At 45.5% G+C, this 57,671-nt stretch carries 59 protein-coding genes (1 of these 59 running past the window's edge); 43 read left to right on the forward strand and 16 right to left on the reverse strand.

Features of this window, described 5'->3' with window-relative positions:
• Positions 1–268: 268 nt before the first annotated feature.
• The 7 genes from KNO86_RS11905 to dnaA all read right to left on the reverse strand — a co-directional run bounded on the left by KNO86_RS11905 (position 269) and on the right by dnaA (position 10,061).
• A complete protein-coding gene (locus KNO86_RS11905) occupies positions 269–1,258 on the reverse strand; it encodes an HD-GYP domain-containing protein (RefSeq protein ID WP_214696481.1) in 990 nt (329 codons plus the stop codon).
• Positions 1,259–1,315: 57 nt separating this feature from the next.
• Positions 1,316–3,886, reverse strand: coding sequence for a DNA gyrase subunit A (gyrA, locus tag KNO86_RS11910; RefSeq protein ID WP_214696483.1), 2,571 nt, complete (start codon positions 3,884–3,886; stop codon positions 1,316–1,318).
• Between the two features lie 22 nt (positions 3,887–3,908).
• Positions 3,909–5,837 (reverse strand): DNA topoisomerase (ATP-hydrolyzing) subunit B, encoded by a 1,929-nt coding sequence (gene gyrB, locus KNO86_RS11915; RefSeq protein ID WP_214696486.1) that lies wholly within the window; start codon positions 5,835–5,837, stop codon positions 3,909–3,911.
• 49 nt (positions 5,838–5,886) lie between these two features.
• On the reverse strand, positions 5,887–7,005 hold the full coding sequence (recF, locus tag KNO86_RS11920) for a DNA replication/repair protein RecF (RefSeq protein WP_074034078.1): 1,119 nt from the start codon (positions 7,003–7,005) through the stop codon (positions 5,887–5,889).
• Position 7,006: 1 nt separating this feature from the next.
• Positions 7,007–7,222, reverse strand: a complete 216-nt coding sequence (gene yaaA, locus KNO86_RS11925; protein WP_015880213.1) for a S4 domain-containing protein YaaA — start codon at positions 7,220–7,222, stop codon at positions 7,007–7,009.
• 126 nt (positions 7,223–7,348) lie between these two features.
• Positions 7,349–8,488, reverse strand: coding sequence for a DNA polymerase III subunit beta (dnaN, locus tag KNO86_RS11930; RefSeq protein WP_026824743.1), 1,140 nt, complete (start codon positions 8,486–8,488; stop codon positions 7,349–7,351).
• A gap of 193 nt (positions 8,489–8,681) precedes the next feature.
• Complete coding sequence (dnaA, locus tag KNO86_RS11935) at positions 8,682–10,061, reverse strand: chromosomal replication initiator protein DnaA (RefSeq protein WP_214696488.1); 1,380 nt, start codon at positions 10,059–10,061, stop codon at positions 8,682–8,684.
• 764 nt (positions 10,062–10,825) lie between these two features.
• Here dnaA and rpmH point away from each other — a divergent pair.
• The 4 genes from rpmH (at position 10,826) to KNO86_RS11955 (ending at position 13,072) form a co-directional block, all read left to right on the forward strand.
• Positions 10,826–10,960 (forward strand): 50S ribosomal protein L34, encoded by a 135-nt coding sequence (rpmH, locus tag KNO86_RS11940; RefSeq protein ID WP_015880216.1) that lies wholly within the window; start codon positions 10,826–10,828, stop codon positions 10,958–10,960.
• A 154-nt stretch (positions 10,961–11,114) separates the two neighbouring features.
• Positions 11,115–11,459 carry a ribonuclease P protein component gene (rnpA, locus tag KNO86_RS11945; protein WP_147537828.1) on the forward strand — a complete coding sequence of 115 codons (345 nt, stop codon included), beginning with the start codon at positions 11,115–11,117 and terminating at the stop codon, positions 11,457–11,459.
• Positions 11,460–11,564: 105 nt separating this feature from the next.
• A complete protein-coding gene (gene yidC / locus KNO86_RS11950; RefSeq protein WP_214696490.1) occupies positions 11,565–12,425 on the forward strand; it encodes a membrane protein insertase YidC in 861 nt (286 codons plus the stop codon).
• A 101-nt stretch (positions 12,426–12,526) separates the two neighbouring features.
• Positions 12,527–13,072 (forward strand): HdeD family acid-resistance protein, encoded by a 546-nt coding sequence (locus KNO86_RS11955; RefSeq protein ID WP_214696492.1) that lies wholly within the window; start codon positions 12,527–12,529, stop codon positions 13,070–13,072.
• An 18-nt stretch (positions 13,073–13,090) separates the two neighbouring features.
• On the opposite strand, the gene KNO86_RS11960 is transcribed toward KNO86_RS11955, so the two are convergent.
• A complete protein-coding gene (locus KNO86_RS11960; protein ID WP_214696494.1) occupies positions 13,091–13,843 on the reverse strand; it encodes a nucleotidyltransferase domain-containing protein in 753 nt (250 codons plus the stop codon).
• A 170-nt stretch (positions 13,844–14,013) separates the two neighbouring features.
• Here KNO86_RS11960 and mnmE point away from each other — a divergent pair, with 170 nt between their 5' ends.
• The 5 genes from mnmE (at position 14,014) to KNO86_RS11985 (ending at position 19,800) form a co-directional block, all read left to right on the forward strand.
• Positions 14,014–15,393 (forward strand): tRNA uridine-5-carboxymethylaminomethyl(34) synthesis GTPase MnmE, encoded by a 1,380-nt coding sequence (gene mnmE, locus KNO86_RS11965; protein WP_214696496.1) that lies wholly within the window; start codon positions 14,014–14,016, stop codon positions 15,391–15,393.
• Positions 15,394–15,408: 15 nt separating this feature from the next.
• Complete coding sequence (gene mnmG, locus KNO86_RS11970) at positions 15,409–17,295, forward strand: tRNA uridine-5-carboxymethylaminomethyl(34) synthesis enzyme MnmG (RefSeq protein ID WP_214696498.1); 1,887 nt, start codon at positions 15,409–15,411, stop codon at positions 17,293–17,295.
• A gap of 4 nt (positions 17,296–17,299) precedes the next feature.
• Positions 17,300–18,016 (forward strand): 16S rRNA (guanine(527)-N(7))-methyltransferase RsmG, encoded by a 717-nt coding sequence (gene rsmG / locus KNO86_RS11975; RefSeq protein WP_214696505.1) that lies wholly within the window; start codon positions 17,300–17,302, stop codon positions 18,014–18,016.
• Positions 18,017–18,096: 80 nt separating this feature from the next.
• Positions 18,097–18,981 (forward strand): nucleoid occlusion protein, encoded by an 885-nt coding sequence (noc, locus tag KNO86_RS11980; RefSeq protein WP_214696515.1) that lies wholly within the window; start codon positions 18,097–18,099, stop codon positions 18,979–18,981.
• Between the two features lie 36 nt (positions 18,982–19,017).
• On the forward strand, positions 19,018–19,800 hold the full coding sequence (locus KNO86_RS11985) for a ParB/RepB/Spo0J family partition protein (RefSeq protein WP_214696517.1): 783 nt from the start codon (positions 19,018–19,020) through the stop codon (positions 19,798–19,800).
• Here KNO86_RS11985 and yyaC read toward each other — a convergent pair.
• On the reverse strand, positions 19,773–20,399 hold the full coding sequence (gene yyaC, locus KNO86_RS11990) for a spore protease YyaC (RefSeq protein WP_214696519.1): 627 nt from the start codon (positions 20,397–20,399) through the stop codon (positions 19,773–19,775). The genes KNO86_RS11985 and yyaC overlap by 28 nt on opposite strands.
• A 171-nt stretch (positions 20,400–20,570) precedes the next feature.
• On the opposite strand from yyaC, the gene KNO86_RS11995 reads away from it, so the two are divergent.
• The 21 genes from KNO86_RS11995 (at position 20,571) to KNO86_RS12095 (ending at position 40,759) form a co-directional block, all read left to right on the forward strand.
• Positions 20,571–21,512 carry a mechanosensitive ion channel family protein gene (locus tag KNO86_RS11995; RefSeq protein ID WP_214696521.1) on the forward strand — a complete coding sequence of 314 codons (942 nt, stop codon included), beginning with the start codon at positions 20,571–20,573 and terminating at the stop codon, positions 21,510–21,512.
• Complete coding sequence (locus KNO86_RS12000) at positions 21,502–21,705, forward strand: DUF951 domain-containing protein (protein WP_214696523.1); 204 nt, start codon at positions 21,502–21,504, stop codon at positions 21,703–21,705. The genes KNO86_RS11995 and KNO86_RS12000 overlap by 11 nt, the downstream gene beginning before the upstream one ends.
• A 153-nt stretch (positions 21,706–21,858) precedes the next feature.
• Positions 21,859–22,959 (forward strand): redox-regulated ATPase YchF, encoded by a 1,101-nt coding sequence (gene ychF, locus KNO86_RS12005; protein ID WP_214696529.1) that lies wholly within the window; start codon positions 21,859–21,861, stop codon positions 22,957–22,959.
• Between the two features lie 131 nt (positions 22,960–23,090).
• Positions 23,091–23,378 (forward strand): 30S ribosomal protein S6, encoded by a 288-nt coding sequence (gene rpsF / locus KNO86_RS12010; protein ID WP_074034039.1) that lies wholly within the window; start codon positions 23,091–23,093, stop codon positions 23,376–23,378.
• Positions 23,379–23,415: 37 nt separating this feature from the next.
• Entirely contained in the window at positions 23,416–23,925 is a 510-nt protein-coding gene (ssb, locus tag KNO86_RS12015; RefSeq protein WP_074034037.1) for a single-stranded DNA-binding protein, read from the forward strand.
• Between the two features lie 43 nt (positions 23,926–23,968).
• Positions 23,969–24,199, forward strand: coding sequence for a 30S ribosomal protein S18 (rpsR, locus tag KNO86_RS12020; RefSeq protein WP_015880232.1), 231 nt, complete (start codon positions 23,969–23,971; stop codon positions 24,197–24,199).
• Positions 24,200–24,350: 151 nt separating this feature from the next.
• Positions 24,351–26,342 (forward strand): DHH family phosphoesterase, encoded by a 1,992-nt coding sequence (locus KNO86_RS12025; protein WP_214696531.1) that lies wholly within the window; start codon positions 24,351–24,353, stop codon positions 26,340–26,342.
• Positions 26,339–26,782: a 50S ribosomal protein L9 gene (rplI, locus tag KNO86_RS12030; RefSeq protein ID WP_214696532.1), complete on the forward strand. Its 444-nt coding sequence runs from the start codon at positions 26,339–26,341 to the stop codon at positions 26,780–26,782. The genes KNO86_RS12025 and rplI overlap by 4 nt, the downstream gene beginning before the upstream one ends.
• Positions 26,783–26,799: 17 nt before the next feature.
• Complete coding sequence (dnaB, locus tag KNO86_RS12035) at positions 26,800–28,152, forward strand: replicative DNA helicase (protein ID WP_015880235.1); 1,353 nt, start codon at positions 26,800–26,802, stop codon at positions 28,150–28,152.
• Between the two features lie 158 nt (positions 28,153–28,310).
• Positions 28,311–29,600, forward strand: coding sequence for an adenylosuccinate synthase (locus tag KNO86_RS12040; RefSeq protein WP_074034026.1), 1,290 nt, complete (start codon positions 28,311–28,313; stop codon positions 29,598–29,600).
• A gap of 121 nt (positions 29,601–29,721) precedes the next feature.
• The gene (yycF, locus tag KNO86_RS12045; protein WP_214696534.1) at positions 29,722–30,432 is read left to right on the forward strand and encodes a response regulator YycF; all 711 of its coding nucleotides are present in this window, start codon (positions 29,722–29,724) and stop codon (positions 30,430–30,432) included.
• A 3-nt stretch (positions 30,433–30,435) separates the two neighbouring features.
• Positions 30,436–32,277, forward strand: coding sequence for a cell wall metabolism sensor histidine kinase WalK (walK, locus tag KNO86_RS12050; RefSeq protein WP_074034022.1), 1,842 nt, complete (start codon positions 30,436–30,438; stop codon positions 32,275–32,277).
• Entirely contained in the window at positions 32,277–33,659 is a 1,383-nt protein-coding gene (gene yycH / locus KNO86_RS12055; RefSeq protein ID WP_214696535.1) for a two-component system activity regulator YycH, read from the forward strand. Before walK ends, yycH begins: the two co-directional genes overlap by 1 nt.
• Entirely contained in the window at positions 33,646–34,470 is an 825-nt protein-coding gene (locus KNO86_RS12060) for a two-component system regulatory protein YycI (RefSeq protein WP_214696544.1), read from the forward strand. Before yycH ends, KNO86_RS12060 begins: the two co-directional genes overlap by 14 nt.
• Before the next feature lie 13 nt (positions 34,471–34,483).
• On the forward strand, positions 34,484–35,275 hold the full coding sequence (locus KNO86_RS12065; protein WP_074034013.1) for an MBL fold metallo-hydrolase: 792 nt from the start codon (positions 34,484–34,486) through the stop codon (positions 35,273–35,275).
• A gap of 51 nt (positions 35,276–35,326) precedes the next feature.
• A complete protein-coding gene (locus KNO86_RS12070; protein WP_214696546.1) occupies positions 35,327–36,586 on the forward strand; it encodes a S1C family serine protease in 1,260 nt (419 codons plus the stop codon).
• A 37-nt stretch (positions 36,587–36,623) separates the two neighbouring features.
• Entirely contained in the window at positions 36,624–36,785 is a 162-nt protein-coding gene (locus KNO86_RS12075; protein WP_214696548.1) for a CxxH/CxxC protein, read from the forward strand.
• Between the two features lie 83 nt (positions 36,786–36,868).
• Positions 36,869–37,348, forward strand: a complete 480-nt coding sequence (gene rlmH / locus KNO86_RS12080; RefSeq protein WP_214696550.1) for a 23S rRNA (pseudouridine(1915)-N(3))-methyltransferase RlmH — start codon at positions 36,869–36,871, stop codon at positions 37,346–37,348.
• 734 nt (positions 37,349–38,082) lie between these two features.
• Positions 38,083–38,856, forward strand: a complete 774-nt coding sequence (locus KNO86_RS12085) for a helix-turn-helix domain-containing protein (RefSeq protein ID WP_214696552.1) — start codon at positions 38,083–38,085, stop codon at positions 38,854–38,856.
• An 11-nt stretch (positions 38,857–38,867) separates the two neighbouring features.
• Positions 38,868–39,806, forward strand: coding sequence for a DUF3307 domain-containing protein (locus KNO86_RS12090; RefSeq protein WP_214696554.1), 939 nt, complete (start codon positions 38,868–38,870; stop codon positions 39,804–39,806).
• 185 nt (positions 39,807–39,991) lie between these two features.
• Positions 39,992–40,759, forward strand: coding sequence for a hypothetical protein (locus KNO86_RS12095; protein ID WP_214696556.1), 768 nt, complete (start codon positions 39,992–39,994; stop codon positions 40,757–40,759).
• A gap of 317 nt (positions 40,760–41,076) precedes the next feature.
• Here KNO86_RS12095 and KNO86_RS12100 read toward each other — a convergent pair whose 3' ends face one another.
• Complete coding sequence (locus KNO86_RS12100) at positions 41,077–41,655, reverse strand: NAD(P)H-dependent oxidoreductase (protein WP_214696558.1); 579 nt, start codon at positions 41,653–41,655, stop codon at positions 41,077–41,079.
• 174 nt (positions 41,656–41,829) lie between these two features.
• Here KNO86_RS12100 and KNO86_RS12105 point away from each other — a divergent pair, with 174 nt between their 5' ends.
• From KNO86_RS12105 to KNO86_RS12135, 7 genes are all read left to right on the forward strand, one after another.
• Positions 41,830–42,372, forward strand: a complete 543-nt coding sequence (locus KNO86_RS12105) for a TetR/AcrR family transcriptional regulator (protein WP_214696560.1) — start codon at positions 41,830–41,832, stop codon at positions 42,370–42,372.
• A 90-nt stretch (positions 42,373–42,462) separates the two neighbouring features.
• Positions 42,463–43,017 carry a GNAT family N-acetyltransferase gene (locus KNO86_RS12110; RefSeq protein WP_214696562.1) on the forward strand — a complete coding sequence of 185 codons (555 nt, stop codon included), beginning with the start codon at positions 42,463–42,465 and terminating at the stop codon, positions 43,015–43,017.
• Positions 43,018–43,189: 172 nt separating this feature from the next.
• Positions 43,190–43,435 (forward strand): acyl carrier protein, encoded by a 246-nt coding sequence (locus KNO86_RS12115; protein WP_214696564.1) that lies wholly within the window; start codon positions 43,190–43,192, stop codon positions 43,433–43,435.
• Positions 43,432–44,838, forward strand: a complete 1,407-nt coding sequence (locus tag KNO86_RS12120; protein WP_214696566.1) for an AMP-binding protein — start codon at positions 43,432–43,434, stop codon at positions 44,836–44,838. The genes KNO86_RS12115 and KNO86_RS12120 overlap by 4 nt, the downstream gene beginning before the upstream one ends.
• A 49-nt stretch (positions 44,839–44,887) precedes the next feature.
• On the forward strand, positions 44,888–46,339 hold the full coding sequence (locus KNO86_RS12125; RefSeq protein ID WP_214696568.1) for an MBOAT family O-acyltransferase: 1,452 nt from the start codon (positions 44,888–44,890) through the stop codon (positions 46,337–46,339).
• Positions 46,340–46,360: 21 nt separating this feature from the next.
• Positions 46,361–47,266, forward strand: coding sequence for a hypothetical protein (locus KNO86_RS12130; RefSeq protein WP_214696569.1), 906 nt, complete (start codon positions 46,361–46,363; stop codon positions 47,264–47,266).
• Between the two features lie 72 nt (positions 47,267–47,338).
• Positions 47,339–48,055, forward strand: a complete 717-nt coding sequence (locus KNO86_RS12135) for an alpha/beta fold hydrolase (protein ID WP_214696578.1) — start codon at positions 47,339–47,341, stop codon at positions 48,053–48,055.
• Between the two features lie 56 nt (positions 48,056–48,111).
• On the opposite strand, the gene KNO86_RS12140 is transcribed toward KNO86_RS12135, so the two are convergent.
• Entirely contained in the window at positions 48,112–48,369 is a 258-nt protein-coding gene (locus tag KNO86_RS12140) for a hypothetical protein (RefSeq protein ID WP_074036895.1), read from the reverse strand.
• Positions 48,370–48,441: 72 nt separating this feature from the next.
• On the opposite strand from KNO86_RS12140, the gene KNO86_RS12145 reads away from it, so the two are divergent.
• Positions 48,442–48,924 (forward strand): peptide-methionine (S)-S-oxide reductase, encoded by a 483-nt coding sequence (locus KNO86_RS12145; protein WP_214696691.1) that lies wholly within the window; start codon positions 48,442–48,444, stop codon positions 48,922–48,924.
• A 21-nt stretch (positions 48,925–48,945) separates the two neighbouring features.
• On the opposite strand, the gene KNO86_RS12150 is transcribed toward KNO86_RS12145, so the two are convergent.
• On the reverse strand, positions 48,946–49,518 hold the full coding sequence (locus KNO86_RS12150) for a TetR/AcrR family transcriptional regulator (protein ID WP_214696579.1): 573 nt from the start codon (positions 49,516–49,518) through the stop codon (positions 48,946–48,948).
• Between the two features lie 310 nt (positions 49,519–49,828).
• On the opposite strand from KNO86_RS12150, the gene KNO86_RS12155 reads away from it, so the two are divergent.
• Positions 49,829–50,878, forward strand: a complete 1,050-nt coding sequence (locus KNO86_RS12155) for a 2,3-butanediol dehydrogenase (RefSeq protein ID WP_214696581.1) — start codon at positions 49,829–49,831, stop codon at positions 50,876–50,878.
• A 217-nt stretch (positions 50,879–51,095) separates the two neighbouring features.
• Here the strand turns inward: KNO86_RS12155 and KNO86_RS12160 are convergent, their stop codons facing one another.
• Positions 51,096–51,338 carry a hypothetical protein gene (locus KNO86_RS12160; protein ID WP_214696583.1) on the reverse strand — a complete coding sequence of 81 codons (243 nt, stop codon included), beginning with the start codon at positions 51,336–51,338 and terminating at the stop codon, positions 51,096–51,098.
• A gap of 19 nt (positions 51,339–51,357) precedes the next feature.
• Positions 51,358–51,990, reverse strand: coding sequence for an HNH endonuclease family protein (locus KNO86_RS12165; protein ID WP_214696585.1), 633 nt, complete (start codon positions 51,988–51,990; stop codon positions 51,358–51,360).
• A 280-nt stretch (positions 51,991–52,270) separates the two neighbouring features.
• Here KNO86_RS12165 and KNO86_RS12170 point away from each other — a divergent pair, with 280 nt between their 5' ends.
• Positions 52,271–53,464 (forward strand): DUF4317 domain-containing protein, encoded by a 1,194-nt coding sequence (locus KNO86_RS12170; RefSeq protein ID WP_214696587.1) that lies wholly within the window; start codon positions 52,271–52,273, stop codon positions 53,462–53,464.
• A 14-nt stretch (positions 53,465–53,478) separates the two neighbouring features.
• Positions 53,479–53,907, forward strand: coding sequence for a hypothetical protein (locus KNO86_RS12175; protein WP_214696589.1), 429 nt, complete (start codon positions 53,479–53,481; stop codon positions 53,905–53,907).
• Between the two features lie 195 nt (positions 53,908–54,102).
• Here KNO86_RS12175 and KNO86_RS12180 read toward each other — a convergent pair whose 3' ends face one another.
• On the reverse strand, positions 54,103–55,548 hold the full coding sequence (locus tag KNO86_RS12180; RefSeq protein WP_214696591.1) for a DEAD/DEAH box helicase: 1,446 nt from the start codon (positions 55,546–55,548) through the stop codon (positions 54,103–54,105).
• Between the two features lie 109 nt (positions 55,549–55,657).
• Positions 55,658–56,029, reverse strand: coding sequence for a hypothetical protein (locus KNO86_RS12185; RefSeq protein WP_214696593.1), 372 nt, complete (start codon positions 56,027–56,029; stop codon positions 55,658–55,660).
• Between the two features lie 120 nt (positions 56,030–56,149).
• Between KNO86_RS12185 and KNO86_RS12190 the strand changes: the two genes are divergently transcribed.
• Positions 56,150–57,223, forward strand: coding sequence for an alpha/beta hydrolase (locus tag KNO86_RS12190; RefSeq protein WP_214696595.1), 1,074 nt, complete (start codon positions 56,150–56,152; stop codon positions 57,221–57,223).
• Positions 57,220–57,671, forward strand: partial view of a glycoside hydrolase family 3 protein gene (locus KNO86_RS12195; protein ID WP_214696596.1) — the start only. 2,323 nt of this gene lie beyond the right edge of the window; only the first 452 of its 2,775 coding nucleotides appear in the window; its start codon is at positions 57,220–57,222; its stop codon lies off the right edge, out of view. The genes KNO86_RS12190 and KNO86_RS12195 overlap by 4 nt, the downstream gene beginning before the upstream one ends.

The raw sequence follows: 57,671 nt of genomic DNA on the forward strand, positions 1-57,671 counted from the left end.
CCGCCAGCGTTCGTCCTGAGCCAGGATCAAACTCTCCAAAGAATTTGATATAGCTCTTAAATTGACGAAGCTTGCGCTTCATTCAAAAAATTGTAAAACTTATTTTTGCCTCATCGTTCAGTTTTCAAAGTTCGTCTGCCGCTCTTAGCGACTCATTTATAATAGCATCTGACTTTATATTCGTCAACTATAAAAATAAAGTTTTTTAAAAAAGAATAAATAAAGACGATTCCTCTCATTTTTGATGAGAGGAATCGCCAGTCTCTTCTTATTGAAACGATACAATTTTCACTTCAGCCAAACGCGATAAATCATATTCAGTCTCATCCGTATCTTCTATAACAATAGGTCGCTCAATATGATTCGTATAGGCGTGAATCTTTCCCCGCACTCCGCTACTCAATAAAACGGTTCGACCGATTTCATAAAATCCGAGCAACGTAGCGAGAAGCGACAAGGCCTCCTCGTCATAGGCTTTATTCTGCCACATATAGAAGTATGCTTCTTCTGGCGAAAGTGGTTTTCGAAACGTTCGAGGTGCGGTTAACTGACAGAATCGATCAGCGACAATAAATAGAGGAGATGCGGGATTCAGCTCCCGCTCGGTTAGACGTTTTGGAAAACCGGATCCATCTAGACGTTCGTGATGCTCTGTGATCAATTGATAGACACGCCCTCGTAGCGTTTGGTTACTTGGAAGCATCGCTGCCGAGACGAGTGGGTGTTGGTATAGTAGCTCCCTTTCCATTTTTGTGAAATAACGCATATGAGACCATTTTCGAATTTTAGCGTAACTTGCATCAGCGAAATAAGAAGCAATTCCGTAATCAAATTGAAGTTGGTGCTCATCCCCTCGATATTTCGATAAGGCGCGTGCGACGAGTGCTCGATAAATCGCATGGTAGATGACATGGTTTTTTCGCAAAGGTTGATGCGTAAAAAAATGAACAACTGCTGAAAGCGGGAGTTCCTGACGAAATAGTTGATGAATGAATTCTAAACCTTCGTAAGGATTCGGGGCGATTCGCTCTTCCCACTGATTATAATGTTTCTCATATTGTAGAACCTGTTCGCAAAGAAGCTTTTCTTCTATAGAAGTGAAGATGAATTGTTCAACGGGTGCAACATCAATTGCTTCAATCTTTAAGAAACGGAGCAAACGTAGATGTTCATTTGTTAAATGAATTCCTGCCTCTAAGGAAGAAACGGGTGACAATAACGTCATACCAACATGTACAGCGGATAAGTTCAAACGCACGCGAATCCCTCCTATATATGAAAAAGGTCGAACGGAAACACCGTTCGACCTCTCGTCTTACTCATTCACATCAGACGATTCGTCGGCTTCAGGTGCTTCTACCTCAAACCCATTCTCCAAATCGACTGCTGATTCCTCTTCTAACTCATCTTTTTTCAATTTTGCGATAGTCGCTAGACGATCGCCATCTTCAATGTTCATCACTTTCACACCACGTGTGCTTCGACCCATCTGAGAGATAGTTTGCGAATCGATTCGAATCGCAACGCCGTGTTCAGTCATCAACATGATGTCATCATCTTCATCAACAACACGCATACCCACGACTGTTCCACGATCTGTCTTAATTCCAATGATTCCGGAACCGCCACGACCTTGTGTACGGAACTGCTCCATAGCCGTACGTTTCCCGAATCCTTTTTCAGTGATAATCAAGACGTCTTGCGTTGTGCGAACGATTTCCATTGAGACGACTAAATCATCGTCTTTCTTCAAACGAATTGCACGAACACCACGTGCCGTACGTCCCATCGATCGAACTTCTCCTTCGAGAGGGAAACGAATCGACATTCCTTGGCGAGTGACAATCAACATTTCATCATCGCTCTTCGCAAGGCGGACGGTGACGAGCTCATCTGTTTCATTCAAGCTGATGGCACGAAGACCGTTTTTGTTGATTCGAGCGTATGCCGAGAGTGGTGAACGCTTAATCAAACCTTCTTTTGTAATGAAGACAAGAGACAATTGCTCATCTGCCACTTCTTCTTCCGATTCATTTTGCGCATCTTCTGCCACCGTTTGGTTTGCCAGGTAACTATTGAAATCGACAGGAATCATCGTTTCAACTTTTTCACCTTTATCAATTTGAAGCAAGTTAATGATTGGCATTCCTTTTGCGGTACGACTCATCTCAGGAATTTCATATCCTTTAAGACGGAAGACACGACCGAAGTTCGTAAAGAAGAGAATCGTATCGTGTGTCGAGGCTGACAGCAAACGAAGTACGAAGTCTTCATCGTTCGTTCCCATACCTTGTTTCCCACGTCCACCCCGACGCTGTGCGCGGTATGAATCGGATGGAATTGACTTGATGTAACCTTCGCTCGTTAACGTGATCATCATGTCACGAACCGGGATTAAATCTTCATCCTCAAGTTCAACGATATCTGTACGAATCACCGTACGACGTGCATCACCATACCGCTCTTTGATTTCAAGCAACTCGTTGCGAATGATGTCGAGAAGCAACTCCTCATCACCAAGAATCGCACGAAGTTCCTCGATCAACGCTTTCACTTCACGGTATTCGCCTTCGATTTTCTCACGCTCCAAACCAGTCAATCGTTGGAGACGCATATCTAAAATCGCTTGCGTTTGCTCAGTAGAAAGTCCAAAGCGAGCAATCAACTTCTCACGCGCCTCGTCACCAGTACGTGTACTACGAATGATGGCGATGACTTCATCCAAGTGATCAAGCGCAACACGAAGTCCCTCTAAGATGTGGGCACGTGCTTCGGCTTTATCCAAATCGAATTGCGTACGACGACGTACGACTTCTTTTTGGTGTTCGATGTAGTAATAGATGGCTTGTTTGATGTTCAACGTTTTCGGGCGACCGCCTACGAGGGCAAGCATGTTCACTCCGAACGTCGTCTGCATCGGCGTTTGCTTATACAAGTTGTTCAAGATGACACTCGCATTCGCATCCCGACGAACTTCGATGACGACCCGCATCCCGTTACGGTCGGATTCATCACGCAAGTCTGTGATTCCTTCAATTTTTTTATCACGTACCAAATCGGCAATTTTCTCAACGAGACGTGCCTTGTTGACTTGATATGGGATTTCATGAACGAGGATCCGTTCACGACCGTTTTTCAACGTTTCGATTTCGGCTTTCGCACGCATCGTAATCGATCCACGTCCCGTTTCATAGGCACGACGAATCCCGCTGCGTCCCAAAATCTCTCCCGCTGTCGGGAAGTCAGGGCCTGGGATGTGTTGCATCAATTCAGCAATCGTGATGTCCGGGTTATGAGTAAGAGCCAACACCCCATCGATGACTTCATTCAAGTTATGCGGAGGAACGTTCGTTGCCATCCCGACCGCAATCCCGCTCGTTCCGTTGACAAGGAAGTTCGGGAAGCGAGCCGGAAGAACAACCGGTTCTTTCTCTTCACCATCGAAGTTTGGTTGGTAATCGATTGTGTTTTTGCCAATGTCTCGTACGAGTTCCATCGCAATCTTAGACATACGTGCCTCGGTATAACGCATCGCAGCGGCCGAGTCGCCATCGACTGAACCGAAGTTCCCGTGACCGTCGACTAGTTCGTAACGATAACTGAAATCTTGAGCCATACGAACCATCGTTTCGTAAACGGCAGAGTCACCGTGTGGGTGATACTTACCGATCACGTCCCCGACGACACGCGCCGATTTCTTATGTGGCTTGTCCGCACGAATTCCGAGCTCGTTCATCGCATACAAAATACGACGGTGAACCGGCTTCAAACCATCTCGCACGTCCGGAAGGGCACGTGATACGATGACGCTCATCGCATAGTCCATGAACGACGTTCGCATCTCTTGGCTAATATTTATATCCTTGATATTTTCTTGTTCTGCCATTCGTTATTGCCTACCCTTCTTATTAAATATCGAGGTTCTTCACGTAATGGGCGTGAGATTGAATAAAGTCACGGCGTGGTTCGACGTTGTCACCCATGAGCGTTTCAAAAATCTCATCTGCCTCAATTGCATCTTGAAGATCGACGCGAAGCATCGAACGCGTTTCCGGGTTCATCGTCGTATTCCACAACTGTTCAGGATCCATCTCTCCAAGACCCTTGTAACGTTGAACGCTATAACGTGCGTTTTCAGGAAGTTGTGCAAGTGTAGCTTGTAACTCTCGCTCGTTTTGAACATAGATTGTTTCTTTACCGTGCTTCACACCATAGAGCGGTGGTTGCGCAATATAGACGTATCCACTCTCCACGAGTGGTCGCATGTAACGATAGAAGAACGTCAATAACAGCGTACGAATGTGCGCTCCATCGACATCGGCATCGGTCATGATGATCAGTTTATGGTAACGAGCTTTTGATAGATCAAACTCATCCGCAATCCCTGTTCCGAGAGCCGTGATAATAGTCCGAACTTCTTGGTTGGCTAAAATCTTATCAAGACGTGCTTTCTCGACGTTGATGATTTTCCCTCGAATCGGCAAGATTGCTTGGAAGTGACGGTCACGACCAGATTTTGCCGAACCACCCGCTGAGTCACCCTCAACGATGTATAGTTCAGATTTCGAAGCGTCTTTCGACGAACAGTCAGCCAATTTCCCTGGTAATGAACTGACTTCGAGAATACCTTTACGACGTGTCATCTCGCGTGCGCGTTTCGCAGCAAGACGTGCGCGTGCTGCCATCAATCCTTTGTCGACAATAAGACGACCGACTGATGGATTCTCGAGCAAGAATTGTTCGAACGTGTCACTGAATAACGTATCTGTCGCCGTACGAGCATCGGCATTTCCAAGTTTCGTCTTCGTCTGTCCTTCAAACTGAGGTGCCGGGTGTTTGACGGAAACGATCGCCGTCAATCCTTCACGGACATCATCCCCAGAAAGACTTCCGTCGGCCTCCTTCATCAATCCGAATCGCTTCGCATAATCATTGATTGAACGTGTGAGTGCTGTCTTGAAACCAGTCTCGTGCGTCCCACCTTCATGTGTTGGGATGTTGTTCGTGAATGAGTAGATGTTACTTGCGAAACCTTCGTTGTACTGAAGGGCAATCTCTACCTCAATTCCATCTTTCGTTCCGTGCACATACACAGGCTCTTCATGAATCGATGCCTTCGAACGGTTCAAGTGCTCGACGTAAGACTTAATTCCGCCCTCGTAGTGATAATTACGTTCAATCGTCTCATCGCTACGATCATCTTTTGCGACAATCCGTAGCCCTTTGTTTAAGAAAGCGAGCTCGCGAAGACGTGTTGCTAGCAAATCAAAGTCATACTCGAGTGTTTCTTGGAAGATATCGCCGTCCGGGAAGAAGCGGACAGTCGTTCCTGTCGTATCTGTCGTTCCGACGATTTCAAGTTCACCTTGTGGAACGCCACGTTTGAACGATTGATAATACACGTTGCCGTCGCGACGGACGAACACTTCAAGTTTTGTCGATAGTGCGTTAACAACCGACGCCCCTACACCGTGAAGACCACCTGAAACTTTGTATCCGCCACCGCCGAATTTACCACCGGCGTGCAATACCGTGAAAATAACTTCAACGGCAGGTCGGCCTGTTTTCTTTTGAACGTCTACTGGAATCCCACGTCCGTTATCTTCGACAACGATGGAGTTTCCTGGCTCAACCGTCACTGTGATCGTGTCACAATAACCTGCAAGCGCCTCATCGATTGAGTTATCGACAATCTCCCATACTAAGTGGTGGAGACCGCGAGAGCTTGTGGAACCGATATACATCCCTGGACGTTTACGAACAGCCTCTAAGCCTTCAAGAACTTGAATCTGATCGGCGCCATACGCTTGCAATTCTTTTTCGTTTTCATTACTCATCGGTTATTTTCACCTACTATACATGATTTGGTGTTCCTTCTTACCACGATTACACGGATTCTGTTTCGACTTCGCCTTGTTTCACGTGAAACACTTTGGCTTGTTGAATGGTTTCATGTGCGATTCCATCAATGTTTGTCGTCGTCAAAATCGTTTGTACTTTTCGTCCCATCGTATCGAGTAGATGGGTTTGGCGATGATCGTCAAGTTCAGATAACACATCGTCTAATAACAAAAGAGGATATTCGCCAACTTCTTCATGAATCAATTCAATTTCAGCTAGCTTCAATGACAAGGCCGCCGTTCGTTGCTGACCTTGTGAACCGAACGTTTGAACGTTTCGATCGTTTACGTACAATTCAAAATCGTCACGATGTGGACCAAATAAGGTCACACCTCTTCTTCGTTCGTTCTCTCTTATTTTATCAAACTTTTGACGATACGTTTCAAACATCTGTTCTTTTGAGAAACGTTCTTTTTGGAACGTGTCAGAAACGTATTGAATCGTCAGTGTCTCTAACTCACGTGTGATCCCAGAATGAATCGGATTAGCCCATTTTTCGAGTTGATCGATGAAATGATAGCGTCTCATCACAATCTTCACGGCGAGTTCAATCAATTGGTCCGTCAATACTTCGAGTAACGTCTCGTCCCCACCCTTTGTGGATAACTGCTTCAACAAGGCGTTTCGCTGTTTTAACGTCTTCAAATATTGATTGAGCTCATGTAAGTACACGGGACTGACCTGACCGATTTCCATATCTAAAAATCGCCGTCTCCCTTGTGGACTGCCTTTGACGATGGCTAAGTCTTCAGGGGCGAACAAGACGACGTTAAATGCGCCGACATAGTCACTGAGACGACGTTGTTCTAAATGATTGAGCTTTGCTTTTTTTCCTTTAGGAGAAAATGAGAGACTCTGCACCGATTCGCCGGTGCGTTTATGAATCCGTCCTTCGATACTTGCGGCATCAGCTTCCCAACCGATCAATTCTCGGTCTTGTGTCGTCCGATGCGATTTTGCGAGCGCAAGTACGTAAATCGATTCGAGAAGATTCGTTTTTCCTTGGGCATTCTCACCAATTAGAACATTCGTCTGTTCTGAGAAATCTAGCTCGAGGGTTTCGTAGTTGCGATAATTTTGCAATCGGATCGACTTTAAATGCACGTCAGTTTCCCTCGATTTGATATTCCCCGAAGCCTTCGACCTCGATTGTATCTCCATCTCTCAATTTGCGACCACGGCGTTGGTCCTGCTCACCGTTCACTTTGATCATGACATCTTCTAAAAAGAACTTTGCTTGTCCCCCACTTGAGATGATATCTGCTAATTTTAAAAATTGTCCGAGCGTTACATACTCGGTTGTAATCGACACTTTTTCCATGTCGTCACTTCCTTTCTCACATGCTGATCTGAAAAAATCGCCATACATATTAGTTTATCGAAAATCGTCGAATAAGGCAAAAAGAGGGATGACAAGGTCAGACACCTCATCATCCCTATCCGCTGCTTACGATGTGCGGACTGGTAAAATCAGTTGAAGAACGCTATCTTGCTCAACCGGTCGTAGAATGAACGGTCGCATCGAACCCGTGAACTGGATTTCGATTTCAGATGCATCGAGCGCACGAAGCGCATCCATTACAAATTTAGAGTTGAAGGAGATTTTCAATTCTTCCCCTTCAAGCGATAAGATGCTGACACGCTCAGACACTTTACCGACTTCAGGTGAATGTGAAGATACTTCGACTGCTGTCGTATCTTCCGCGACAAATTTAATCACGTTGTTCCGGTCAGCACGTGCTAAGAGTGACGCACGATCGATGGCTTGTAAGAATTCTTTCGCATTCATGCGCACCGCTGTACGATATTCTTCCGGAATGAGGCGTGACGTGTCTGGGTACGCCCCGTCTAACAAACGCGAGAAGAATGAGATGTTTTTCATGCGGAACAAGATCTGCTGGTCCGTCAGCACGATTTCAATCGGCAACTCTTCACGATCGAGCAATTTAGCGAGCTCGTTGAGCGAACGACCAGGGACGACGACATTTTGGAACGTCAAGTCGTTATCTGTCTCAAAACGAGCACGACGAAGCGCCAAGCGGTGGCTGTCTGTCGCTACACATGTGAGGAAGCCTTTCTCAGCAGAGAAGTTGACCCCTGTTAGAACGGGGCGTGTCTCTTGTGAAGAAACAGCGAAACTCGTCTGACGGATGATGGTCTTCAAGAGATCCGCTGGTAGATAGAAACGACGGTCGCTCGCAAGTTCTGGCAGGCGAGGATATTCGTCCGGGTCGAGACCGTTCAAATGGAATTCTGCCTGGCCAGACTCAATTCGTGTCATGAAGTTTGGTGACACTTCGAGTGTGACTTCGTTCGTCGGCAACTTCTTCACGATTTCTCCTAAAAAGCGCGCATTTAATACGACACTTCCAGCACGCTGAATTTGAATGAGTTCGATTCCACCTTCTTCGATTGGGATCAAACGTTCAATCGAAATTTCAGTATCACTTCCTGTCAGTGTTAAACCGTCCGCATGAGCTTCAAGCTTTAAGCCTGTCAAAATTGGAATGGTCGTTCGTGAAGCCACAGCTTTTGATACATCTTGTACGGCTTGCATGAATACATCTCGTTGAATCGTTAAATGCATGTGGATAATTCCTCCTAAGGTGAAATGAGTCATTTACTAATAATAATAGTATTAATTAAGTCATAATAGTAATAAGGGCTGTGGATACTGGGGATAAGTCCCCTGAAGCATACGTATGAAGCCATTTCGCCTGTGAATAACTTGTGGATAACTAAGGTGGTTTATCCACAGGATATCCACAGAGAATCCGTCATCAGTTAGACAGTGCTTTTTTCAACGTTTGAATCGTCTCTTGCATTTCCACATCGTTTTTCAGAAGCGTGCTGATTTTCTCATGTGCATGAATCACAGTCGTATGATCACGCCCTCCAAACTCTTCCCCGATTTTCGGTAATGAACTCTCCGTCATCTCACGAGATAGGTACATCGCGATTTGACGTGGGAATGCCAACGTTTTTGTGCGTTTTTTCGAGTTCAACTCTTCTACTTGAATGTTGAAGTGTTGACCGACGATTTCTTGAATGTCACGAATGACGATCTTCTTCGCTTCCTGGACCGGCATGATGTTATGAAGCGCTTCTGCTGCTACGTCTGGGTCAATCGGTCGCCCAACTAGTTTTGCGTAAGCGACAACGCGTGTCAATGCCCCTTCTAGCTCACGAATGTTCGTATCGATTTGATTCGCAATATAAAGCATGACCTCGTTTGAGATATCGAGACCTTCAGCAGTCGCCTTTTTACGGAGAATCGCAATTCGTGTCTCGAGGTCAGGTGGTGTGATATCCGTAATGAGTCCCCATTCGAAACGCGAACGTAGGCGATCTTCTAACGTCGGAATTTCTTTTGGTGGTCGGTCGCTTGAAATGACGATTTGTTTCTGATCATTGTGTAGCGCATTGAAAGTGTGGAAAAACTCTTCCTGCGTTTGTTCTTTTCCTGCCAAGAACTGAATATCATCAATCAGCAACACATCGATGTTCCGATAGCGATTACGGAACTCGCCTGTTTTATTGTCTCGAATAGAGTTGATGAATTCATTCGTAAACTTTTCAGAAGAGACGTACGCAATCCGAGCTCCTGGTTTTTGTCCTTTTACGTAATGACCAATCGCATGCATCAAATGCGTTTTCCCGAGTCCGACTCCCCCGTAAATGAATAGCGGGTTATATGCACGTGCCGGTGCTTCAGCGACAGCGAGTGATGCGGCGTGGGCAAATCGGTTCCCCGATCCGATGACAAACGTCTCGAAGATATATTTGTCATTCAGCTGTCCGAGATCCCCTTCCTCTTTTGAAGGTAATGGTAAAGGCTGTTCCCTTGTTTCCGTCACGGCAATGGATTCTTGTGACGATCCATCCGCTGGAGCATACTTGTGTGCTTGAGATTCTTCAATAAAATGAATTTCGAGCTTATTGTTTGTGATTTCTTCGACCGTATCTTGTAAAAGTGACAAGTACTGTCGCTCTAACCACGTAACGATAAAACTGGCCGGTGCCGACACAACGAGTGTCGTTCCCATCAGTGATACCCCTTCGGTTGATTTCAACCACATGTCAAAACTAGCTTTTGGAGTTCGTTCCTCTTCTTCAATCACAGATAAAACGTTTCTCCAAATCTCGCGAGCATTCTTCAATGAAAGACCTCCTTTACTCACATGTTTGGTAAAACTTATTCACACGATATACACATACACTATTCTATAGTAGAAACTAGGGTTATCCCCAAAGAACAAAAACTGTGGATAAAGTTATCCACATGGTGTTCATTATGGGGATAACACTTATCCACAGCCTGTGTATATCTCGGAATCACGAATTGTTCATCCACAAGTTTGTGCACATTCAGTTTAGCAAAATAAAATAGACGTGGCAATGCTTTTCGGTATTTATCCACAGACAAAGAAAAGTATCCACACCCACTTATCCACATGCTGTGTGTTTTGTGGATAAACTGTGGATATGTTGTGGATAAAGGGGTTTGGATAGAAAGGTCACTGAAAAAGTTATGCACAAAAGAGGAGGAAGTGAATTGAGAGAAAGTTTTTGTAAAAGAAGAAAATGAAAAAATAAAGAATTTAGACATGAAAAAAGAAGAGTTATTCACATATAAATGTGGATAACTTCGTGAATATGTGGATAAAATGGCTCAACATCGCTATTTATAAAGACCGTTTAAGAAATACGTAAAGGTTTCGTATCAATCTGGTTCCATACAAGCCGTTCTAGACAAAGTTAAACGATCCTAAATGACACCTCTCAATCACGTGATCTCCCCGATTCGAAAACCGTTCGAAAATACATTGACAATTGTTGATTCGATTTATATAATCTTAAAGACTGCCTTAAATGAAACTATAACTTGCTAATAGAGCGTTAATCTTGAGGAGGTGCTGTAACCATGAAACCAACTTTCAACCCTAACAACCGTAAGCGTAAGAAAGTTCACGGATTCCGTGCACGCATGGCGACTAAAAACGGTCGCAACATTCTTGCTGCTCGTCGTCGTAAAGGCCGTAAAGCCTTGACTGTATAATTTCGAATGAAGATTGCCCGGGGATCCTTTCCTCGGGCAATTTTTTAGTTTGTCACAGAAACGTAGCATTTCATGGATTCTCCCTCGTTCAAATGATGCGGATATGATATGATGTTAGTTGACGATTTTTGAAGCGAAGGATGGAGTGAGAATTTTGAAAAAAGAATACCGCCTGCAAAAGAATGAAGAGTTCCAAGCGGTGTTTCGCGAAGGACGCTCCGTGGCCAATCGTCAGTTTGTCGTCTACACGCTCAAAGCGGATCAAACGCATTTCAGAGTGGGTCTTTCTGTCAGCAAAAAGCTTGGAAATGCTGTAGAACGAAACCGCATGAAACGATTGATGCGTGAGTCGCTTCGCTTGCTTGAACCGAACGTTGCGCCGAATGATTATGTGATCATCGCCCGGAAGCCTGCGACCGCATTGACGCAGTCGGAAGTGACCGAGAGTTTGAAACACGTATTCAAACGAGCAAAGGTTTGGCAAAAACAAAGCCGGTGACCATGACAATCTGAATTTGTTCTCTCATATAATCAGAGTCTTATAAGATTGCCCGATCGACGTGTGCGTTAAAAAAGAATTGATAAAGAAAGCGTAGGAGGAACTATGAGCAAAAAGCTAAAATTAGGATTACTCGCTGCCATGACTGCGGTCATTATGCTGATGGCAGGCTGTGTGGATCCGTCTACCATCCAAGCCGAACCAATCACGGCTGACACAGAAGGTTTCTGGGCGAAGTACTTTGTATGGCCGCTCGCATGGCTCTTGAAGGAAGTTGCTTATTTAGTCGGTGGCCCATGGCAATATGGGATTTCAATCATCATCGCGACAATCATTGTTCGTTTGTTGATTCTCCCGCTCATGATCAAGCAGACGAAGAGTATGGGTGCGATGCAAGTCTTGCAACCGGAAATGTTGAAGCTTCGTGAGAAGTACAGCTCAAAAGACCAAGAAACACAACGTAAACTCCAAGAAGAGATGATGAAACTTTATCAAGAATACCAAATCAACCCGCTCGCAGGTTGTTTGCCAATCTTGATTCAAATGCCGATTCTCTTCGCGTTCTATGATGCGATTCGTCGTACTCCTGAGATTTTCGAAGCGGACTTCTTATGGTTCGACCTCGGTGCTCCGGACCCAACGTTCATCTTGCCGATTTTAGCGGCAATCTTGACGTTCGTTCAACAAAAAATCTCAATGGCGGGTCAAGAACAGAACCCACAATTGAAGATGATGCTTTACATCTTCCCGGTCATGATTTTCATCATGTCGATCAACCTTCCAGCCGCGCTCTCATTGTACTGGGTAGTCGGTTATATCATCTCAATCATCGTCACGATGGCAATCATGCTTCCGATGCGTGAGAAGATGAAGGTTGCAGCAGAAGCGAAAATCGCTGCGAAAGAAGCAGAGCGTGCAGCGCTTGCTGAAGAAGAGAAGAAAAACAAAAAGAAAAAACGTAAATAATCGTTAGGCTGGGTGTCTTCTGACACTCAGCTTTTTTTGTGGGATTGTATGTCGAGAAGACGGGAATAATGAAAGAAACGGGTAAATGGAGGTGTGGAAACATGGAGGCATTTATTCATCGTGTAGAACGTTCGACGTTATGGCAAGCAATCCTTTACTTTGTGCTCGGTGTTCTTATTCTACTGTACCCTCGATTTTTCTTTGATGTCATGGTGTACGTGATTGCTGGATACTTGGCGATCATGGGCATATGGATGATCTTTCAGGGAGTTCGCAGACGACAAGGCGGATTACCGCCAGCTTTCTTTATGGGTCTCATCTATTTGATTTTGGCAACGGTCGTCTTTTTCTTCGCCGAGACGCTGGCTAGTCTACTCCCGATTTTAATCGGGGCGCTGTTTTTATTTGGAGGAATCATTCGCCTCATTCAGGCGCTCGGTTACCGTCAATCGATGGCAGGACGATGGCTCTGGTTTTTGATTGGCAGTCTATTGTGGATTGGTGTCGGGATTCTCATGTTGACAAATCCGTTCAGTAGCCTACTTGTCCTATTCCAGCTTTTCGGTGGAATCCTCATCGCCATTGCAATTCTAGAATTGTTCCTCTATTTCACGATTCGTTCGACGAAACGACAAGCACGTTACTAAAAAACAAACCGTCCTCTTTCAAGGGCGGTTTGTTTCTCGTTGAAGCAACTGTTCCATAAACGATCCGAACACATTGTAGCCGAATAAGGATTGGAAGAAAGGGTGTTCTTCTTTAAGTCGCTCGATGTAGAGTCGGGCGGCTTTTTCATGATTCGCTGGGGTCAATTGATTATAAAATGGATGTAGGTCGATTTCTTGTCGCTGCGTCATATCCTTTAAACCGAGGGAAGCCCGATCCGGTGTATGGTGAGCGGCTAACACATATGCAAAATGGACCATTCCTTGACGAAGCATTTCGGCTGCCCAAATGTCGTTACCGCGATTTCTTGATTTCGTATATTGGAAAAAGAACCAAACGGTGTCGAAGGCATGGTCACTGATTGCTGCTTCGTCTAACTCCAAGGAAGTGGCGTGTCTAGCAAGTCGCTGTTGTGGGTCGTAGATCACATGAATCGAGTCTTGATGGTTCAACGTATCTTGCGTGACCGTGAACAGGTCGAGGTGAAGAAAATCGTCGAATACGACGATGAGTTGTGGCGCAACGATGTGAATCTCGTCTTTTAACAGAATCGGACGGTAGGCGTTTAAATGCTCGAGGCGTCTAGATAGAAAGGAGGCCTCCTCATCGGGGTGCACCATGACATAAAGGTCGATATCTGAATGCTCATCGGCTTCTCCCCTGCCGAAAGAGCCTTTCAAAAAAATTGCTTGAACTGCCTCATCCTGTTTTAATCGTTCCGTAATGAGTTGAATCGCTTCCTGTTGCTTCATGTTCATCCCTCTCGTCTCTGTCAATATATTCCTTTATTGTACGAAAATAATGATAGGAACTGCAATGACTTCATCGACGGGTGAACTCTTTCGTTCAAGTCGAATATCGTGTATAGTAGGTTCGTTATGCATATGATAGAAGAAGATGGTTTAGGTTTGGAGGGAGAAAGATGCTAGAGTTTGACACGATTACAGCGATTTCGACGCCGATGGGTGAAGGTGCCATTGGAATCGTCCGATTATCAGGCGATTTGGCGGTCGAAACGGTGAACAATGTGTTTTCTGGAAAAGACTTAACACAGGTCGATTCACATACCATTCATTATGGAACATTAAAATGTCCTGATACGGGCGAAGTCGTCGATGAAGTCATGGTCAGTATCATGCGAGCACCAAAGACGTTTACACGAGAAGACGTCGTCGAAATCAATTGTCACGGAGGCGTCGTGGCGGTCAATCGTGTGCTAGAACTCATTCTCGACCAACCCGACATCCGCTTAGCAGAACCGGGCGAGTTCACGAAACGCGCCTTTTTAAATGGCCGAATCGATTTATCACAAGCCGAAGCGGTTATGGACTTGATTCGTGCGAAAACGGATCGGGCGATGAATGTGGCCATGTCTCAAATGGAAGGACGTTTGTCACGACTCGTTCGCGAATTGCGTCAACAACTGCTTGAGACGATTGCGGCAGTCGAGGTCAATATTGACTATCCGGAGTATGACGCCGAAGAGATGACACAAGCGATCGTCGAAGAGAAGGCAGGCGAAGTCAAACGAATCTTGGAGCAATTGCTCGAGACGGCGCGACAAGGAAAAATCTTGCGCGAAGGTTTGGCGACGGCAATCATCGGGCGACCGAACGTCGGAAAATCTTCACTCATGAATACGCTTGTGCAGGAGACGAAAGCGATTGTCACGGAGATTGCCGGGACGACACGTGACACGATCGAGGAATATGTCAACGTGAAAGGTGTTCCGCTCAAGTTGGTGGACACCGCCGGTATTCGCGAGACAGAAGATATCGTTGAACGCATCGGCGTAGAAAAATCGAGGAAGGCGTTAGAAGCAGCGGACTTGGTCCTTCTCGTCTTGAACGGACATGAAGGGCTAACTGTCGAAGATGAGGCGTTGTTTGAGGCCGTCAAAGGGATGAATGCCATCATCATCATCAACAAGACAGACTTGCCACAAAACATGGATTCTTCTAAGCTAGAGAAACTAGCGGCAGGCCGACCAATCGTGGCGACGTCGCTCTTACTAGATGAGGGAATCGATGCACTTGAAGCGGCGATTGCGAACCTCTTCTTTGCAAAAGGCGTCGAGTCACAAGATATGACATATATCTCAAACGCTCGACACATTCAATTAATCAAACGAACGATTGGTCAAATTGATGAGGCACTCGGTAGTGCTGTCATGAATATGCCAATCGATATGGTCCAAATCGATTTACGTCGGGCATGGGATACGCTCGGTGAAATCAATGGAGATACCGTACAAGAGAGCTTGATTGATCAGCTCTTTTCACAGTTTTGTCTTGGGAAATAATAAGGAGGAACAAATATGGCTTATACGGCAGGCGAATATGACGTAATCGTCATCGGGGCCGGACACGCAGGGATTGAAGCGGCACTCGCATCGGCTCGGATGGGTGCCAAAACAGCGATGCTGACGATGAACCCTGATATGGTCGGGTTCATGTATTGTAACCCGTCAATCGGTGGACCGGCGAAAGGGATTGTCGTACGTGAAATCGACGCACTCGGCGGAGAAATGGGTCGTGCGATTGATGCGACGTACATCCAAATGAAGATGCTCAACACGTCGAAAGGTCCAGCGGTACGTGCACTACGTGCACAGGCGGACAAATTCCAATATCAAAATCATATGAAGAAAGTGCTAGAAGACGAGCCGAATCTATTGCTTCGTCAGGCACTTGTTGAACGATTGCTCGTCGAAGACGGAGAAGTTCGTGGCGTGGTAACGAACACGGGTTCAGAATATCGCGCGAAAGCAGTCATCGTCACGACGGGAACGTTCATGCGTGGTCAAATCATCATCGGTGAATTGGCATACGAAAGTGGTCCAAACAACCAAATGCCATCGGTCGAGCTTTCAAAACATTTAGAAGAACTCGGCCTCGATTTAGTTCGATTCAAAACAGGGACACCGCCACGAATCGATGGGAAAACAATCGATTACTCGAAGACTGAGATTCAGCCTGGAGACGAGAATCCATCATTCTTCTCGTACACGTCGACTGACTTGAATCCAATTGAACAAATCCCTTGCTGGCTCACGTATACGAGTGAACGTACACATCAATTGATTGATGAGAACTTACACCGTTCACCGATGTATTCGGGTGCAATCAAAGGAACAGGACCACGTTACTGTCCATCGATTGAAGATAAAGTCGTCCGTTTCAATGACAAACCACGTCACCAAATCTTCTTAGAACCAGAAGGTCGCGATACGGAAGAAGTATACGTTCAAGGTTTCTCGACGAGTATGCCAGAAGACGTTCAACATCAGATGCTTCGGACGATTCCAGGTCTTGAAAAGTCAGAGATGATGCGTCCAGGTTATGCGATTGAGTATGATGCGGTCGTACCGACGCAACTTTGGCCGACTCTTGAAACAAAGGCAGTTCCAGGACTCTTTACAGCAGGGCAAATCAACGGGACGAGCGGCTACGAAGAAGCAGCTGGACAAGGAATCATGGCGGGAATCAACGCCGCATGCAAAGTGCTCGGTAAAGACCCTGTCATCCTTGACCGCTCTCAAGCATACATCGGTGTCTTAATCGATGACCTCGTGACGAAAGGAACGAACGAACCATATCGTCTCCTCACATCGCGTGCTGAGTATCGCCTCTTGTTGCGTCATGACAATGCAGATTTACGTCTCAGCGACATCGGGCATGAGATCGGCTTACTTTCAGAAGAACGCCATGCACATCTCAATGAGAAGCGTGAAGCGATTGAAAAAGAAGTGAAGCGACTTGCATCACTTGTCGTCAAACCGACGCCTGAAGTGAATGCGATGCTTGAATCGGTCGGTGCACACCCGCTGAAAGAAGCGACACATGCGAACATTTTGTTGAAACGTCCAGAAGTGACGTATGAGGCACTCATGACGGTCGTCCCATCTACGGACGAGTTGTCGTTCGAAGTGAAAGAGCAAGTCGAGATTCAAGTGAAGTATGAAGGCTATATCTCAAAACAGCTCGAACAAGTCGAGAAGATGCGTCGCATGGAAGCAAAACGGATTCCAGAAAACTTGGATTACGATGCAATCGGCGGTCTTGCGACAGAAGCGAAACAAAAATTAAAACAAGTTCGTCCACTTTCGATCGGACAAGCATCACGAATCTCAGGTGTAAACCCTGCAGACGTGTCAATCTTGCTCGTCTATATCGAACAAGGACAATATGCGACGGTGGAGTGAAACGATGAACGAATCTCAATTTATTGAAGCGTTACGGGCGAAAGGGTTTGAACTGAACGAGACACAACTCGCTCAGTTCAAGCGCTATTTCGAGATGCTTGTTGAATGGAACGAAAAAATGAACTTGACGGCCATCACGGACAAAGAGGAAGTGTATTTGAAGCACTTTTACGATTCGCTCAGCGCAGCGTTCCATTTCGATTTCACGAAAGTCGAAACGGTATGTGATGTCGGAGCGGGTGCCGGATTCCCGAGTCTCCCTCTCAAGATTTTATTCCCGCACTTACATGTCACGATCATCGATTCATTGAACAAACGCATCACGTTCTTGAATGAGTTGGCGCTCGCCCTTGGACTTGAAGGTGTCGCGTTCCATCATGGACGTGCCGAAGAGTTTGGGAAGAACAAAAAATTCCGCGAACAGTTTGATGTCGTCACAGCACGTGCGGTAGCCCGCATGACGGTGTTGGCTGAGTACTGCTTGCCACTCGCAAAAGTAGGCGGAAACTTTGTCGCGCTGAAAGCGGCGAAAGTATCTGATGAGATGAAAGACGCCCAAAATGCGTTGGCTGTCCTTGGCGGGAAAGAAAAAGCGACACACCAGTTCCTATTGCCAGGAGAGATGAGTGAGCGTAATATCGTAGTTGTAGATAAACTACGAAAAACGCCCGGGAAATATCCGCGTAAGGCGGGGACACCGGCGAAAGAGCCACTTATCTGATGATGTCGTTTCACGTGAAACAAAAGCAGATTCCAGTGGTGGAGTCTGCTTATTTTTTTACATAAAAGGGGTGCCCGACGTTGAAGAATAGATTTGCGAAATTGTTCGGTGTGAATCGAAAAGACGAAGTTGCCGTGACGCAGATTGCAGAAGTTCGAGCGGATGACACGGTACAGGAGCTCTCGTTGTCACGATTGCGTCCGAACCGATATCAACCGCGTAAAGTGTTCGAACCGGCTAAAATTGAAGAGTTGGCAACGACGATTTCGGAACATGGATTGCTTCAACCGATCGTGGTTCGAAAGGCAGACGGGGACTGCTATGAAATCATCGCCGGGGAGCGTCGTTTCCGAGCCGTGAAATCGCTCGGCTGGTCAGCGATTCCAGCAATCGTTCGCGATATGGATGACGATACGACGGCTGCGCTCGCATTGATTGAAAACTTGCAACGGGAGCAGTTGAGTCCAATTGAAGAGGCGGAAGCATACGACCGGTTACTCGGCTTGAACGGCTTGACACAGGATGCATTAGCGAAGAGTCTGGGGAAGAGCCAGTCTACGATTGCGAATAAATTGCGACTGTTGAAATTGCCTGAGGATGTGAAGCAGTCGCTTCGCGATCGTCGCATCAACGAACGACACGCACGTGCGCTGTTACCGTTAAAAGAAGAGGGATTACAGCTCCAAGTGCTCGTTGAAGTGTTGGAACAGGATTATAATGTTAAAGAGACGGAAGAAAGAGTCGCCTTTTTGACAACGCCGATTGAAGAAGAAAAGCGTAAACCGAAAAAACAACGTCGCCGGACAAAAAGTTTTGCGCGCGATACGCGAATCGCCATCAATACGATTCGTGACTCAATCGATTTGATTGGGAAAACAGGGATTGATGTCCAAACTGAAGAAGTAGACGAAGAGGAATTTGTTGAAATTCGAATTCGCATCCCGAAAGCGCGGCCTCAAAAATGAGTCCGTGCTTTTTCATACGATGAAGGAGGTTTGTAGATGGAACGATTAGCTTTAAAATTCATTCGCCCAAACCCGAACCAACCCCGGAAACAATTTGAGGTGGAGAAACTAGAAGAGTTACGCCAGTCGATTGAACGGTATGGCGTGTTGCAACCGATCGTCGTACGAAAAGCGACCGGCTACTATGAAATCATCGCTGGGGAAAGGCGATTCCAAGCGGCAAGACTCGCCGGGAAAGAAGACATTCCCGCTCTAGTCGTCACGGCAGACTCGGATCGCGTCATGGAGTTGGCCTTAATTGAAAACATTCAGCGTGCTGACTTGAACGCCATCGAAGAAGCCGTCGCCTATGAACAATTGATGCAGACACTCGGCCTGACACAACAACAATTGGCAGACCGGGTCGGGAAAAGCAGAAGTCATGTGACGAACAGTTTGCGTCTGCTTCGTCTACCGAGCGCGGTTCAGCACGCGGTCATGGTCGGCGATTTGACGATGGGTCATGCACGGGCGATTACAGGCATGAAATCAGAACAAGCGATGGAGCAAATCGCGAAGCGTGTAATTGCCGAGCATTGGACAGTTCGCAGACTTGAGCGTTACTTACAAAAAGAGCGCACAGCAAAAAAGACGCTGAAGCAATCGAACGCGGATATCGAAGCGGTCGAAGCAGTGCTTGCAGAGCGTCTTCAAATGGATGTGTCGATTCGTCCTCGTCGAAAGGGAGGCGTGTTAGAACTAAAATACTTCTCTCAAGACGATTTAGAACAACTCCTTACGTTGTTGTCGCCTCAAGACTTTGACTCGTCTCGCGACTGACGAAGTCTAGTGATCGCAGCCTCTTCGTGATGAAGGCGTCCGATGCGTGAATCGAAATCGACGAACCCTTCCGTGATGAAGCGTGCGAGTTCATAGACGAGATGGAGTCGTGTATTTTGAAGAATCATCATCTCCATAAAGCCACTGACGTTCACGACGGCTTTGATATTATAAGCGCCGACGGCAGGGAGTTCTTTTTGGACACCTGCACCTGGGGCGAGTGGTCCTTCTGAGAAGAAGACGTAGCCGACACTCGACAAACGTCCGAGACAGGCATCGATGGCAATGATGAGCGGTTGATGGAAGCGTGTTTGAATCTCATGTAACGTCTCCACTAAATTGAGTGCGTGTACGGGTTTCGTTAACGTACCGTATACGTGCAGGTTGCGGATGCGACGTTCTTCTAAAAACGTTCCGACGAGTGGACCAAGAGAGTCACCGGTCGAACGATCCGAACCGATGCAAACAAGGACGATGGGGCGATGGGTTTCATTGACCAACTGTTCATGAAGCTGGTCCGCAAGTAATCTGGATCCACTCCGCTCAGTGTGTTCAATGAAGAAAGAGTATGGTTTATGAGGTTTTAGGCGAAACGGCATGAATCTCATCCTCTCTTCTGAGCTGCCTATTCCTAGTTGCAGTTAGGGGATTGATCTCGTATTAACCCATTCCCAAAAGTGGAAAACTTCTAAACTTCCGAATGCGGCGTTTGAGAAAAGTCGCGAAATATGTTTTGATGATTTAGAATCTACGACTTTTGAGGTGAAAAGATGGCTTCGCAAAATACAGAAAAAGATTTAAGCACGGTGGCAGACGAAACGATGGATAGCGTAAACCAATTCGTGGAGTACTTTAAAGATACAGACATGTGGATTGGTTTAGGGATCAAGCTCGCCGGTGTCGCGCTCATCATTCTTGGCTTATATATTGCAACAAGAATCTTGACGACGATGGTGGAGCGCGTATTTACGATTCGAAAAATAAAAGAACATGATATTGTCGCTCAGCGTCAAAACGAGACACTTTTGAAACTCGCACAAAATACGATCCGTTATGTAATCGGTTTGATTATGGTCCTGACAGTGCTCGGACAATTCGGCGTCAATATTGCCGGTTTAATCGCATCAGCCGGGGTAGCAGGTCTTGCCATCTCGTTCGGTGCGCAAAGTTTAGTGAAGGACGTCATTACAGGCGCGTTCATCATCTTTGAAAACCAATATAAAAATGGGGATTATGTCAGTTTGAATCAACAGGTCGAAGGAGTCGTCATCGAGGTCGGCATTCGCACTACGAAACTAAAAGGATTGAACGGACAAGTTTCTATCATTCCGAACGGACAGATCATGCAAGTGACGAACTACTCACTAGAAAATAGTGTGGCGGTTGTCGATGTCGGTGTCGCCTACGAAGAGGACATGGAACATGTCGAGTCGGCGATTAAAGAGATTGCGAAAGAAGTCGAGGCGAAGTATCATGACCTCTTCATTGAACCAATCACACTCGCAGGAGTACAGTCACTCGGGGCTTCAGAAGTCGTCTATCGCTTGATGGCAGAAGTGCCACCGACTCAACACTTCGCAGCTGGACGAATTTTGCATAAAGAATTGAAGGCAGGATTCGACCAACGTGGTATTGAAATTCCATACCCACGTACGGTCATGTTACCACCGAACCCAACTCCTAAAGGAGGAGAAGCAGAAAATGCACAGTAAAACTTATGCGTTGAACGATGTTGTGGAAATGAAAAAACCACATGCCTGCAAGACGAACCGCTGGCAAATCACACGTGTAGGGATGGACATTCGCATCAAATGTCAAGGTTGCGGAGCAAGTGTACTCATGCAACGCCGAGACTTTGATAAGCGATTCAAGAAAGTGCTTGAGCAAGGGAACGCCGCAGAATAAGCGGCGTTTTTCTTTAGGTTATGAACGTGAGTTGCGGTTTAATCGTGGACTATCTATAATTGTGAAGGATGTGACGGTGTGGTGTACTGAAGGTACCCACTCCACAGACGGCTTAACATTTCCCGGGAAACACCGGATGAGGAGGAACTACTAGTGGGATTAACAGCAGGAATTGTCGGATTACCAAACGTCGGGAAATCGACTTTGTTTAATGCGATTACACAAGCAGGAGTCGAAGCGGCTAACTATCCGTTCGCGACAATCGACCCGAACGTCGGAGTCGTTGAAGTACCAGATGCACGTCTTGATCGATTGACGGAACTCGTCAAACCGAAAAAGACGGTGCCAACAGCGTTTGAATTTACAGATATCGCTGGAATCGTTAAAGGTGCATCAAAAGGTGAAGGACTCGGAAACAAGTTCTTGGCGAACATTCGCGAAGTCGATGCAATTTGCCAAGTCGTTCGTTGCTTTGAGGACGAGAACATCACGCACGTTGCGGGACGCGTCTCACCGATTGACGACATCACGACGATCAACCTTGAATTGATCTTAGCTGACCTTGAACAAGTCGATAAACGAATCGCTCGCGTTCAAAAAATGGTAAAAGCAAAAGATAAAGGAGCGGTACAGGAGCTTGAAGCACTTGAGATCGTACGTGACGTTCTTGAGTCGGAGCGCCCAGCACGTGTCGCTGAATTAACGGACGACCAACTCGCCATCGTGAAACACTTCCAATTGTTGACGATGAAGCCGATGCTTTATGTGGCAAACGTGAGTGAGGATGAAGTGGCGGACGCGGACTCAAACGAGTACGTACAAGCGGTCCGTGACCATGCAGCAACAGAAGGGGCGAAAGTGATTGTCATCTGTGCACGTATCGAAGAAGAAATTTCAGAGCTCGAACCGGAAGAACGTCTCGAATTCTTACAAGATCTCGGTATTGAAGAGTCAGGACTTGATCAATTGATCCGTGCTGCGTATTCGACACTTGGTCTTGCAACATACTTCACTGCAGGTGAAAAAGAAGTTCGCGCTTGGACGTTCAAACAAGGGATGAAAGCACCACAATGTGCCGGAGTCATTCACTCTGACTTCGAACGTGGGTTCATTCGTGCTGAAGTTGTCGCGTATGAAGATCTTTCAGCAGCTGGCAACATGACGACAGTGAAAGAACAAGGGAAACTTCGCTCGGAAGGTAAAGAATATGTCTTCCAAGACGGCGACGTTGTCACATTCCGCTTCAACGTATAAGTTGATTTACGGAAACGTGTTGTAAAAGTCAAGGAAGTTTGATAGTATATTATGACGTGAGTAAAACAATTGTTTGCTCCTTGCTCCTACAAACCGGTAGGAGCCGTTAGTCCAAGAGGAGGTGAAAGATAATGCGTAAATACGAACTTCTTTACATTATCCGTCCATCAGTTGATGAGGAAGCGAAGAAAGCTTTAATCGAGCGCTTCAACAACGTCATCACTGAAAACGGTGGTACTGTTGAAAAAACAACAGACATGGGTAAACGTCGTTTCGCTTATGAAATCAACAAGATGCGCGAAGGACACTACGTTCTTCTTAACATCGTTGCTGAACCTAAAGCGATCCAAGAAACAGAGCGTCTCATGAAGATCTCTGACGACGTTGTCCGTCAAATGACAACAAAAGACGAGCGTTAATCCTTAACGCCTCGTATCGTGAAAGGGGAGCTTGGAGATGATTAACCGAGTTGTGTTAGTTGGTCGATTGACTCGCGATCCGGAAATGCGTTACACGCAGAGCGGAATCGCCGTAACACGCCTTACTCTCGCTTGCGATCGTCCATTCGCTGGACAAGATGGGAAGCGCGAGACGGACTTTATTGATTGTGTCGTTTGGCGCAAACAAGCAGAGAACGTAGCACAATACTTGAAAAAGGGCAGCATGGCCGGCGTTGACGGTCGCCTTCAAATCAGTAGTTACGAAGGACAAGATGGCCAACGTCGTTACCGGGCAGAAGTAGTCGCCGACAGCGTACGCTTCCTTGAACCACGCGGAGCCGCAGGGCAACGTGAGCAAGCACCATCTGGAGATGTCTTCGGTGGTGGTGAATCAAGTGGATCAGGATGGGGCGCAGGAGCTGCTTCGACTTCATCTCAGTCCTCGAATTCGAATAAAGGTTTTGACGCAGATCCGTTCTCGGGTGGCGGCAAAATCGACTTGTCAGATGATGATTTGCCATTCTAATCATTGTTGACAATAAAAACTAACTTATAAAGGAGGTCTTCACATGGCACGTCGTCCAGGAGGTCGTCGTCGTCGTAAAGTATGTTTCTTTACGTCGAACAACATCACTCATATCGATTATAAAGACGTAGAATTGCTCAAACGCTTCGTTTCGGAGCGTGGTAAAATTCTTCCACGTCGTGTGACTGGTACTTCAGCGAAATACCAACGTCCACTTACTGTCGCTATCAAGCGCTCACGTCAAATGGCTTTGCTTCCATACGTTGCAGAGTAATGTTTGACGAACGGCTTATCCTTTTGGATAAGTCGTTTTTTTGTATTTCATCTCGTTTGTAAGTGTGTAAGTGAAACCGACGAATATGGTATGATAGAGCAGAAACCTTTACGATTCCATGGGTGAACATTACTCATTTTAGGAGGCATACATGCACAGTGGTGAAGCAATAACATCCGTGAAGAACCAATACGCGCGGCATATGATTCCATATGTGATTGGATTCCTTGTCTCGTTAGGATTGGCGTTCTACAGCATTGTGGCGGCAATCACCCTGTTTGTGGGCACGCTGATCTTTTTCATCTATCAGCAAGTGACGATGCGACGGGAACGTAAAAATTGGGAACAGTATGTCCTCTCACTCTCTCATCAAATCGAAGAGGTCGGAAAAGAAGCATTGACGACGATGCCGATTGGGATTTTAGTCTTCGATCAAGACAGACGTGTCAATTGGTATAATGAACAATCGCGCTTGATCTTTGAACTTGATATGGCGATTGGTGTACCGCTTGATGCGCTCCATTCCGCATTCGATGAATTGATTGAAGAGGAAGAGGATGAAGCCACGATTGAAGTGGGTGACCGCGTCTACCGTGTCTATTACAACCAAATACATCAAACCCTTTATTTGTTCGATATGACCGAAGAAGCTGAGATTGAACAAAAGTACGCTCAAGCGCAGACGGTCATTGGTATTTTGTATCTAGATAACTATGATGAGATGTCGACCGCAGTGGATGAGCAAGTGCGAAGTGAAGTAAATCGTCGTGTGACGGTGCTTCTCAACCAATGGGCGCAGCGGCATCACATCTATATGCGCCGTACGGCAGCAGACCGCTTTTTCCTCGTGATGAATGAGCGGACGTTATCCGAACTTGAGAACAATCGCTTTTCCATTTTGGATGAAGTGCGTGATGCAACGAAGGAACAAAGGATTCCGTTGACGTTATCGATTGGGGTTGGATGTGGAGAAACGACATTGACGGAACTCGGTAACTTATCGCAGTCGAGTCTAGACCTTGGACTTGGTCGCGGTGGTGACCAGGCAGTCGTCAAACGTCATAACGGAAAAGTTCGTTTCTTTGGAGGGAAGACAAACCCGACGGAAAAACGGACGCGCGTCCGGGCACGTGTCATCTCGAACTCGATGCGTGATTTGATTCGGGAATCGAGCCGTGTCCTCGTCATGGGACATAAAAACCCAGATATGGACTCGCTCGGGGCTTCCATCGGAATTATGAAGTTGGCTGAGTTTGTCGGACGTGAGGCGTACGTGGTGGTGCCGTCAGGTGAGACGAGCATCGGCATTCAGCGACTCGTTCAAGAGGTAGAAAACGATGACTCGCTATACAGCCAGTTCTTAACCGAATATGAAGCACAACCACTCATCGATGAACAGACGCTTCTCGTCGTCGTCGACACGCATCGTCCTTCACTTGTCATTTCAAAAGACATTCTGTATCGGGCGGAGCGTGTCGTTGTGATTGACCATCACCGACGTGGTGAAGAGTTTATCGAGGACCCGGTCCTTGTGTACATGGAACCTTATGCATCGTCGACGTGTGAGCTCGTCACAGAGCTGATTGAGTATCAGGCAGGAAGTCGCAAGCTTTCGATTCTAGAGGCGACGTCACTTCTTGCAGGAATTATGGTCGACACGAAAGGCTTTACGCTCCGTACAGGTTCACGTACGTTTGATGCGGCGTCCTACTTACGTATTCAAGGAGCTGACACGGTGCTCGTGCAACACTTTATGCGGCAAGACCTCGATGCCTATATCGAACAGTCACAGATTTTGAAAAACACCGAGATTTACGCAGATGGCATGGCGATCGCGGTCGCTTCTGACGATGAGGCCCATCACCAAGTATTGATTGCCCAGTCTGCAGACCAGTTGCTGAATATGGAAGGTGTCAAAGCCTCGTTCGTCATCGCGATTTTACCGGATGGACGAACCGGGATCAGTGCGAGGTCTCTCGGTGACGTCAACGTTCAAGTCATCATGGAAATGCTCGATGGTGGCGGACATTTGACGAATGCAGCGACACAACTCGAAATGAGTCGCGAACAAGCAAACGTCTTGTTAAAAGAAGCAATTGATCATTATATGACAGATGATACTGAAGGAGAGGAATTAGAATGAAAGTCATTTTGAAAGTAGATGTTAAAGGGCAAGGAAAAGCTGGAGAAGTGAAGAACGTGGCAGACGCTTATGCCAAAAACGTCTTGTTCAAGAAAAACTTGGCGGTTGAAGCGACACCTGGAAACCTAAAAGCGTTCGCGGCGAAAGAACGTCGTGCTGAAGAGGCTGCAGAAGAAGAGTTGAAAGAAGCGCAGCAACTTAAGGCAAAACTTGAAAAAGAGACAATCGCCGTCACGACAAAAGCCGGTGAAGGTGGTCGCGTGTTCGGATCGGTCACGAGCAAACAAATCGCGGATGCCCTCAAATCAATGGGCTACAAGATTGATAAGCGTAAAATTGAACTCGAGCACCCAATCAAGGCGCTCGGTTTCACGAAAGTGCCAGTGAAGTTGCACCATGACGTCGTTGCGACGTTGAACGTACATGTACAAGAAGCTTGAAGGTGAGGTAGAGACGGATGAGTGATGCGATTCAAGTCAATACACCACCACATAGCGTGGAAGCAGAGCAAGCCGTCTTAGGGGCGATCATCCTCGATTCGGACCGGTTGATCACGGCCTCAGAGCGGGTCGACCCGGACGACTTTTATCGCGTCAGCCACCAACGCATCTTTGAAGCGATGTTAAAAATCAATGACCGGGGCGAACTTGTCGACTTGGTCACGCTCAGTTCAGAGCTCCAGGCGCAAGGTATTTTAGACGAAATCGGCGGTCTCAACTATTTAGCGGAGGTCGCTGAATCCGTCCCGGCCATCGGGAACATCGGCTATTACTTGAATGTCGTCGATCAAAAAGCGGCACTTCGTCGTCTGATTCGAACGGCAACGAACATCGTTTCAGATGGTTATGAGCGTCAGGACGAGGTCGATTCTGTCCTCTCGGACGCGGAGCGGAACATTCTAAAAGTATCGCAACGGAAAGGGCAGTCCAGTTTCCACCCGATTGGTTCCGTTCTATCGGATGCCTATTCGACGATTGAAAAACTGCATCAGTCGAGCGGTGAGATCACTGGGATTGCCACAGGGTTCACGGATTTAGATAAGATGACGGCCGGTTTCCAACGAAACGATTTGATTATCGTGGCCGCTCGTCCATCTGTCGGGAAGACCGCGTTCGCCTTGAACATCTCGCAAAACGTTGCCGTCCGTACGGGCGAGAACGTCGCCATCTTCAGTTTAGAGATGGGGGCGGAACAGCTCGTCATGCGTATGTTGTGTGCGGAAGGAAATATCGATGCCCAGCGCCTCCGGACCGGACGTCTTGAAGCGGAAGACTGGGGTCGCTTATCACTTGCGATGTCATCGCTCTCACAAGCGGGCATCTACATCGACGATACGCCGGGTCTTCGCGTCAACGAGATTCGGGCGAAGTGTCGTCGCTTGAAGCAAGAGCACGGTCTCGGGATGATTATGATTGACTACTTGCAGCTCATCGTCGGGAACGGCAAACCGGGCGAGAACCGACAACAGGAAGTATCGGAAATTTCACGTACGCTCAAAGCGATTGCGCGTGAACTTCAAGTACCTGTGATCGCCTTGTCACAGCTCTCTCGTGGGGTAGAGAGTCGTCAAGACAAGCGACCGATGATGTCGGATATCCGTGAATCGGGAGCAATTGAGCAGGATGCCGATATCGTTGCCTTCCTCTATCGTGATGACTATTACGATAAAGAGAGTGAAGACGCCAATACGATTGAAATCATCATTGCGAAACAACGTAACGGTCCGACCGGTACGGTCAAGCTCTCCTTCCGGAAAGAGTACAACAAGTTCGTCAATATGGAGACACAAGCCTTCGCACCACCGATGTAACGTCGGTGGTGTCTTTTTTTATATAGGTGATTTGTAAAATAACGAACGAATAGTTACATGTTATATAAAACGTTCGGTATTGGATTGACTTTCTCGCTTTTCAAGTGTACACTTACGGATGGTTTGAACAGAACGTTGATCAATAAGGAGGATTCATTATGTCATCAGTAGTCGTAGTGGGAACGCAGTGGGGCGATGAAGGGAAAGGGAAAATTACCGATTTCTTATCGAAACAAGCCGAAGTCGTCGCGCGTTATCAAGGGGGAGACAACGCTGGTCACACGATCGTCTTCAATGATACGAAATATAAACTTCACCTCATTCCGTCTGGTATCTTCTATTCGGATAAGACGTGTGTCATCGGGAACGGAATGGTCGTCAACCCGAAATCACTCGTGACAGAACTCGCTTACTTACATGAGCGCGGTGTGAGCACGGATAACCTTCGTATCTCGAACCGGGCGCACATCATTTTACCGTATCACCAGCTTCAGGATCGTTTAGAAGAAGATGCGAAAGGTGATGCGAAAGTCGGGACAACACTTAAAGGGATTGGCCCGGCATACATGGACAAAGCGGCGCGTATCGGGATTCGTATCGCAGATCTTCTCGACAAAGAAGTGTTCGCAGAGAAATTAAAGACCGTTCTCGAGTTGAAAAACCGTATGTTCGTGAAAATGTACGAGGTCGATCCAGTTGAATTTGATGACATCTTCGAAGAGTATTACGCGTATGGCCAACAGTTTGCGAAATACGTGTGTGATACATCTGTCGTCTTGAACGATTCACTCGACGAAGAGAAGAAGGTTCTCTTTGAGGGAGCACAAGGTGTCCTTCTCGATATCGACCACGGAACGTACCCGTTCGTCACATCGTCGAACGCAGCGTCAGGTGGCGTATCAAGTGGTGCCGGAATCGGTCCATCAAAAATTCATCACGTTGTCGGTGTCTGTAAAGCATATACGTCACGCGTCGGTGACGGTCCATTCCCAACACAACTCGATGACGAGATCGGTCATACAATCCGTGAAGTCGGGAAAGAATACGGAACGACAACAGGTCGTCCACGTCGTGTCGGCTGGTTCGACTCGGTCGTCGTTCGTCACTCACGTCGTGTCAGCGGGATTACAGATCTTTGCCTCAACTCAATCGATGTATTGACAGGTCTTGAGACGCTCAAGATTTGTACATCGTATGAGTACGAAGGAAAGCATCTTGATGAATATCCGCCGAACTTCCGCGTCCTTGAGAAGTGTGTACCGGTATACGAAGAACTTCCTGGTTGGACAGAAGACATTACGGGCGTCCGTAACTTCGACGACCTTCCAGAAAACGCGAAACGTTACGTGCGTCGCATCGAAGAATTGACGGGTATTGAGTTATTGACCTTCTCGGTCGGACCAGCTCGTGAGCAGACCGTCATCTTGCGTGACATTTACGAAGCATAAGAAAGGGAGCCGTTGCGGCTCTCTTTTTCATTTCCACGGAAATGGACCACGCTTTCTAAGCTGTATAAAAAGAGTTACAATGTAGGCATGTACGTTTAATGATAAGAGGAGGACTCACTGAATGGATCGTACGATTTTAGTGGTAGATGACGAACAACCAATCGCAGATATATTGAAGTTTAAACTTGAAAAAGAAGGTTACCAAGTGCATGTCGCATATGACGGCGAAGAAGCGCTCGTGAAAGTAGAAGAGATTCAACCGGATCTCATCTTACTCGACATCATGCTTCCACTCAAAGACGGCATGGAAGTATGCCGCGAGGTACGGAAGAAGTATGATATGCCAATCATCATGTTGACGGCAAAAGACTCAGAGATTGATAAAGTGCTCGGACTAGAGCTCGGTGCAGACGATTACGTCACGAAACCGTTTAGCTCTCGTGAGTTATTGGCTCGCGTCAAAGCGAACATGCGACGTCATGCGACGGCGCCCGCGCCTGAAGCAAAAGGGGCGAATGCGAACGATATCGTGATCGGCGACTTGACGATTCACCCGGATTCGTACATGGTGACGAAGCGGGAAGAGAAGATCGAGCTGACGCATCGCGAGTTCGAATTGATTCATTACCTCGCGCAAAACATCGGACAAGTGATGACGCGTGAGCATTTACTCCAAACGGTTTGGGGCTATGATTACTTCGGGGACGTTCGTACTGTGGATGTTACTGTGCGTCGTCTTCGTGAAAAAGTGGAGGACAACCCATCGACACCGACGTATATCATTACGCGTCGCGGGGTCGGGTATTATTTGAAGGCAGGAGAAGAAGATTAAACGATGAAACGGACGAACTTCTTTAAATCAATCCAGTGGAAGCTCGTCGTCATCTATGCGCTGCTCATTCTCGTTGCGATGCAAGTCATCGGCGTGTACTTTGTGCGTTCTCTGGAACGGCAATACATCAACAACTTCTCGCAGTCACTCGTCGACCGGGCGAACCTACTGAGCTATAACGTCAGTGAGGGGATCGCCGCGAACGAGAGTGACTCGACCACGGACCAGCAGTTGAACCAGTTACTGGATCAGCTGCTGTCTGACTTTACCGAGAGCACGACGCTAGCTGACGACATTCGAGAAGTCCAAATCATTGATACGAACAGTGTCGTACGGGCGACCTCGAACCAGAACAATCAAAGTCTCGTCGGACAACGGACGGCAAGTACGTTTATCCAGAAGTCATTCGCAACAGGCGGCGCCCAAGAGACGCTCGTCTATGAAGATTCGAATGACCGGATGCGCGTCGTCGCCGTTCCCGTCAAGTCAGAAGTAGACGGAACCACAATCGGCATGATCTATATCGAGGCATCGATGCAGTCTATCTATAACCAGATGGAACAAGTCATCCGAATCCTCGCAACCGGGACGGTCATTGCCTTGATCATCACATCCTTCCTCGGTATCTTGTTATCTCGAACGATCACACGACCGATTGCCGATATGCGTCGGCAAGCCGTCGAGATGCGAAAAGGGAACTTCTCGCGGAAAGTTAAAGTGTATTCGGATGATGAGGTCGGTCAACTCGCCTACGCGTTTAACGAATTGACGGACGAGTTGATGGAAGCGAATGCGACGACAGAAGCAGAGCGCCGTCGATTGACGAGTGTCCTCGAGAACATGTCTGACGGTGTGGTTGCGACCGATCGTTCGTTACGGGTCATCTTAATGAACGACCAGGCACGTGACATGATCGGGGTCGATGAAGAAGAGGCGATGGGCATGAACTTGCAGAGTCTTCTCGCGTTCGAAGAGGAAATCGTTATCCCAGAGGACGGGACTATGCCGGCGAAACTGATTGACCTTAGTACAGATGAGGAACTGTTCCTTGTTCGAGCTTATTTCTCACCGATTCAAAAACATAGTGGACCAATCACAGGTCTTATCGTCGTCTTGCATGACGTCACTGAACAAGAGCAAGTCGAACAAGATCGCCGTGAATTCGTCGCAAACGTCAGTCACGAGTTGCGCACGCCGCTCACGACGATGCGTAGTTATTTGGAGGTCCTTGCGGAAGGGGCTTATCAGGATGATGAGTTGGCGCCTCGCTTCTTAGAGACGACGCAAAACGAGACAGAGCGAATGATTCGCCTCGTCAATGACTTGTTGCAACTCTCGAAGATGGACAGTAAAGAATATAAGATGCAGAAAGTGAAGTTCGACTTTGTGCAGTTCTTTAACGACATTATCGATCGTCATGAGATGACGAAAGGGGACGCGATTCAATTCCGCCGGAAGCTGATGAAACGTCGCGTATACGTGCATGCCGACCAGGATAAGATGACACAAGTGATCGATAACATCATCACGAACGCCATCAAGTTCTCGCCAGAAGGAGGTACGATCACGTTCCGGACGATGCTTCGGGCGAAACGCCTCGTCATCGGCATTAAGGATGAAGGGGTCGGGATTCCGAAGTCGAACTTGAAGAAAATTTTCGAACGCTTCTATCGTGTCGATAAGGCGCGGGCGCGTAATATCGGTGGTACCGGACTCGGTCTATCGATTGCCAAAGAAGTCGTATCCGCTCACGGTGGAGACATCTGGGCAGAGAGTGAATTTGGCCGCGGCACGACGATTTACTTCACAATTCCGTTCGATACGATTGTGGAGGTGAATGATTGATGAAACGGTTTACGATTGCAAAGCCAGAACTGTGGAAGTCGTTCCTTTTGCTCACGTTAATCGTCACGTCGATTGTTCAAACCATCATTTTGTGGGATTATCATCCCACCTATCAGTCAGTCCAATCGGAGACGCAATTGACGACGGTGGATGAGTCTCTCCAACGCCGAGCGAATCAGGTCGTGATTCCGGTTCAAGCGGTCGTTCATGACAACAACGCCGTCTTCGCTTCGAAGAACACCCCGAAGCAGTTGATGCGGGTCATCCGGGATACGTTTGAAGCAAGTGAATTCAAACCGCTCGCCACGAAGAATGTCCCGAGCTTTTACACGGATATCAACGAAGGACTCGAATTGATTTTGCCGGAAGCCTACTATGCGGACACGCTCAGCTATATGCTTCCGGGCACGTACAGTCTGTCTGGGAAAATCCCGCAACGTGTGCTCATCTACATGGAAGACAATGCGTTTACCATTCGGACGATCATGAGTGACCAATCGATTTGGGAAGGGAAGCTAACGAAGGTCGGAAACGGCGACGTGAACAGTCTATTCCTAAAAAACTCGAGTCGGACGATGAAGCGAGTGACGTATACGGATGAACGCGTGAACTATATCCCGGTCGTCGGACCGGAGATGAATGAGTTGTTCGCATATGACGTATCGTCGATTCAAATCGATGCGCGCCTCGACTGGATGCGGGACACATTCTTCCCAGGCGACCCGAACGTCCAAGAAGTCGACCCGGCGAGTTCAGTGGGGGCATTGACGAACGGTGTCAGCGTAGCAGAATATGATGCGAAGCTGAACGCGAGTCGCTATCGGAACTTATCGCGTAACAGCACCGAGCGGGAAACGGCACTCGGATTGGATTCGATCGTCGAATTCGTGAATTTCCATGGTGGATGGGTCGACGAGTCTTCTGAGAATCAAGGACTCTCGCTTCGTTTCGATGCCATCACACCGGCGAACAAAGGCTTTGAAACGACCGTATTCCGTTTTCATGTGAAAGGATTCCCGGTCTTTAGCCAGCGTGAGGCGTTTATCAACAATGACGCCATCGACTTATCCACATTGCGTGTGGAAAACGACGGGGCACAAGTCCGGTCCATCACACGACATCACTTAGAGATTGACCGCTTGATCACAGTCGGCACGACGCAGCTGGCTGACGCGGATGAAGTACTCGGGACACTCATCAATTCTGGACGGTTTGAGAACGTGACCGAGATTCGAATTGGTTATGAAATTGAGTATAACGAGGATACGAGCCGATATGTGACGTTCTCACCGAATTGGTTCGTACGTGAAGCGGGACGTTGGGTTCCGTACAACCAGTCAGAAGATTGGACAGAAAGGATGATGTATCGTGGATTGGAGTAAAGCGAAAACCATTTTAATCTTCGCCTTCCTCGCCTTGAACATCTATCTGTTGTTCCAATTGGTGACTGAGACATGGGCGACCGAAGTCGTGACGAACGACAACACGTCGATTGCACAAATTTTAGACCAACGAAACGTCGACCCGGCAAAACTGCCACGAATGGGTCGGGATATCGGCTATTTGACAGGGTCGTCTGAAGAGATGTCGGCCGCGATGATCACGAAAAATCGGGAGGCTCAACTGGCAACGACGCTCGACAATATGCAACTCGAAGTCGAGCTGAAACAGCCCGTGCCGCTCGATGCCAAGGATTTGCGAACGACGGCTTCGACGTTTGTTGCGGAATATGTTCCGTTTGGAGAAGAGTATGCCTACTGGCGATACGATGAAAAGACGAAACAAATCGCCTTCGTCCAAACGTTTGAAGACAATAAGATTTTCTCGGCACCTGAAGTCGAGGGAGATTCGGAGATGTATATCGGACCATCCCTCATCTTGATTCAATTGAATGAGGCGTTTGAAGTGACGGATTATAAGCAACGTCATTTGAAAGACATCTCATCGAAACCGCAAGACGATCTCGTGTTAACGGCCAGTGAAGCCATCTCTCAACTCGCGTCACGGAAGTATTTCCAACCGAATCAGGAGATGCGGGCCATCAACACAGGGTTTTATAGCTTACCCCTCGACAGCTCTGGCGGTTTGATTATCATGCCACCGCTATGGTCGGTCGCAATCGACGATCATGTATATTTCGTCAATGCCATCGACGGAACGGTAGAGCGCGTCGAGTTTGAAACGAAAGAATGAAAGGAGTGATGGTGTGAGTTTACAGTATAGTGTGTTAGCGAGCGGATCGACCGGGAACGCCCTCTATATCGAGACGGAACGGACAAAGCTGCTCGTCGATGCCGGATTGACCGGGAAAGCGATGCAACAACGCATCGAAGCGATCGGTCGGTCGTTTGATGGGATCGATGCACTGCTCGTCACCCATGAGCACTCCGACCATATTAAAGGAGTAGGGATATTAGCACGAAAGTATAACTTACCGATTTATGCGAATGCGAAGACGTGGGCGGCGATGGAATCACTCATCGGAAAGATTGACCCAGCGTTGAAGTTTCATATCGAGGTCGGGGACATCAAGCAGTTCGGTGATATTGAGATTGAAACGTTCAACGTCAGTCACGATGCGGCGGACCCGATGTTTTATCAGTTTGCCCACGACGGGAAACGCTTGGCCCATATCACGGATACGGGCTACGTCTCAGACCGGATGAAAGGGGTCATTCGTGGGGCTGACGACTTTATCTTCGAGTCAAACCATGACGTCTCGATGCTGCAGATGGGACGTTACCCGTGGAGCGTCAAACGACGCATCCTTGGGGACTACGGCCACGTCTCGAATGAGGATGCGGCGATTGCGATGAGTGAGGTCATCGGTGACCGAACGAAACGGATTTATTTGGCGCACTTAAGCAAGGACAACAACATGAAAGAGCTCGCGCAAATGAGCGTCTCGCAAACACTCGGCATGCGAGACGTCGACTTAGGTCGAATCAAATTGTGCGATACGGACCCGACAATCCCCACTTCGCTCGTTTCTTTATAAGGAAACTTGGGAAAAGACAGTTATCACACTGTCTTGAAGGGGGGACGCGTCGTGAACGAAGAGAGACACCATGAGTATGAACCTCAAGACGTCGAACCTGAAGTACACGAAGCAACAGAAGAGAAATCGACGTATCCGTCTCGGAGCGAATGGCGTCCGAAGCAAGAGGAGCACGTACGCCACAAACCGAGACCGAATATAAAACCGTTGTTACTCGGAGGGGTTGGCGGATTCTTAGGAGCGGCTTTGTTTTTTGTCACAGTGATGCTCTGGGATTCGCCGACCTCTCGTTTTGTGACGAACGAACTGACGCGGACCGAGCAAGCCGTGACCGTCACCGAATCCGACGTCACGACCGCTGTCCTCGGGGCGAAAACATCCGTTGTCAGTATTACGAACATTCAGCGGGCCTTCACCTCAGACTCGCAGTGGGAGGCGGGCGCAGGATCTGGCGTCATTTATAAAGTGGAAGGGAACACGGCGTATATCGTCACGAACTTCCACGTCATCGAAGAAGCGGATGAAATCAATATCGCCTTCTCCGACGGTCAGATTGCGTCAGCGACCATTTTAGGTGAAGACCCGCTCAACGATTTGGCGGTCGCGGAAGTCGAGCTGCCGGATAACATCGATGCGAAACCGATTGTGCTTGGCGATTCTACCGTGCTACAGGCCGGTGAGACCGTCATGGCCATCGGAAATCCGCTCGGTGTCTTCTCAAACTCGGTCACCCGTGGTATCGTCAGTGGTGTCGAGCGGACGGTGCCGGTCGATACGAATAGCGACGGCTTGATGGATTACAACGCAGAAGTCATCCAGACCGATGCGGCCATCAACCCAGGGAACTCGGGCGGTGCTCTCATCAATATTCGTGGAGAGCTCGTCGGAATCAATTCGATGAAAATCGCCGAAGCGAGCGTAGAAGGGGTCGGTTTCTCGATTCCGGTGAACGTGGCGCTGCCGGTCATTGACATGTTAGAACGTGATGGGAAAGTGACACGAGCACAGCTCGGGGTCACAATTCAAGAAGTCATTGCGGTACCTGGTAACGTCCGGGAAGAGTATGGCATCTCATTCGATCAAGAAGACGGTGTCTTCGTTGAAGAAGTGACACCAGGTAGTCCGGCTGAAGAAGCGGGACTTCGCGTCGGCGATATCATCACGCAAATCGGAGATCGCGAGATTAAACGATACGTCGATTTACGCGATGCACTCTATCGAGATGCAACAGTCGGTGATACGATTACGATTGAGTATTTACGTCGCGGTGAAACGAGAGAAACCGAGGCGACGTTAACTGAAGCAACTTAAAGAAGCGGCGACGCTTCTTTTTTAAGGAGGAAAAACTGTGGAAAAAAAAGTATGCAAGGAACATGTTGAAATCGCTTTAGACATCATTGTGGATGAAACAGGGGAGTACCCGTTGTTAGAGGAATTATCCACAAGTGAACAAGTGACATGTGAGTTCTGTGAAGCCGACGCAACATATGTTGTGTCAAGCAAAAACTAATTATCAACATGTGGATTTGTGGATAACTCTGTGGATAACCCTATGGATAACTCCAAAAAAACTGTGGAAAAAGGAAGAATTGGATGAATATTTCAATTATCACGGTCGGCAAACTGAAAGAAAAATATTTAAAGCAAGGAATTGCCGAGTACACAAAACGGCTCTCTGCCTACGCAAAAGTGCAGGAAATCGAGGTCTCAGACGAAAAAGCACCCGAGAATTTAAGTGAGGCAGATATGTTATTAGTAAAACAAAAGGAAGGCGAGCGGATTTTAGCGAAGATATCCCCAGACACGCACGTCATCGCGTTGGCCATTCAAGGGAAGCAGCGGACGAGTGAAGAGTTCGCTCGTGAACTCGATCAACTCGCAACGTATGGAAAGAGTAAAATTGCCTTCGTCATTGGAGGATCGCTCGGTCTGTCCGACGATGTGATGAAACGAGCGGACGATACGATCTCGTTCTCGAAGATGACGTTCCCACATCAACTCATGAAGCTCGTATTGTGTGAACAGATTTATCGGGCGTATCGGATTAATCGTAATGAGCCGTATCATAAATAGCCTTAATTTCTTGAGATTCAGGCTTTTAACGAACCAGGTCGTATTTTTCAATCTGGTTCGTCTTTTTTTTTTTGAGTAGCATATCACGTTAAGAGAAATTGGTTGTAATCGTGTAGGCACTGGAGGACTGAATTAATTATCAAATACTATTAAAAGTACAATAAAAGAGGATTTATTCGTTTTCTATAAATCAGATTGGTTGGCATGGAGTACTAAAGAGTTATATGAAATTCAGAAGTATTAAAAAATGTTGATTTCGTATCAATTAGTGATGTATTTGATACATCTATCCAACTGTTATAGCGATGTTTGGGATGCTAGTTATGTTCCCCGAGTTCTAGTAAGATATTTTATCCATTAGCTTACTAAAGTAGGATATTGTAATAACTTATAAACGATGGAGAGTAGAGAAAAATCAGAAGTTGATAAAAAGGTCAAAAAGTTAGATCTTCATTTGAGGCTAGTAAAAGTGCTGAGGATATTGGAAAACAATAAGGATACAGACGTTCAACTATTCATAGAGTTGTCAAATCTGTACCCGTTAATGAATAATCTATAAAATTTAATAAATAGGGAACTAGTAACTACTAGATTAAGCTAGAAAGAGTATTCGGTTTTTAAACCGAATTCTCATTAATTCGGTCTAAAAACCGGATAAATAACAATTCGGTTTCTGAACCGGATTCTATAGGCTATAATTTAATAAAAAACTTATTGAATAGAGGTGTTTTAAATTGAAAAAGGCTGTATCTATTTTTATTTTAGATGTTTCAGACTCAAGTAAATTCGAGAATGGACGAGAATTGAGTACCTATCTTTATGATTGTCAAAATATGCTAGAAAGTTTAAATAATGTAATAAAAATAAAGTCTAAGTATAGAATGGGTGATGAAATTATATGCTTAGTTGAAGGTTATTCAAGTGCAATAATGATAGCAAATTATTTAATCTATAATTGGTATTACGAAGAAAATATGCCGTATTTTGGTTTATCTTGTGGATTGATAGATGAAGATATTAATGATATTGATATTGAAACTTGGAATCATCTTCTCGTTAAGAAAGCACGTATAGCCAATGATTTAATAAAAGAAGAAAAAAATAGAAAAGGATTAATTGAATTTAATCCACTAAACAAATTCAATGATAATGAAATTGAGTTAATAAATACTTTATTAGACCTTCAAAGTGCAATAATTGTAGATCAAACAAATAAGCAAAGGGAAATCTTGGGTCTATATAGTCTAATTCGTTCTCAGAAAGAAATCGCTAATAAAATAAATAAATCTACATCTACTGTATCTGGTCATTATACTGGAGGAAAATCAGATTTGATTTTAGAGGCAGCAAAGTCAGTTTGTAGTTTTTTGACAATAAAGGAAATACAATCAGGAAGAAGTACTGAAGGTGAGGATGAATATTTAGATATAGTACATGTCGTACAAAAAAAACACGAAGAGTTAGAAAAAGAAATAAGAAAACAAATTTTGAATTACAGATTTAGTTAGGAGTAAAGCAAATGTTGATACTGATTTTAATTTTAGCGCATTTAATTGCTGATTACCCCTTACAAACCAATAAAATAATCGAGAAAAAATTACAAGGATTTGTAGGAGTTCTTCAGCATGTTGTGATTCATCTGTTTACATATGTAGTAATAATCTTTATAAGTTCTAGTATCGGATTGATAAATTTTAACTACCTAATACTTTTTTATGTCTTTTTAATTTGTCTAGCTCACTTGTTAATAGATTTAATAAAAGAGAATTTAAATAATAGAATTGCTAAATGTAAAGGTTTTAGCAGTTATCAAAAATCAATTATGTCAGCTATCTTATACATATCAGACCAAGTAATTCATCTAGGAAGTATAGTAATACTTTCGCTGATGGTATTTGAGAATTATGATAAAGCTGTAACAAATTTATTTAGCAATTTAATCTCTAGTGGTAGTGTTAATTTAGAAATAGATGAAAAAGTGATAATTACATTGATAATAATATTAGTAAATACTTATTTTTCAGGATATCTGATAAGCATAATTTTAAAGGAATTTAAACCTACTAACAAAGTAACTGAAACAATTATTGAAGGTAGTTTTATTAACAACAACGCAGATGTTACATACGAAAGGTTTAGTACAGATACAATCGAAAATGACTGGGTTACTTACTCAACAAAATCAAAAGAAGATATAAAATTGAATAAAAAAATTTCTATTATTAGTGATTCTCCTGCTAAAGCAGGAATGTGGATAGGGATTTTAGAAAGAAATTTAATTTTATTATTGTGTGTGTCTAACAGTTTATCAAGTATCGGATTCTTGATAGCGATGAAAGCTTTAACTAGGTTTAAACAATTTGATGATAAGAGCTTTTCTGAATACTATCTAATAGGAACTATGTTAAGTATTATTTTTGGTATGAGTGCCGGTTTTATAACTAAATTTATCTGGTGATTTTAAAAGATTCGGAGGAATAATCTCTGAATATTTATATTTTATCAAACTTTGATTTTTAGGATAAAGTGATTGTATGTGGTTTTCGGCGATATGGTGAACAATGCTATAAATTATTTTCAAAGAGTCATGTAGAACATTGTTTTATACTTGTTCTAGATGACTTTTTTTAGGAGTTGAATTATATGGGTGTTTGGGGAGTAGCGATTTTATCGAATGACCTTGCCGAAGATATTCGGTTTATATACAAAGATTTACTAGGGGACGGCTATTCGAATGAACAAGCGAGTGAAAAGGTCATTCAAGAGTACATAGATGAGTTAGATACTGAAGAAATGACACTGTTTTGGCTTTCCTTTGCACTTATTCAATGGAAGCTAGGACGATTACAAGATCACGTAAAACAAAATGCTGTAGAGATTATTGACAGTGGAATCGAGCTAGAAAATTGGAACGATGATTTAAAGTTAAAGAAGAAAAGAGAGGCCGTTCTTCTTAAGTTAAAACATCAATTGAATCAGCCTCAGCCCCTGGCTAAAAAGATTCCTAAGCGCTTTGTAGCGGATACGACGTTTAAATCAGGAGACATTGTCAGTTTTCAGATGGACTCTTCCGAATATATCCTGTTAAAAGTGATTGATATTATTGAGCAATGGACACGTGATCGGTACCCGATTTTTGAGATATACGATTGGCAGGGAAAAGAAATTCCTTCATTAGAGGAAATCAGAACATTGAGATTAAAGACCGGATATTATGATGACGATGAGGACATGCCTCGAAAAATTGCCGTGTATCAGTCTGGTAAAAGGGATCCATTCGTCAAGCGGGCTAGTCTCGTTGCTGAAGGTTTTCCTGTAACGAGTGATACGGAACCACCTTACACCTTATTGTCTTGGAAAGGTCTGAATGCGTTTATTTGTGATATGCATCTAAATGGAAATGAAACTTGACTATGTAAAATGCATTGAGGAAATAGAGTGATAACCAAATGCTAATTTCACCATAAATCCTCTTGAAAGGAATGACTTGAAGAAAGACTATCTCCAATTGAATTGCAATTAGTGGAGGGTGGTACAGGATTCACAAACCTTTCAATGGTCAAACTTTACAATGAAGCAAATGAATTTGACAAAAGTGAAGAACGTGACTATCCATGAAAAGTATCTAAGTTTGACCTCAAATTTATGTTGTTAATCTGGTTATTAATAAAAAAATTTGAGGTCATAGATGATATATAACCTACAAAAAGTTGATAGTGTACTACAGATTACACTAAGATACTCTTCGCTACTTTATCTAAAAATTTCTTTCTTCGACGATCTTTCCCGCTACTCGTAAATGAGCTGTTCACCCATTTCACATTTTTAAGTCCAATTCCTTTAAATGTTCCGCGAATAAGAGTCCCCTTAATGGGGTTCCCGGCTAAAAATCTTAAATACCACGTAGGCACTTCCGAAGTGGTAATGACAGTAGTCTTTTTTATATGAGTGAGTAATCCTTTCAATCCGGTAGATTCCTCTACATAGGCAAAATTTTTCAACATAACCTTGTCAAAAAAGCCTTTTAAAATAGCTGGTACATCAAACCACCAAACAGGAAAAATAAAAACTAATTCATCGCTATCGCTCAGCATCTTCTGATATTGGTTCACTAGTTGATCTCGAGATTGACCTTTCGAATAAAGAGATAAATCCGATTCATTTAAAACAGGATTAAATTGATCTTTATTTAAGTCAATGATTTGGTAGTCTTTTTTCTTGAGTACTAATTGTTCGATTGTTGTATCCATGATGGATTTATTGAAACTGCCATGCCATGGATGAGCCAAAATAATCGTTGTTTTCATAAGTGATCCTCCTAGTATGATTAGAATTTGAATAAATTAAATTTGAGCATTTGATATTATTTGAACAATTGCTCAAATAATATACCTGCAATATAATGTTAGTGTAGACATTGCGTCAATACGTATTGAGGTATTCATACAAATCTCTCATTCTGTACAAATTAAGGAGTACTTATGCTAAAGCAAAAACCTATAAATACGAATTCTAAGAGGTCAATCAATCTTTTAGTGGATACTATGTTGGAATTAATGCGTCGAACGAACTTTACGAGTATTACGATATCAGAACTTACTAAAACTGCTGGATTGGCGCGAAATACATTTTATGCTCATTTTGATACGAAAGAGGATGTACTCACCTATCACATGTATGAAATATTTAGGCAGAGAATTCAACTTGCATTAACAGAAGCGGGACAGGAGCAGCTTGATTTCGATACGTTATATTTTGAGATATGGAGTGACAACCTCGAATTCTTGAATCTCTTAAAAGAAAATGATTTACTTCCGCTTTTGAACCGCTTTGAGGAACATTTCGATTTACTTTGTACGGATTTTCAAATTTATGAGAATTGCAACGTGTCCGAAAAAGCGGAAGTGTATGCGAATGCGGTATACGCAGATTCATTAGCCAGTATTGTGAAAAGGTGGATGAAGACCGGTATGAAAGAAACACCACAAGAGTTAAGTGACATTTTTAAAGAATTCATTCGGTGAACATTTTTTTAGTTTGCTTGGAATCGAAGTAGGAAATGAAGTCACATATTCGGTTTCTTAAATAACTGATCAAAATAATAGGAGAGTTTTATGAATCACACCATCAGTCTTCTAACAAATCAAATCGCTCCCGATTTTTTAACGACCTTCGTACGCTTTCAGGAAACGCATCGCATCTATGCCGTGGATTCAAATGGTGAGCTTTATCAAAAAGACGAGCATTACATCGATGAATGGGATGACGCGAAAAAACAACAGGTCATTGAGATTCTTAACTACTACATCGACCGTGGCGGCGTTGTTGTGGCAATCCAAAAAAGTGAAATGTTACTTGGCTTTGCCGGACTGGATGGACACCTGCTCGGAACGGAAGGCCAGTATTTAAATCTGGGCTTCATTCATGTGAGTCGTCCTAATCGTGGACAGGGGATTGGTAAAGTGTTATTTGAACGTGTCTGTCAGGCAGCAATCGAACGAGGCGCGAAAAAGCTATACATCGGAGCGAACCCGGCCGTCGATACATATCATTTCTATGAAGCGATGGGATGCATAGTAGCCGAAGAAATCGTGCCACAAATCTATAAAGAACAACCACTCGATTTACAACTCGAATATGTTTTACCGTCTCCTGAGACCGCATCGTAACGATGCGGTCTTTTTCATGCAGAAAATCGCTCAACTCCAAGTTTTTTCTCCTATGAAGAATTGACCGATTTCGAAAAATTGTGATAGAATCACAAGGCAAATGATTATCATTATCAGTCAAAAAGAATAGATGAAATCGAACAGTTGGAGTGAACGTGAGAGGATGAATACAATGAGCACGCTTGAAGCATATAACATGGCATTTAAAAACGGATTGGAATTAGAGGACGATGTGGTTCTCGAGGACATGAAGCTCGGAGAATCGACGGAATGGGATTCGATTGGACACATGACGCTCATCGCAGAAATCGAGGATGCGTTTGACGTCTATATCGACTCGGATGAAATGACGGAGTTCCATTCGTATCAGTCTGGCATCGCGTTGCTGCAGCGCCTCGGTGTGGACATCCAGTCATGACGCTTTTTCAAACACTCGAGCAGTACATGGATCGCGAGGCGGTCTATGAGGACCATTCTTACACATACGGCGAGATGTTGGAGGTCGGCGACTCGATTTGTCAAGAAGTCGGCGAACGGTCGCTCGTCTTCTGTCTATGTGCCAACCGGGTCGAGTCGCTCTTCGGCTATGTCGGTTTTATTCGGGGACGCGTCGTACCCGTCTTGTTAGACGCGGATATCCCAGCCGAGCAATTACAGAAGTTGATGGAACGGTATGAACCGACGCACGTATGGGCACCGGAATCGAGAGACGATTTGGTGAACTCCTTGGATGCTTACTATGGTTACGGTGGTTACGCCTTGTTTGAAACAGGAGCAACAGTTCACCATGAACTTCATGAAGAGTTGGCCCTTCTGTTGACGACTTCAGGGAGTACCGGAAGTCCGAAATTGGTCCGTCTCACGTATAACAATCTATCAGCAAACGCCACATCAATCATCGACTATCTCGACATCGATCAGACGGATAAACCGATTACGACCCTTCCGATGAACTATTCGTATGGGCTCTCGATTATCAACAGTCATCTGTTGAAAGGGGCGACCATCATCCTAACAGACCGTTCGATCGTTCAAAAAGAGTTTTGGGAGTTGTGTCGTGTTGAGCAGGCGACGACGTTTGGTGGCGTACCGTTTCATTACGAGATGTTAAAACGTTTGAAATTTGAGGCGTATGATTTGCCAAGTTTGAAGAAGTTGACGCAAGCGGGTGGAAAGTTGGACCCAACGCTCGCCCATCACTTCGCGACGGTGTGTGAAGAAAAAGGGATTCAATTTTTCATCATGTACGGCCAAACGGAGGCGACGGCTCGGATGTCGTATTTACCGGATCGGATGCATGCGAAAAAAGCAGGAAGTATCGGAATCGCCATCCCTGGTGGAACACTCTCGTTACGAGATGAAGCCGGGAACGACATCAAAGATGCGAACGTGACGGGCGAATTAGTATATCAAGGCGACAATGTGTCGTTCGGATACGCGACCTCGTTAGCTGACCTTGCGAAAGGTGACGACAATCAAGGTGTCTTACGTACGGGTGACATGGCGTATCGCGACGAGGATGGGTATTTCTTCATCGTCGGCCGCATCAAGCGCATGATTAAACTGTATGGAAGTCGAATCAGCTTGGACGAAGTCGAGACTCTCCTTCGAGAGCACGGACATGACTGCGTCTGTGCGGGGGAAGACGACCAATTATACGTGTATACGTTGCAAGATGACGTCGCACGCATTCAAAAAATCATCAAAGAACAAATCAAGGTGAAAGGTGTTCGGGTGATGCAGATTGACGAGATTCCACGTAATTCGTTCGGAAAGATTCGTTATGCCGCATTGCCGAAGCGAGAACTTGTGACCACCTGATTGTCAGGAATCGGTACATCGTCAAGTTTCATAACATCAGGTGGTAAATATGACTTTTATTTCGATTGAATTTCTCTTATTTTTAACAATCATCGTTGGAACGTATTACGTGGTCCCGCATCGATTCCGATGGGTGCTCCTCCTCTTAGCGAGCTATGTCTTCTACGCCACGTTGAGCGTCCAATTCATTCCGCTATTGTTGATCAGTACCGCCTTCACCTATGTGATTGGGATTCTGATTGAAAAGCAAGAAAAGAAAGAACAGAAGAAACGGCTCATGTGGGTCGGTGTCTCGGTTCTTGTCTTCTTCCTCGGATGGTTCAAGTATTTTAATTTCGTCAACGATTCGCTCCGTTCGTTCGCCGCATGGAGCGGATTTGATTATGATGTGCCGTATAAAGAGATCGTGTTGCCGTTGGCCATCTCGTTCTATACGTTCCAAGCTATCAGTTATGTCGTGGACGTCTCACGAGGGAAGCAAAAAGCAGAGCGTCATTACGGCTATTTCTCGGTCTATTTCGCCTTCTTCCCGCAACTCGTAGCGGGACCGATTGAGCGAGCGAAAAAGCTACTTCCCCAGCTGAAGACGGAGCAACATCTCGACTACGACAATATCAGTTATGGGATACAGCGCATCATTTGGGGATTCTTCAAGAAGACGTTGATCGCTGACCGATTGGCTCCGATTGTCGCAAGTGTATTCAACAGTCCAGATCCGACTGGTTCAGAGATTGTGCTCGCGACGATGTTGTTCTCGATTCAACTGTTCGCCGATTTCTCGGCGTGTAGTGATATCGCCATCGGTTGTGCACGATTGCTCGGAATTCGATTATCGGAGAACTTCAAACAGCCACACTTTGCCGTATCGATTGCCGACTTCTGGAACCGCTGGCACATCACACTTTCGATGTGGTTGCGAGATTATATTTTCATGCCGCTCGCGAAAGGGAAGAAGAAGCGCGAGCAGATTTATGGTGCCATCCTCGCAACATTCTTAGTGAGTGGAATTTGGCATGGTGCCGCGTGGAATTTCGTCTTATGGGGACTTATTCATGGAATCTATCGTGTGTTCGGAGACCATACGAAACAGCAGCGCGAAAAAATGGCGTCATGGGTCGGATTTGACCGCGTGCCGACCCTACATCGGTGGTGGAAAATCGCCATCACGTTCCAGCTCGTCTGTTTCTCGCGTGTCTTCTTTCAATCACATTCGATGGCAGAGGCGTTCTCGCATGCCAAACTGTACGTGACACCCTCTTCATGGGCACCGTCAGGCATGATACAGGCGATTCAAATGTTCTCGTTACTCGATTTGATTATCTTCCTCGTCGTCTTTGTCGTCGTTCACTTGTTCCAACATATTGAACGGACGAAAGGTTCGGCTTGGGATTGGATGGCACGTCAGTCTGCCGTGACGAGCGTGGCGATCAACTTGTTCTTGATTGTCTCGGCCTTCTTGTTTGGCGTGTCGGGCCAAGGATTTGTATACGGTGGGTTTTAAGATGCTCGGAAAGGAATTAGCATGAAGCGTTTAGGAATTAAAATCGTCGTTGTGTTACTCGTGATTATCGCCATCTTTATTCCCGTCAACGAGTTCGTGAAAGACTCGTGGGAGTACAATAACAATCGGGCCGTCCTAGCGTTTAAAGAAGACCCTCATCCTGTCGATATCATCAATCTCGGAACGTCTCATGCGATGTATGGGTATTATTTTAAACCGGCCGGATTGTCGCATCTCGACTTGGCGTTACCAAGTCAACCGATTGAATATGACTTAAAGATGTTGAAAGAATACGATAAACACTTGAAACCAGGTGGGGTCGTGATCGTGTCTTTATCTCAAATCACATTCAGCAACTCAGATGTCGGTCGGAAGGCGAATTACTATCGCGTCTTGGACCGTAAAGACATCGAGCCGGTCAGTCTGTTTCAATATTATACGCATGAGGAGTTCCCCGCATTGAATAGTGGCAGTGTTTATGCCGCGATTTCCCGGGAAATCCGAGATTTTCGGTTTGATGCGCATAAGCCATGGGAGAATGGTGGGCTGAACTACTCAGAGCGTAAGTATGAGGAAGTGGCCGCTCAATATGAGAATGCCGTGAACCATCATGAGATTGAAGAGAACATGTCGCATTTACAAGACATCATCGATTACTGTAAACGACAAGGGTATCGTGTCGTCTTGGCGATGGAGCCGGTCCATGCGTCGTATCATACGTATTTTGATGAAGACGTCATGGAGCGCCTCGTGTTTCAGCATGTAGAGAAGCTTGATTTAGATGTTCCGTTCCTCAATTATATGGGGGATGAACGATTCATTCATGAGCAGTCATTCTTCCATAACCCGGACCATTTGAACGGTGATGGGCGAACGCTGTTGTCTTCACTCGTTTATGAAGATTTGAAGCGGTTGGGATATTTATAAATTGATGGGCGGCTGTCCATCAATTTTTTTATGCTTTATGATAGCGAAAGGGACGAAGTGAAGGGGGAAACCATGAACAATCAGCAAATGGTAAAAATCCATGACTGTGAGTTATATGTTGAGTATATTCAACAACATTCAAAGTCAGTGACAATCATCATGGATGCAGGATATGGCGATGACTCTACGACTTGGAGACAGGTGGCGGATGAAGTGTCGACATATGCCAATGTCCTTCTTTATGACAGGGCGGGTCTAGGCAAAAGCGGGACCAGTACGAATCGAAGAACCAGTAAGGAGATGGTTCGAGAATTGCACCAACTAATCAAACAGTTGGATATAGCATCTCCGTTCATTTTGGTCGGTCATTCGTTTGGAGGCGTCAATATGCAATTGTTCGCATCTGAATATCGAGATGAGGTAGTGGGTCTAGTGCTAGTAGACACGACGCCGAGCGACTATCGGGAACGATTTCTTCCGACCATGTCACGAGAGTTTCAAAACGCATACTCCAAGCAATTTGTGCGGGAAGGGAACTATGATGAATTTATGGAAAGTTTGCACCAAGTGAAACAAGCAAATCTTGATCTTTCAATCCCGACAACAATCATATCAGCAGGAAAGAAAGACTTTTATTCCGCAGAAAATCAGAGGCTGTGGAATGTCTTACAAAAAGAAATGACGGGAATATCTTCAAATGCCACGTTTGTAATTGCGGAGCAGAGCGCACATTATATTCAAAGAGATGAGCCACATTTAATTGTAGAAGCAATTCGAAAGTTAATTTAAACACTTTTAAGTCATCCATAAACGATGGGAATTTATCGCGAGGCGAAGCTATATATTCAATCAAAAAGAATGCCTGCGAACGTCCATAGTATCACTAGCATCGACAGGAACGAGACGAATACCGTCTGATTCGATACCCGTTGCTCCGCAAAGCGTCGAAATAGTCGTTCGAGGATTGTTTGGCCGATGACGACCGCTAGAAAGATGATCGCCATTTCAGCGAATAGAGAATAGTCGTTACGAAAAATAAAGATCATGGCAACAAAGAGGATGATGGAGCTGGTCAATGTGGTGAGAAAACGTTGTTTATTCAATCAAATCTCTCCCTTCTCTCATCATTACGTGTATGCTGAAGAAAAGATTCAAAGAGATGGGGAGTGATTCGAATCGAAACAATCTATTTAGCGGGCGGATGTCTATGGGGTGTTCAAGAATTTGTGAGGACGTTACCGGGCGTCCTTTCAACTGAAGCAGGACGCGCGAACGGTACGACCGATACGTTAGACGGAGAGTATGACGGTTACGCGGAGTGTGTCAAAACAACGTTCGATCCGGAGGTAGTGACGGTCGAGGATTTGATGAATTATTTGTTCGAAATCATTGATCCATACAGTGTCAACCAACAAGGAATCGATGTCGGGGAGAAGTATCGAACGGGCGTATACAGTGAAGAATCACGACATTTGATGGAGGCACAAGAATTCATTGAGCGACGCCTTGATGCAGAACGGATTGCTGTTGAAGTCAAACCGCTCACGAACTATGTGCGAAGTGCGGACGAACATCAAGACCGCTTGACGCGTTGCCCGGACGATTATTGTCATATTCCGAATAACTTAATTAGAAAGTATAAAGTGTCAGAATGTTAATCGATATATTGAATTGCATTATTACGAATCAGTATCTATACCATTTGATAGTAGACTAGATATCTGCATTGCTAATTCATTAGGTTCACAATCAAATCCGTTTTCTACCCAACTGATAATAATAGATAAATGGGCACCAGCCACAAAATCAATAAGATAAGACTCTTTGTTATTTATATGAATGTCTCTGTTATTAATTTCTTCTATGCTATGTCGAACGGCTTTTTTTATGATTTCTAACATACGCCATCTAAAATCAGTAGGACCATTCGGACTCAATAGAACGCTATAAGTGTACGAGTATTGCTTCACATGCTCTAATGAATTCAGAATAGGGGGATAAATGAGGTCGGAAAATGACTGAACGCCGTACTTTGGAATTTTAAGATGTTGAATTAATCCATTTAATGTATTGCTCTCTATATGTTCGATTAAATCTTGTTTATCTTTAAAATGATTGTAAAAAGTCGCTCGGTTGATGTCAGCGTCATCTACAATATCTTGAACAGTAACTTGCTCAATCCCTTTTATGATTGCATTTTTTAAAAGTGCTTTTATAATTGCGGCTTGAGTTTTTCTTTTTTGTCGATTCATAAGTGAGACCTCGTTTTCTACAATACTCGGCAGGTGAGGAATTGTAAAATTGCTCATACTTTTTTAATTTATATTAATCATAAATGTTGTTACATCTTTAGTCTATTTTCCAACTAAAGTATGAAAGCTTATTTTTTGCACGATTTCGATACAAAGATACAAAAAAATTAAACATTTATAGAGAATCTGTTTAATTTTATACAGATTGAATCAATTTGATGGTTGTGATGGTATTATCTGATGACTAAAATTAAAAGCGCTTACAACAAGGGAGAGTAAGTGTTCATAATTTTTTAGGGGGTAATTATTTATGAAAGCAGCTAAATTTTACGCAGCAAAAGACATTCGAATTGATGAAATTTCAGAGAAGGAAATTTCATTGCATAAGGTAAAAGTAGAAGTAGAATGGTGTGGAATTTGTGGGAGTGATTTGCACGAGTACGTAGCAGGTCCATTAAATATACCTGGTAATGTCGTATTAGGACATGAGTATGCCGGCACAGTTGTTGAGATTGGAGAAGAAGTTCGTACGGTTAAGGTCGGAGATCGTGTCGTTGTTGAGACGCTAAGAAGTTGTGGAGAATGCGAATATTGCTTGGAACAACGTCCACAGCTTTGTGACAATATTGGGATTCAGGGATTGACTGAAGATGGAGGCTTCGCAACTTATGCGGTGGCTGATGAAAAGTATATGCATGTTTTACCTGACCATCTCTCTTTAGAACATGGGGCGCTTGTAGAACCGGCAGCAGTTGCTCATCATGCTGTGAAAAATAGTAAATTAAAAGCAGGGAATAGTTGTGTTGTTTTCGGTGCTGGACCTGTGGGACTTTTGGTTACGGCAATGGCTAAAATTAAAGGCGCTTCACAAATTATTGTTGTTGAAATGGCAGAAGAACGACGCAACAGAGCGATGAAAGTAGGCGCAACGCATATCATCAATCCATTAGAAGTTGATGTTGTATCAAAAATTAAAGAACTCACAGGCGATAAGGGTGTTGATGTAGCGTTTGAAGCGGCTGGAGTACAGCCTACATTTGTTGCAGCGATGGAAGCCTTAAAAAAAGGCGGAGAACTTATGATTGTTGCTATGTATGAAAAGGAAGTTTCTATTATGCTTAATGAGTTTATCATTTCTGAAAAATCAATTTCTTTATCATTTGCTTATGCGAATAATTTTAAAGAAGTGATTGATTTGTTTGCCGAAGGAAAAGTGAATTTAGAGACATTTGTTACAAAGAAAATTTATTTAGACGACATTAAAGACGAAGGATTTGAATCTTTGATTCATGATAAATCTCAGTGCAAAATCCTTGTGACACCTAAAAAAGAAAATGTTTACGCATTACAAACTAAATAAATAGTCAATAAATTAAAATTAAGAGACAGTTTATCAAATTAAGCACAACATTTCTTCGGGGAAGAACTTGTGTACTGTTTTTCGGTCGAGACAATTTCTTGACCGTTCATTTAGGCAAGTTGTTCGGAGAATTATTGTCATTTACCGAATAGTTTATTTACGAAATATCGAAAAGACGAAACATCGCCAACCCCTTAATCCGGAGTTGGCGATGTTTTCACGTCCGCTCGAGAATGTTCACGAGCATTTGATGAACGACGTCATGATCGTTCGGGTCATGCAGCTGATATGGACTCCCGGGGAGCGTGTATACATCTTTCGCTCCGACGTACGTGATGTGGAGTGTCAAGGAACCATCTTCCTGACACGCCGTCGTCAATTCCAAATCGCCACTGATGACACCGACTTCTTCCGTCATGACACCGTGGGTTGCCTTAAAGGTAGAAGTAAGTTTGTTCATGAATGACTCCTTTTCTCTCTCAATAAATACAAGCGTTGATGGCTGTCGTGAGTGCTGACTTCTCTGCTGATTGAAGGCTCAAGCCCCAACGGCTCTTCGTCTCAACCCACATCTTCGCATATGCACAGCGTGCCCCGGTACGAGGGGGTTGCCATGTCGACGGGTCTTGGTCTCCTTTAGAGCGGTTCGATGAAGCGGACACCGCGATCAACTGAGGACCGTTCAAGTCGTTCGCAAAGCTCTGACGTTTGGTTGTCGTCCAGCTGCTTGCGCCAGAGCGCCATGCTTCAGCGAGCGGAACAATGTGGTCGATATCGATGTCAGATGCCGACGTAAACGTCAAACCGTCATAGTAACTGTACCATGAGCCCGTCGTTACCGGACATTGGTCGACGACCGAGTCAGCGTCCCGTTTCAAGACGATGTGACGCGTGTTACAACCACTTCCTTGACTCGACCAGTGTGGGAAGAGGTCCCGACTGTACCCCGTCATCGACCCTTCATTTTTGACAGTGAGCGCATTCAGTTTTGTGAGCGCATCCGCTTTCGAAGGAATATTCGGTGGGAATGCAGAGACCGGTGTCGCGTCAAATGACGCGGAAATCCAGACAAGCAATGTGACGAGTGCGACAGACATGAGTTTCTTCAACATAAAAAGCCTCCTACTATGTATTTGGAATGAACACTTGTCGAGCAAGTGGGCAACCTTTCATCAACCAAAAAGTGAGACAAACATCACGCAATAAATTCAACTTGATCATACACAGGTCGATTTTGAAAAAGTGTGAAAATCTGCAAAATGATTAGAAAGACTATCGCAAATCCTTCTCTAGCATTAGCGAGCGATCTCGTGTTATTTCTTTGGAACTAGTGAGCGATCAGGACTGGTATAATAAATGACATGGATTGAGAGAAAAGAAGAGGTGGATGGAATGAACAAGAAAGAGATTGCGGCGATTCGCCGACAGTTTAAAGTGAATGCGACGAAGCTGAAGATTGCTGACTTATATACGATTTACATCCGGCAGGAAACGAATGAGATTTACTACGAAGAGTTGCGCCCGTTCCCGTTCCTTGAAGAAGAACAGCAGGAACTGTTTTTGACAAACTTCAAAAAAGTGCTCGGTGGGAAGCTAGATGAAAAACTATTCGAAGTGAAGTTCCAATATCCGGAGGAAGGCCAAGTCGACCATACGCAAGGATTGCTGTATGAAGGACTTCGTACGGAAGAGACAGACGTATGGACGGACTATATGCAACGCATCGCCTTGAAGATGGTGAAAGACACGCCATTTGAAAAAGACATGGTCGTGACGTTCATCCGGGGTAATTACAATAAGCCGACGAACCGGTATTCGGAAGAGTCTGAGATTCACGCGAACGATGAAGTGTATACGACGAAGTTCATCCTCGGCAGTATCAGCCCGACAGAACTTCCGAAAAAGTCACTCGTCTTTGACTTCGTCGAGCGTGAATTCAAAGCCAGCTTGATTGTGAATCCAATCATCAAACTCGAGGCGCCAATTGGTGGATTTTTATTCCCGTGTTTCACGGATAATGCGGCCGATGTGAACCATATCCTCTATTCGGCACATAAAGCGCACCAACCGGATATGACGTTCATTGAGAACGTACTGAACGGTTCAGAAATCGTTACAGCAGTGGAAGAGAAGGCGGTCTTCGAAGAAGTGGTGAAAGCGGTCATCGGGGAAGAAGTCAATTCCCGGACGCTCGCAACCGTTTATGATGAGATCAATCAAATCATTGTCGCTGAAGAAGAGAACGAACAGGAAGAAGAGCGGGTAGCGATGCTCGACTCCCGTGCGGTCGAGGTCGTCCTTCGGGCGAGCGGTGTTGAAGACGTGACGACAGAAAAAGTCGAGCAGGCGTTCAAACAAGTCGTCGATGACACGAAATATGAGATGAAAGCGACGAGCGTCGTTCCAAAATATACGTCGAAATCGATTAAAATCAATACGAAAGTGGCCAATATTTCTGTCAGTCCACAAGATTTAAAATATGTGAAGCAAGTGAACTATAAAGGGAAACCATGTCTGTTGATCGAAGTGGAAGAAGAGACAGAGATTGAAGGATTCAAGCTCATCTCTGAAGAGTCGCTAGACTGATCGGAGGAAACGCAATGCATCCGCTTGAGTTGATTGATCTACTAATTGTGTTCGCCATCGTGGTTGTATTGGCTTTGCTGTCGTTTCAATTTCATGGGAAATGGCGAAGGCGTATACGGATTGTGACGGTATGTTGTGTATTGGCGTACGGAATATTCTATGCAGTTCGTCCTTATTGGGTGAATCAACAGGTGCAGGAAGAAAAAATAGTGCTCGAAGCGTATCTCAAGAATCGATATCCAACCGAAACGGTCACCGTCCGCTCTATTTCTTATGGGGAGGACGGATTTGAGAGTATGAATCCCCATACATTGTTCGCGAAATTTTCGACAGAACCGGATGCGGAGTACACATATCTCGTGAGTCGTGACGAATCGATTCATCAAACGAGCCACAGTTCAACCATCGACTCAAAATTTGATTTTCTTCACTTGGAAGACTGAGCCCGAACGACAGATTGGGCTCTTTTTTGACAATCGAGTGAGGAAGGTTGAATTTGAGATTTGATACAGGTATGATGCAGGTGAAAACGTTTTCCGAAACCCATATTTTTTTAATGTTTATCGAAAGCGCTTTCGATTGTTGTGAGGTAATAAAAAACCTCAAAGACGACTATCATCTTTGAGGCTGAATCTGCATTATTTACGTGCTTTGCTTACTTTTAATTTCTTCCCTTTGACAGGCGTCGTTTCCATCGCTTGAAGGACAATCGAACCTTTTCCGTTGAGGATATCAACGTACGTCATCTGATCATTGATTGTGATGATGCCGATGTCGTCAGCGGATACGCCAGGAATTTTGGCAATTGTTCCAACGAAGTCGACAGCACGAAGTTTTTTCTTCTTCCCGCCACTGAAGTGGAGCTTCATGATGTCCTGGTTAATGCGAGCTGTCTTGTTGTTTCGAACGACGCGTCGTCCGCTCAACTTTTGCTCAAAGGCATCTTGGTTAGCCGCTACTTCCGCTTCCGTCGGAGCATCGATCATCGGAATCTCGAATTGAACGTATGATTCGATAGCTCCGATGAGACGTTCTTCCTGACGGGTCATGAGCGTGATGGCTGTTCCTTGTTTACCGGCACGTCCGGTACGACCCGTCCGGTGCACGTAACTTTCCTTTTCGACAGGAACGTCATAGTTGATGACGAGTTCGACGTTGTCGACATCGATTCCACGTGCTGCGACGTCTGTCGCCACGAGGTAGCGGAAGTTACCCATTTTGAAGCCGTTCATGACGGCGAAACGGTCCTCTTGCTCGAGTCCGCCGTGGAGACGTTCAGCCGAGTAACCGGCTTTGTCGAGCTCGGCGTACACCGTATCGACGTTCTCTTTCGTCCGACAGAAAATCATACAGCTGTCCGGGTTCTCGACGACCGTGATGTCTTGAAGGACAGCAAGTTTCTCATTCCGATGAACGGGAAGTAAACGGTGTTCGATTGTCGAAGCGGTCATACCTGTCGACTCGATGGCGACACGTGCCGGAGCATTCATATGCTTCTGGCAGAGACGTTCGATATCTTGTGGGAATGTCGCTGAGAAGACCATTGTGACGCGGTCTTTCGGCAACTGTTGAAGAATCTTCTCTACGTCGGCGAGGAAGCCGCGGTTGAGCATCTCGTCCGCTTCATCGATGATCAAGTATTCGATGCGATCGAGTGAGAGCGTCTCGCGCTCAATATGGTCCATAACGCGTCCAGGTGTACCGACGACGATATGTGTCTTTTGTTTCAATTCTTCACGCTGTTTCGAGAACGGTTCTTTCCCGTAGACGGCAGTCGCTTTGATTCGTTTGAAACGTCCGATGTTCGTCATGTCTTCCCGTACTTGAACGGCGAGTTCGCGTGTCGGTGTCAAGACGAGGACTTGGGGTTTGTTTTCGGCCCAATCGATGAGCTCGATGACCGGAATCCCGAAAGCAGCTGTCTTTCCGCTTCCCGTCTGTGCTTTGACGATTAAGTCTTCGCGCTCAAGCGCACGTGGGATGACCTGTTGTTGTACTTCGGTCGGTGATTCGTATTTCATAATGCCTAACGCACGAGTAATCTCGTCGCTCAGGCGATAATCCGTAAATTGCTGTTTGTTCATGGGTAACCTCATTCTTTCGTGAGAACTTCTGCTTCAGAAAATTTCAATGTCTATTTGCAATACAGTCCATTATAGACCGAAAGACGGTAGGAAAGCGAATGAGAATCCATTATCCGAAGTCAGGCAACGTCGGGTCGGGTTGAATCACATAAAAAATAAACTGGTCATGAACATCTTCTAACTGTTCGATCAGCTCTTCATTTTGTTGTTGATATGCTTCTAGCATTTGAGGGCATATGTAATGAACTGTTCCATCTTCACGAGCCAGGCTAGCGGTTTCTTCCTGATCAAATTGTAAAACTAACGGTTGTTGGCATGCTGTGCAGCAACCAATCTCCATCTTGTGAAAACCGATTTTTGCTCCCTCAATGAAGCAAGCATCGCAATAATGCTTGATTGGATCACCGAAATGACCGAGTTCATCTGTATGGATGACTTCATGTTCGTTCAATGATTTATTGCAGCTGACGCAGTTATACATCAATAACACTCCTTTAGTGATCTGTTCCAACAACGTATCATGCGATGAGCCGATGTACAACTTTATCCAATAACAATATTTTATCAGGTTCAGAAACATTGAAAGAAAGGGGCTTACATAATGGAATCCGATGATAAATATCTCGTCCAACACCTTCAACAAAGCCAATATCGAACGCACGCGAACCATCTCGAAACCATCATCAAACCGATTCCAGATTCAGATCGTACCGGTGACCTCGATCCACGCGTGTTCGCGACACTGACCACGAATCATTCAGGTGACGAACCGGATGGCGAATTCGATCTCGCTGTGGCACGTGCCAGCATGGGTTGGCCGAACCGGGATCAGACGACGACTGCTATCAAAACCGAATATGTAAAAATTCCAAGTAAAGACGGAAACATCCCGGCCCGTCTGTATCGCCCGCATCATACCGAACCAGTCCCAGCGATTCTCTTTTTCCACGGGGGCGGCTTCTTCGGAGGGACGCTCGAGACAGTCGAGAATCCATGTAAATTGCTTTCGGAACGGGCGAACGCGGTCGTCATCTCTGTCGATTATCGTCTCGCCCCGGAGCATCCGTTCCCGGCCGGATTGAACGATTGTTACCGAGCCTTTGAATGGGTATACGCCAACGCGACGGAGTTGAACGTCATCCGTGACCAAATCGCCGTCGCCGGAGACAGTGCCGGAGGGAATTTGGCGACCGCTTGTTGTCTGATGGAGAAAGAACGAGGGGAGGGGCGCATTTGTTATCAAGCACTCGTCTATCCCGTCGTCAATCTGGGATCGATTCCGACAGATGATTTTGAATGGACACTCGATGCGTACGATATCTCACACCATCACGACCTGATTCGAGGTGTCGTGCTCGCTCTTGCAGATCCACATTCGCTACTAAATGACCTCTATCTTCAAGGGAAGACGGATGTCACGCATCCACTCGTCTCACCACTTTTGGCAGAGGACGTCACGACTTTACCGCCAGCCTTGATTGTGACAGCCGAGTACGATTACTTACGACTTGAAGGGGAGGCATATGCCCGAAAACTTTCAGAAGCTGGTATTCCGACTCGACTGATTCAATATCGGGGTATGGATCATGCCTTTATGGACAAATTAGGAGACTACCCACAGGCAGATGATTGTATGAATGAAATCGCAAAAGGACTTAAGGAGCTGACGAAATGAAACAGTATACATTGGATTGGAAACGTTATGAGGAATTGGCACGTCAAGCGGTCGCGGAAGGGGTCGTGTTAGTCAAAAACGAACAGAAAACCCTCCCGTTGCAGTCTGAAACGAAGCTTGCCGTATTTGGGCGTAGTCAGTTCCATTACTATAAGAGCGGTACCGGTTCAGGTGGGATGGTGAACGTCGGACATGTCACGACACCGCTCGAGGCACTACGTGAACGTACAGACATTCACATCAATGAATCGCTTTATGCGACGTATGAGGAATGGGTGAAAGAGAACCCGTTCGACCAAGGTGTCGGTTGGGCCGGTGAACCGTGGTCGCAACAGGAAATGGACGTATCGGATGAACTCGTCGATCAAGCCGCACAGGAGTCAGATGTCGCCCTCATCATGATCGGACGTACGGCAGGGGAAGACCGTGACAATACGGCCGACCCGGG

Origin of the sequence: Exiguobacterium sp. s160, assembly GCF_018617575.1 — a bacterium.
Classification (GTDB): domain Bacteria; phylum Bacillota; class Bacilli; order Exiguobacteriales; family Exiguobacteriaceae; genus Exiguobacterium; species Exiguobacterium aestuarii_A.

Coding starts and splice junctions, on each gene's coding strand:
- gyrA (WP_214696483.1), bottom strand. CDS start 3,886: ATGGCAGAACAAGAAAATATCAAGGATATAAATATTAGCCAAGAGATG.
- gyrB (WP_214696486.1), bottom strand. CDS start 5,837: ATGAGTAATGAAAACGAAAAAGAATTGCAAGCGTATGGCGCCGATCAG.
- yaaA (WP_015880213.1), bottom strand. CDS start 7,222: ATGGAAAAAGTGTCGATTACAACCGAGTATGTAACGCTCGGACAATTT.
- dnaN (WP_026824743.1), bottom strand. CDS start 8,488: ATGCATTTAACGATTCAACGAGATGTATTCATGCAAGCCGTACAAGAT.
- rpmH (WP_015880216.1), top strand. CDS start 10,826: ATGAAACCAACTTTCAACCCTAACAACCGTAAGCGTAAGAAAGTTCAC.
- yidC (WP_214696490.1), top strand. CDS start 11,565: ATGAGCAAAAAGCTAAAATTAGGATTACTCGCTGCCATGACTGCGGTC.
- KNO86_RS11955 (WP_214696492.1), top strand. CDS start 12,527: ATGGAGGCATTTATTCATCGTGTAGAACGTTCGACGTTATGGCAAGCA.
- KNO86_RS11960 (WP_214696494.1), bottom strand. CDS start 13,843: ATGAAGCAACAGGAAGCGATTCAACTCATTACGGAACGATTAAAACAG.
- mnmE (WP_214696496.1), top strand. CDS start 14,014: ATGCTAGAGTTTGACACGATTACAGCGATTTCGACGCCGATGGGTGAA.
- mnmG (WP_214696498.1), top strand. CDS start 15,409: ATGGCTTATACGGCAGGCGAATATGACGTAATCGTCATCGGGGCCGGA.
- rsmG (WP_214696505.1), top strand. CDS start 17,300: ATGAACGAATCTCAATTTATTGAAGCGTTACGGGCGAAAGGGTTTGAA.
- KNO86_RS11985 (WP_214696517.1), top strand. CDS start 19,018: ATGGAACGATTAGCTTTAAAATTCATTCGCCCAAACCCGAACCAACCC.
- yyaC (WP_214696519.1), bottom strand. CDS start 20,399: ATGCCGTTTCGCCTAAAACCTCATAAACCATACTCTTTCTTCATTGAA.
- KNO86_RS11995 (WP_214696521.1), top strand. CDS start 20,571: ATGGCTTCGCAAAATACAGAAAAAGATTTAAGCACGGTGGCAGACGAA.
- KNO86_RS12000 (WP_214696523.1), top strand. CDS start 21,502: ATGCACAGTAAAACTTATGCGTTGAACGATGTTGTGGAAATGAAAAAA.
- rpsF (WP_074034039.1), top strand. CDS start 23,091: ATGCGTAAATACGAACTTCTTTACATTATCCGTCCATCAGTTGATGAG.
- ssb (WP_074034037.1), top strand. CDS start 23,416: ATGATTAACCGAGTTGTGTTAGTTGGTCGATTGACTCGCGATCCGGAA.
- rpsR (WP_015880232.1), top strand. CDS start 23,969: ATGGCACGTCGTCCAGGAGGTCGTCGTCGTCGTAAAGTATGTTTCTTT.
- KNO86_RS12025 (WP_214696531.1), top strand. CDS start 24,351: ATGCACAGTGGTGAAGCAATAACATCCGTGAAGAACCAATACGCGCGG.
- rplI (WP_214696532.1), top strand. CDS start 26,339: ATGAAAGTCATTTTGAAAGTAGATGTTAAAGGGCAAGGAAAAGCTGGA.
- dnaB (WP_015880235.1), top strand. CDS start 26,800: ATGAGTGATGCGATTCAAGTCAATACACCACCACATAGCGTGGAAGCA.
- KNO86_RS12040 (WP_074034026.1), top strand. CDS start 28,311: ATGTCATCAGTAGTCGTAGTGGGAACGCAGTGGGGCGATGAAGGGAAA.
- yycF (WP_214696534.1), top strand. CDS start 29,722: ATGGATCGTACGATTTTAGTGGTAGATGACGAACAACCAATCGCAGAT.
- walK (WP_074034022.1), top strand. CDS start 30,436: ATGAAACGGACGAACTTCTTTAAATCAATCCAGTGGAAGCTCGTCGTC.
- yycH (WP_214696535.1), top strand. CDS start 32,277: ATGAAACGGTTTACGATTGCAAAGCCAGAACTGTGGAAGTCGTTCCTT.
- rlmH (WP_214696550.1), top strand. CDS start 36,869: ATGAATATTTCAATTATCACGGTCGGCAAACTGAAAGAAAAATATTTA.
- KNO86_RS12090 (WP_214696554.1), top strand. CDS start 38,868: ATGTTGATACTGATTTTAATTTTAGCGCATTTAATTGCTGATTACCCC.
- KNO86_RS12095 (WP_214696556.1), top strand. CDS start 39,992: ATGGGTGTTTGGGGAGTAGCGATTTTATCGAATGACCTTGCCGAAGAT.
- KNO86_RS12100 (WP_214696558.1), bottom strand. CDS start 41,655: ATGAAAACAACGATTATTTTGGCTCATCCATGGCATGGCAGTTTCAAT.
- KNO86_RS12105 (WP_214696560.1), top strand. CDS start 41,830: ATGCTAAAGCAAAAACCTATAAATACGAATTCTAAGAGGTCAATCAAT.
- KNO86_RS12110 (WP_214696562.1), top strand. CDS start 42,463: ATGAATCACACCATCAGTCTTCTAACAAATCAAATCGCTCCCGATTTT.
- KNO86_RS12115 (WP_214696564.1), top strand. CDS start 43,190: ATGAGCACGCTTGAAGCATATAACATGGCATTTAAAAACGGATTGGAA.
- KNO86_RS12120 (WP_214696566.1), top strand. CDS start 43,432: ATGACGCTTTTTCAAACACTCGAGCAGTACATGGATCGCGAGGCGGTC.
- KNO86_RS12125 (WP_214696568.1), top strand. CDS start 44,888: ATGACTTTTATTTCGATTGAATTTCTCTTATTTTTAACAATCATCGTT.
- KNO86_RS12130 (WP_214696569.1), top strand. CDS start 46,361: ATGAAGCGTTTAGGAATTAAAATCGTCGTTGTGTTACTCGTGATTATC.
- KNO86_RS12135 (WP_214696578.1), top strand. CDS start 47,339: ATGAACAATCAGCAAATGGTAAAAATCCATGACTGTGAGTTATATGTT.
- KNO86_RS12150 (WP_214696579.1), bottom strand. CDS start 49,518: ATGAATCGACAAAAAAGAAAAACTCAAGCCGCAATTATAAAAGCACTT.
- KNO86_RS12155 (WP_214696581.1), top strand. CDS start 49,829: ATGAAAGCAGCTAAATTTTACGCAGCAAAAGACATTCGAATTGATGAA.
- KNO86_RS12160 (WP_214696583.1), bottom strand. CDS start 51,338: ATGAACAAACTTACTTCTACCTTTAAGGCAACCCACGGTGTCATGACG.
- KNO86_RS12165 (WP_214696585.1), bottom strand. CDS start 51,990: ATGTTGAAGAAACTCATGTCTGTCGCACTCGTCACATTGCTTGTCTGG.
- KNO86_RS12170 (WP_214696587.1), top strand. CDS start 52,271: ATGAACAAGAAAGAGATTGCGGCGATTCGCCGACAGTTTAAAGTGAAT.
- KNO86_RS12175 (WP_214696589.1), top strand. CDS start 53,479: ATGCATCCGCTTGAGTTGATTGATCTACTAATTGTGTTCGCCATCGTG.
- KNO86_RS12180 (WP_214696591.1), bottom strand. CDS start 55,548: ATGAACAAACAGCAATTTACGGATTATCGCCTGAGCGACGAGATTACT.
- KNO86_RS12185 (WP_214696593.1), bottom strand. CDS start 56,029: ATGTATAACTGCGTCAGCTGCAATAAATCATTGAACGAACATGAAGTC.
- KNO86_RS12190 (WP_214696595.1), top strand. CDS start 56,150: ATGGAATCCGATGATAAATATCTCGTCCAACACCTTCAACAAAGCCAA.